The organism is Colwellia sp. D2M02, from assembly GCF_018860755.1.
Lineage (GTDB): Bacteria > Pseudomonadota > Gammaproteobacteria > Enterobacterales > Alteromonadaceae > Colwellia > Colwellia asteriadis.
In genome coordinates this window covers 35776-83440 of sequence record NZ_JAHKPW010000043.1, presented here as the reverse complement: position 1 = coordinate 83440, position 47665 = coordinate 35776, and the positions used below count along the sequence as shown (strand labels likewise).

The window sequence follows — 47665 nt, the reverse complement described above, 5'->3', positions numbered from 1 at the left end:
TTATAAGGTTATTAACGACGAACATGCTTAAGGGGAGTGAGTCAATTCACTCTTAAAAATTAAAGCGTACCCCCGCAACTAAACGGCGACCATCTGCGTAGTAACCTGTTAATGCTTGCTCTACACCTTTGCTTTGGTAGGTAAAGGTTTTCTCATCTGTTAAGTTAATCCCTTCCAAAATAAAAGTAATATTTTCATTAAGATCATAAGAGAGGTTTGCATCAACTTGGCCGTAGTCTGATACATAACCAGGCCAACCTTCACCGGTGTCATATCCTGTACGGTAGTTGTAAGAAACACGGCCGCTGAAGTTGTCACCCTCGTAGTAGGCACTTAAATTAACGGTATGATCTGAGTTACCCGGGATTGTAATACTGTTACCGTCACTGTCTTTAGCTTGGCCGTCTACGTAGGTGTAGTTAGCAGATAAACCAGCACCGTCATAAACTTCATGTTGATAACCTAATTCAAGACCTTGAATGGTTCCGCCTTTACCATTAACAGGTCTGTTAATAAGTATTGGTGTGTTTTCAAAGGTTTCTAAAGATTGCTGTGTGTCAATAAATGATTGAATATCTTTTAAGAAAACGACAGCAGAAACAAGACCTGCATCGCTAAAGTACCATTCTAAACCTAAGTCAAACTGTGTAGCGCGGTACGGATCAATATTAGGGTTACCGCCAGTGCCAGTTTGAGTTTCTTTGTTATAAGATGTTGAAGAGGTCATTTTGGCGTAGTCTGGACGAGACATAACACGAGCAGCACTCATACGTAACAATAAGTCATCTTGTAAGTCTACCGCTAAGTTTAAGCTTGGCAAAATATCAAAGTAGCTAGTGTCTTGCGTGGTCCACTGCTCAGCACCTTCTGCACCAGCGTAAGCACTTGATGATTGATCGGTATAAACTAAACGCACACCGACATTACCGCGCAATCCATCGGTATCAATATCAGCTTTTAAGTAACCCGCTGTGATTTTTTCTGTTACTTCAAAAGTACTGGCTTTTAATAAGCGCCAATCCCAATTTAAGGCATCGCCTTCAGCACGAACTTTACTAGAATCAGTTATTGCATAGTTTTTTAAAGTACCCGCAGAGCCTTGACCCGATAAATAATCAGAAGGCATAGCAAGAGAGTAATCAGCTAAACTCCAGTTTAAGTCAGTTCTATTATCTGTGGTGTGCTTAGTATTGAAGCGGCTATGATCACGGTATTTAGCGCCAAACTTAATGGCACTTAAAATACCTAAGTCGATTGAACGTTCAAAATCTACTTGTACATAACTTTCATCGTCTTTTGCGTCATTACTATCATAACGTAAAAAGTCTAAATCCCACTTACTGCCATCCGCTGGATCGGCGGCATAATTTGTTCTAACATCACGTGTACTTGACGCGTCAAAGCTGTGCTCGTAGTTACCACCCCAGCCCACACTACGATCGGCTTGTGAGCCACCGCTACCTTCGGTGTAGCCTAAGTGCATGCTTGAGGTCCAAACATCACCCGTGTGGTCAATTTTTAAATCATAAGACTCGGTTTTTAATTTAGAGTTACGTACTTTGGTTTCATCAAGAATATTATTGCCGTTAGGTGATAAGCCTAGGGTACCGCCAACGGCCATTTTGCCTTCCTGGGCGTGGTCTATTAGCGTAATGTCTGTGTATTGTGAGCCGCCATAACCAGGTAACCAAAGAAAGTTTTGGTTCTCATTATCCATTTTCATGGTGCTGCTTAAGGCATTGAAGGTTATTTCAGTATCATCATTAGGACGATATTGTAGGGTTAAATTACCACCAGTACGAATACGCTCTTGTAAAAACATCGCTGAGCCACCGCCCCCAGGGCTATAAACGTCTTCGTGAACAGTGCCATCGGCCATGGTTATATCACGATCAGCCCAACTCCATGCTTCAATACCATCGCGGCGTAAGTTACGCTCTTGTCTAACTAATGAAATTAAGGCACCGAAGGTTTCATTTTCGTTTTTCCAACTGTATAAGCCAGAAAGTTGCGGGTCGGTTTCTCCTGAAATTTCAGAGTATTGTGCTAGTGCAGAACCAGCAAATTTATTAGCTTCTAAATCAAGTGGTTTACGTGTTCTAACTATGACAGTACCACCAATAGAGCCTTCATCAATATCGGCTTCAGGGGTTTTATAAACTTCTAAGCCAGAGACTATTTCTGATGGCAACATAGTGTAGTTAAAACCACGACTTGCTGCAGAGTTTGTCCACCAATCGGCTGAGCCAACCGCTTGACCATTTAATAACGTTCGGTTTTGACTTTCTGTCGTGCCTCGAATACTAACGCGCTCCCCTTCACCAAAGTTACGCGTGATCGATACGCCCGTGATACGTTGTAATGATTCTGCCACGTTTTGGTCTGGAAATTTACCGATATCTTCCGCGGTTACCGCATCTACAATTGAGTTGGCATAGCGCTTAGTGTTTAAAGACTTAACGACACTGCCACGAATTCCTCGTACTTGAATAACTTCAACTTCTTCAGTTTTTGCACTGTTATTATTGTCACTTTCTGCATATGCATAGCTCAATGAAGGTGTAGCTAATGCACCAACCATTAATGCAGATTTAACGGCATTATTTACTCTACTTAATTTATGACTTTTCATTTTGTTATTCCGCTGTTGTTTTATTTTGAATCGTTTTAATTGACGGTTTTAATAATAAGTAAGGAGTCGACTAAGCTCCTTGGCGTTGTGCTAACTATGCGTTCAAGTGTTGTTAAATAGCGTTAATAAAGACACCGTTAATAGGCGTAATTAAGAGCGGTTGTGACGCAATAAATCATTATTTTATTTATCTGTGCGGCAAAACTATTCGAAAACACTTTTAAACAATTAACTCAACGGCAATTATCTAAAAACAAGCCTCTTGAATAGTCTTGAATTGGTGTGAAAAGTTGTGAAATATAGGATTTAAATTTCAAGTTGTTGAATTTATAGTTTTTATTTTTAATCTTTTAATGATGTAAAATAGATGTAATTTGCTTTATATAAAAATAAATATCCGTTTTTTGGGTGGCGTTATGATATTTTTAGCAGGTGTTTTGTTATTAAAATTGGTAATTTTCTAAAGGGGAGTGAGGTGCGTAATAGTTTACGGAGTAAAATAATTGAAGTGTGCAATAAAAAAATAGCGCAAAAAGGAAATAATGTTGGGTTGTCATTTTATGCTTTTTTTGCCAATAAAAATGATGACCCTGAATTATTAATGGAAGCTGCACAGTGGTGGATAATGCAGCATCAATTAGATCATTTTGAAAAAGCGATTAAAATTAAAACTATGATTGAAAATGATCGATAAATAACCTGAACTCAGCTTAAGAGATATGTGTTAAGCCGAGTTCAGGTTAAATAGGCTTTTCTATCTCAGTAATAGCCTCGTTGACGGTTTCAGCAACATTGTCTAACTTACTTGATATTACCACTTGCGCATCAAACAAACCGCGGTTGTAATAATAGCAGCCAACCTCTTTAGAGAAAAAGTCGAGTAAGAATTCAGCATCAAATTGACCAATGTCTTGATCTAATTCAAGGTTGAAGTAGCGCTGTATTTTATGAACTAATTGGTTTTTCTCTTCTTCGGAAAATTGAATAGGTGTCATTTTCTCTCCAATTGGTGGTTATTTTATATAATCAATCGGTAATGCGGTGGTGTATTTTATTTCTTCCATTGAAAAGCTTGAACTAATATCTGAAAAGTCAGCTTGGGTGATTAATTGCTTATAAAAGCTATCATAAGCCTGCATGTCTGGTACCACAACACGTAGTAAATAGTCTACTTCACCACTCATGCGATACGCTTCAACAATTTCAGGGAACTGCGCAACAATATTGGCAAAGTTATCTAACCACACAGGGTTATGCTGATTGGTTTTAATCATCACAAAAATAGATAAACCGACGTTGAGTTTATTCGGGTCTGCTAAAGCGACACGTTTTCTAATAACTCCTGACTTTTCTAATGCTTGTATACGCCGCCAACAAGGCGTAGTTGATAAGCCTATTTGCTCGGCAATTTCACTATTTGAGAGCGTACAATCTTTTTGTAAAATAGTAAGTATATGTTTATCGAAAGCGTCCATAGCTACCAAATATTGTTGATCTATTTAATTGTATAAAATATTAAACCATATTTAGCACTAAAGTTAGTATACAATTTTATGGTGCAACGTGACGTTGCTGTAATTATTAACATTGAGAATAAACGCCAGTGCGAATTATTGCATAAGTATAACGGGGAAATAACTAGGGCTTGAGTTAGCTAATGAAAAAAGAAGATGCTAAATGGTGGCATACAGACTGCCCCTTTTGTAAAAAACTAAGGTTGCTATTGGTTTGGCTTGTACTAATGTTAGTGGTTGATTATTTGTTTTTTCAGTTACTTTTTTAAAATGATATTTATGTTTATTTCGCGCCTTGTAAGGAATAGCTATGACAGCTTCAGCAGGTTTAAAGTGGACAGATTCATTAGAAATTGCATTGGACTTAATGGAAGTACACAGTGAGGTTGACCCACTGACATTGCATTTTACCGAGTTACGGGCATGGGTGTTAGCTCTAGAGCACTTTGACGATGATCCTAAACATTGCGGTGAACGTGTATTAGAAGCTATTCAGCTAGCATGGATTGCTGAGATGGACTAACTTGTATTATTTTGTCAATACAGCAGCTTGTCTGCTTTGTTGCTGGTAAATAATGCACTATACTTGTGCGTTATCAATATTGTCTATTTTCATCATTCATAAATTATATAAGCAGCAAGTAATAATGACCCAAACAAAGCGCCCACTTTATATCCCTTACGCAGGACCTTCTCTTTTAGAAACCCCTTTATTGAACAAAGGCAGTGCCTTTAGCAAAGAAGAGCGAGTTAGTTTTAACCTTACCGGCTTAGTACCACCGCGTTTTGAAAGTATTGATGAACAAGCCGACCGTGCTTATCGCCAATATAATAGCTTTAGAACCAATATTAATAAGCACATTTATTTACGCGCCATTCACGATAACAATGAAACTTTGTTTTTTAAGTTAGTGCAAAATCACCTCGCTGAAATGATGCCAATTATTTATACGCCAACGGTAGGGGATGCTTGTGAGCAGTTTTCTGATATATACCGTAGTTCGCGTGGTTTATTTATTTCTTATGAAGATAGATACAACATTGATGACATTTTACGTAATGCCACTAAAAATAAAGTAAAAGTTATAGTGGTAACTGATGGTGAGCGTATTTTAGGTTTAGGTGACCAAGGTATTGGTGGCATGGGTATTCCTATTGGTAAATTATCTTTGTATACCGCTTGTGGTGGTATTAGCCCTGCTTATACTTTGCCAGTAATGCTTGATGTTGGTACTAATAATCAAAAATTACTTGATGATCCTATGTATATGGGGGCGCGTCATAAGCGTATTGATCAAGACTCTTACGACGAGTTTTTAGAATTATTTATTAGCGCCGTTAAGCGTCGTTGGCCGCATGTTTTATTACAGTTTGAAGACTTTGCACAACCTAATGCAATGCCGTTATTACAGCGTTACCGTGATCGAATTTGTTGTTTCAATGATGATATTCAAGGTACAGCTTCAGTTACCGTAGGCACTTTACTTGCTGCATGTCGAAGCCGTGGCGTGCAACTATCAACCTTAAAAGTTGCTTTTGTTGGTGCAGGCTCAGCAGGTTGCGGTATTGCAGAGCAAATTATTAGCCAAATGGTTAGTGAAGGTATTAATGAAGAACAAGCTCGTAGCCAAGTATTTATGGTTGATCGCTTTGGTTTATTAACCGATGGCATGAGCGATTTACGCGACTTTCAACAGAAGTTAGTCCAAGATAAAAGCTTGTTAAAAGATTGGGATATTAACGAGGAGTATGCTTCATTACTTGAAGTTATGCATGGCGCAAAACCAGATATTTTAATTGGCGTTTCAGGTCAAGCGGGCCTATTTACCGAAGAAGTGATTAAAGCGATGAAGTCTCATTGTGAATTACCGATTATTTTCCCGTTAAGTAACCCTTCTCGCCAAGTTGAAGCAACACCAACACAAGTCATTAACTGGACCGAAGGTAAGGTTATTATTGCTACTGGTAGTCCGTTTGAAGCGGTTGAGTATCAAGCTCAGTCTTATCCTGTTGCGCAGTGTAACAACAGTTATATTTTCCCTGGTATTGGTTTGGGCGTAGTATCAGCTAACATTAGTCGTGTGACTGATGAAATGTTATTAGTTGCTAGCGAAACTTTAGCAGCAGCATCACCATTAGCCAATGGCACCTCTAATGAATTGTTACCGCCATTAACTGAAATCGCTCAGTTGAGTAAAGATATTGCCTTTGCAATTGCACAAGTGGCTTATCAGCAAAACTTAGCATTAGAGCTAAGCGAAGAAGAATTACGAGCGAAAATAAATCGTAATTTTTGGAAGCCTGCATATCGCCAATATCGTCGTATTAGCGTGTAACTTTATTAACAGTCAAGTTAGCTAGGCAATAGCTAGCTAAGCTATAATATGATGAATTAAAAGCCGACATCATGTCGGCTTTTTTTGGTTTAGTGTTAAGAACCCACACCCGATAATTAATTAGCAGTAGCGAATTTGAATATCATTAGGATATTTTGTCTACTTCGTCTATAATGCGCCCCAAAATTTATGCGGAAGTTTTTCGCTAAATTATTCAATTTACTTAATCTACAAAATGAGGGCTTATCATGGCTATCGAACGTACTTTTTCTATCGTAAAACCTGATGCAGTTGCTAAAAACTTTATCGGTCAAATCTACAACCGTTTTGAAACTGCTGGTTTAAAAATTGTTGCATCAAAAATGATCCACTTAAGCCAAGAAAAAGCTGAAGGTTTCTACGCTGAACACAGCGAGCGTCCTTTCTTTGGTGCTTTAGTTGAATTTATGACTTCAGGCCCAGTAATGGTTCAAGTTTTAGAAGGCGAAAACGCTGTTCTTAAAAACCGTGAAATCATGGGTGCTACTAACCCAGCTGAAGCACTTGCTGGTACTATTCGTGCTGATCTTGCTGATAGCATTGACGAAAATGCTGCTCACGGCTCTGACGCTTTAGAGTCTGCAGCACGTGAAATTGCTTACTTCTTCTCTGATGACGAAATTTGCCCACGCACTCGTTAATTAGTACCTCAGGCATATTGGCCTGAGTTTTAAGCTACCAAAGGATTTTACTGAGTAATTAGTAAAATCCTTTTGTTATTTTAGGCTAAGGTTCTTTCTTAGCTAATATTGCGATTTTAGCCTGAAAAGTGTACAATTCGTGCCCTTTGTTTAAGGCTTAAGCAATTAATCGCCTTTTTATAGTTATTGAGATTTTGTTGTATGAGTAATGTTACCGGTAAAGTGAACCTACTAAATTTTGATCACAAAAGTATGCGTGAATACTTTGACTCAATTGGTGAGAAGCCATTTCGAGCAGATCAAATTATGAAGTGGATTTATCACTTTGGGTATAGTGATTTCGAACAAATGACTAATATCAATAAAAAATTACGCGAAAAACTACAACGTAATTGTATTATTAGCGCGCCAGAAATCTCAAAAAAGCAAGTATCTGAAGATGGTACTATTAAATATGCTTTATTACTTGAGGGCGGGCAAGAAGTTGAAACAGTTTGGATCCCTGAAAATGATCGCGCGACGTTATGTGTATCATCTCAAGTTGGCTGTGCTTTAGAATGTACTTTTTGTGCTACTGCCCAGCAGGGCTTTAACCGCAATTTATCAATGTCTGAAATTATTGGTCAAGTTTGGCGTGTTGCCAATGATATTGGCGCAACACGTATTGCGGGTACACGACCTATCACTAATATTGTGATGATGGGGATGGGTGAGCCATTACTTAACATGAAAAACTTAATTCCTGCACTTGATACTATGCTTAATGATTTAGGTTATGGATTATCTAAGCGTCGAGTCACGGTTAGTACTTCAGGTGTAGTACCTGCATTAGATATGCTGAAAGAAAAAATTGACTGTGCGTTAGCTATTTCTATTCACGCCCCTAATAACGCTTTACGCGATGAGTTAGTACCAATTAATAAAAAGTACCCATTAGAAGATTTTATTGCGGCATCAGCGCGCTATATTGATGGCTCGAAAGCGAACAAACAAGCCACTATTGAATATGTAATGTTAGATCATGTTAATGACAGTACTGACCAAGCACATGAGCTAGCTCATGCCTTAAAAGGTTTACCGAGCAAAGTTAACCTGATCCCTTTTAATCCTTACCCTGGTTCTCCGTATAAGCGCTCAAGTAATTCACGTATTGATCGTTTCGATAAAGTACTGCAAAGTTATGGTTTAACGGTTATTACCCGAAGAACTCGCGGTGATGATATTGATGCAGCTTGTGGACAATTAGCCGGTGATGTTTTAGATAGAACCAAACGTACTGGCTTTGCAACACAAGCAAATGCCAACACAAGTTCATTGAAAAATACTAGTAAAGCTGACACTATCTCAGTCACAGCACTTTAGTGGTTAAGCTAAGGGCATAATTTATAAAAATAAGAGGCGGTTACCACAGTGCGCATGTTAAATAGCAGTATGTCAAAAATAGGAATTCTGACAAAAAACATTTGGCCTAAATGCGTGCCGTTATTATCGGCTTTTATCTTGTCTGCTTGTGTTACTCAAAGCTACGAAAATAATACCCCTGTTGTTGAAAATAGTGCCAGTAAAAATGAGATGGCAGCAACCCGTATTTCCTTGGGACTAGGTTATTTAAATATGGGCAATATGACCCAAGCTAAAATGAACTTAGAAAAAGCGAAACGTTTTGCGCCTGATTTAGTACAGGTTTATACCGCTTTTGCACATTATTATGAAACCGTAGGCGAAAACGAATTAACGGTGCAGTCTTACGAAAAAGCGCTTTCATTAGCCCCCAATGATGCCGATACGTTAAATAACTATGGTGTTTTTCTTTGTCGTCAAGATAAAGTTCATGAAGCTGAAACTCAACTCTTAAAAGCTATTGCTGTTCCTTCGTATTTATTGGTTGCACAAAGCTATGAAAATTTAGCCTCGTGTTACCTGCAAATTGATGACTTTACTAAAGCGGAGCAATATTTAAATAAAGCTATTGCTCATAGCCCCAATAGAACAGCGACATTATTACAGATGGTGCGCTTGCAATATGCAATGAATAATTATGAACAAGCTAAAGTTTATCAACAAAAGTTTGAGCGTAATACCCATCGTTTTTCTCCCGATTCATTAGCATTAGCGTATAAAGTTTACTGGCAATTAGGTCAACGAAAAACAGCGCAAAATTATGCGAATATGTTGGTGAGAATGTATCCGCAATCGTGGGAAAGTAAACAATACTTACTTAATGAATTGCAACAAATTGAAGCTGATCTTCTCGCGCAAAGGTATCAACTAACTCAGCGTAATAACGAGCAAGAGTTACTAGTGAGTGATGGTAAAAAACGTGTTGTTAAATTATCACCGAAAAAGCCAAGGAGCCAAACACTCATTACTAATAAGCAAGCAACGTCAGCAGCATTAACAGCCTCGGTGGTTTCGCCAAGTAGTAATGAAGAACAATACTTAGCGGACAATAAAGTTGAAAAAGGTTTAGACGAGCAAGCTGAATCTACAGAAAGTGACACAATAGCAAGCGTTAATGAAACACCTATTGAAAAAAACGCTGCTGAAAAAATAGTAACAACACCTGCTGATACTACTAGCGATAAAGGCGTAAATGATGCTGCCAGTAGTGCAAATAAGCTCGTAGTGGCTGAACCCATTGGCGATGAAAAAGTAGGTGTGGAACCTATTGTTGAAACTCAAGTTGCTGAAAAGACAGTGCTTGAAGAGGCCAATAACGATTCTACATTAATGGTAAATGCTGATATTGATAGTATAAAGGCTGAAAACAGTGCTACTTTTACTAAGCCAGTGCCTGCAAAGCGTGATACTCCATTGCCGGTAGTTACTGACTATGTCGAAGAGAGTAATACTAGTACGGCAGATACTACCTCACAAATCACTTCGGCTATTCCTAAAGGTGATAACCCTACAAAGGAAGTCACAGAAAGTGTTATTAGTGAGCCCGTTGTAGAGCAAGCAGTTATTGACACGCCTAAGACGAATAAAGTAACAAGGCATACTGTTAAAAAAGGTGAAACCCTTTATGCTATTTCAGTAAAATACAATGTCAAACTCCAAGCTTTAAGAGCGTGGAATAATATGTCAGAAAAACAAAACCTGCATGTTGGTAAAAATCTTTATGTCGTTAATCCGGAAACAGTGAATATTAATGAATAACAATAAACGTGGTGACTTCTCTAGTGAGCATGTCGCCGAAGAATTAAGTGATGATATGATTATGGTAAGCCCTGGCACAATGTTACGTGAGGCTAGGGAAAAAATGTCATTAACACAGGCTGATATTGCCACACGACTTAACTTTAGAATACCTCTCGTTGAAAGTATTGAACAAGATAATTTAGACCCTTCACTTCCGGTGACTTTTAATCGTGGTTACTTAAGCAGCTATGCGAAAGTTGTTGGTGTTGATATTAATGATGTTTTAGCCAGTTATGATGCATTAGGTGCGGCACAAGCACAGCGTAGTGAAATGCAAAGTTTTTCAAAACTAACGGTAAAAGAAGCAGAGCATAGTCGTGTTATGTGGTTTAGCTATTTAATTATCGCTATTTTAGTCGGTTTGACTGTTTTGTGGTGGTTACAAGAATCACGTGAACCAACCCAAACAACAGAAACGCCAACAACCGTGAGTCTTACTTCTAATTCAGAGAGCCTTTCAAGTGAACCTGAAGTAGTTGTGTCTAATGAGCAAACATCAAACGCGACAGAAGAGCTTAACGAAAATGAAAGCGTGAAACAAAAATTAGCTGAAAATAGCCGCGATGAAACGAGCACTGAAGGCGAACAGGTAAATACTGATATTGTAAGTAATCCGAGCGAGATAGAGCTACCGAGTGACCATAATAAGGCTCCCGAAGTCACTAGTGTTACTCAGCCAACTAGCACAGAAAATAATATTGAAGTTGACGTTGAAGTTGCTTTAGCGCATGCCGTTTTTACTTTTTCAGGTGATTGCTGGGTCAATATTTATGATGCTAGTGGTGAACGTGTTGCTTGGGGCGTTAAAAAATCAGGTTATATTATGACTGTTGAAGGTAAAGCGCCTTTACAGGTTACTTTAGGAAAACCTGAGTTAGCAAGCATAGTATATAACAATGAGCCTATTGATATGTCGGCGTTTAATGCGGGTAATATTGCAAAATTTACCTTGCCGTTATCAGAATAGTTCACGTATAAAACTTAACGAATTTGTCATTAATATTTATAGGACGGGATAACTTCCCCGATATATTAAAATGTTTAAAGAATCTCCAATTATTCGCCGCGTATCTCGTCAAATTATGGTAGGTAATGTACCCGTTGGCGGTAATGCCCCTATTAGTGTTCAGTCAATGACTAATACATCAACCACCGATGTTGCCGCAACTGTCGCACAAATTAAATCTTTGGAAGCGGTTGGCGCTGATATTGTTCGTGTTAGTGTGCCAACTATGGATGCCGCTGAAGCATTTCGTGAAATTAAAAAGCAAGTGAATGTACCACTGGTTACTGATATTCATTTTGATTACCGTATTGCCCTGAAAGTCGCTGAATACGGCGCTGACTGTTTGCGTATTAACCCAGGAAATATAGGGCGTGAAGATCGAGTTCGCAGTGTAGTTGAGTGCGCTCGTGATAATAATATTCCTATTCGTATTGGCGTTAACGGCGGCTCGTTAGAAAAAGATATTCAAGCGCGTTATAGTGAACCGACACCTGAAGCATTACTTGAATCGGCTATGCGTCATGTTGATATTCTCGACCGACTTAATTTTCATGAATTTAAAGTAAGCGTGAAAGCATCTGATGTGTTTTTAGCTGTTGGTGCTTATCGCTTATTGGCAAAGCAAATAGATAACCCATTACACTTAGGGATTACCGAAGCAGGTGGTTTACGTTCAGGCTCAATAAAATCATCTGTTGGGCTCGGTTTATTATTAGCCGAAGGTATTGGTGATACATTACGCGTATCTCTTGCTGCCGACCCCGTTGAAGAGATTAAAGTCGGCTTTGATATTTTAAAATCATTAAAACTGCGTAGCCGAGGCATCAATTTAATTGCCTGCCCAAGTTGCTCTCGCCAAGAGTTTGATGTGGTTTCTACCGTTAACGCATTAGAGCAACGTATTGAAGATATTATGACGCCAATGGATGTGTCTATTATTGGCTGTATTGTTAATGGCCCAGGAGAAGCAATGGTTTCTGATTTAGGCTTAACGGGCAGCAGTAAAAAAAGTGGCTATTATCTTGATGGTATTCGTCAAAAGGAACGTTTCGACAATAACAACTTAGTTGATCAGTTAGAGCAGCGTATTCGCGCTAAAGCGCATGCCATGACTGAGCGACTTGATGAAAAAAATAAGATCGACTTTAAAGAAGTTGAATAACTACACAAAATCAGCCGTTTTATAATCATTTAAGTATCTTTTTATAAGGTATATAATGCGCGCGGCATGAAGTTTACGCTGATTTATGCACTATAAGTCAGACGATAGATAATCGATAACACAAGAAGTATAAGAGAGACTGCTCAGTGGCTAAACAGAAGGCTCTACAAGCAATACGTGGTATGAATGATTGCTTACCGCACGAAACAAATATTTGGCAAATGGTTGAAGGTGTTTTACGCCGTGTGGCAAGTAACTATGGTTTTGCCGAAATTCGCATGCCGATAGTTGAGTCAACCGCTTTATTTAAACGCGGTATTGGTGAAGTAACCGATATCGTTGAAAAAGAAATGTACACGTTTGATGATCTTAATGGTGATAGTTTAACTTTACGCCCTGAGGGTACTGCAAGTTGTGTTCGTGCCGGTAATCAACATGGTTTATTGTACAACCAAGAGCAGCGCCTTTGGTATATGGGGCCGATGTTTCGTCATGAAAGACCACAAAAAGGTCGTTATCGTCAGTTTCACCAATTTGGCCTAGAGGCCTTTGGTATAGCGACTTCTGATATAGACGCTGAAATTATTTTACTAACCGCACGTTTATGGCGGGAACTTGGCATCAATGAATTTGTCACACTAGAGTTGAATTCATTAGGTTCAAATGATGAGCGAGCAAATTACCGTGAAGCATTAATTGCTTATTTAGTTGAACATGAGGAGTTACTTGATGATGACTCGAAGCGTCGTATGCATACGAACCCGTTACGAGTATTAGATAGTAAAAACCCACAAGTTCAAGCAGCATTGGTAAATGCACCTAAATTATCTGATCACTTTGGTGAGGAAACTCAAGAGCATTTTGATACATTATGCCAGCGTTTAGATGCCGCCGGTATAAAATATGTATTAAATGAGCGTTTAGTACGTGGTTTAGATTATTACAATCGCACTGTATTTGAATGGGTTACTGAAAGCCTTGGCGCACAAGGTACAATTTGTGCTGGTGGTCGTTACGATGGCTTAGTTGAGCAGTTAGGTGGTAAAGCAACACCTGCTTTTGGTTTTGCCTTAGGTATTGAGCGCTTAGTTTTAATGCTAACCGAGTTGGATAAGGTCACTAATATTCGACCACAGGTTGATGCTTATATCGTTATTTTAGGCGACGATGCGCAAATCGAGTCAAATAAACTGGCTGAACAGTGGCGTGATGAAGTGCCAAATATTCGCTTACAATGTCACTGCGGTGGCGGTAATATGAAAAAACAATTAAAACGCGCGGATAAATCAGGTGCACAAATCGCTTTGATTTTAGGTGATAACGAAATTGCTGAACAAACAGTAATGGTTAAATACCTACGCGGTCAACAAGAACAGCAAAACGTAGCATTTTCAGAAATTCCGCGTTTATTAACAGAATTAATTTAAGGGTGTAGTGTGGAAGTTTATCAAACGGAAGAACAACAAGTAGAAGCAATTAAAGGTTACTGGGAGAAAAATGGTAATACGATCATTGCGGGTGTGATTTTGGGTTTTGCTGGTTTTATTGGTTTTAACTTATATCAAGATAACAAACTTGAGCAAGAACTTGCTATATCTGATAGTTACCAAGCACTTATTGAAGAAAGCGAAGCAGAGAATGCTGACTTTTCAGCTAATGCTGCTGAATTTATTAAAAATAACAGTGAGAGCAGTTATGCAGCATTAACCGCCTTATCATTAGCGAAAGAAGCTGCTACACATCAAGATTGGTCGAAAGTAAAAGAGCAACTAGCAATCGCTATCGAAAAAGCACCAAGTGAAGGTATTAAAGCCATTGCCAGCTTACGTTTAGCGCGAGTACAGGTTCAGTTAGAGCAATACACAGAAGCATTAGCTACATTATCAGCTCCATTACCTGTAGCATTTACTGCCGCTATTGAAGAAATAAAAGGTGATACATATTTACTGCAAGGTAAAAAAGATTTAGCTCGAAACGCTTATCAAGTTGCAATTGCTGCTGACGGTTTAGCGAACAACACTAATTTACAAATGAAACTCGATGACTTAGCACAAGTATCTACTTTACCTGAGCCAATGATTATTGAAACTAGTTCGACTGAAAAGTCAGCTAACTAATTAAGGCTGGCTATGCACCTATTCAAAAATGAAATTGATGGCTGTTTTGTTAAGCGCTTTTGTAATCGCAATACATTAGTAGCATTATTACTTTCTTCTACATTATTGGCTTGTTCATCAACCGATGATGAAGACCCAGACACGTTAGTTGCCGAGTTAACAGAAATTAACGAAACTTTTACTCCACAAGTTTTGTGGGACCGTAGTGTTGGAGATGGTGTTGATGATTACTTTTCTCGCCTAAAACCAGCAGTTGCTTATGACAAAGTTTATAGCGCTAGCCGTGAAGGTGATGTTATTGCTTTTGATATCAAAACGGGCAAAGAAGTATGGCAAAATGATTTAAGCGATATTAACAATGAACGCAGCTTTTGGGATGCTCGTGTTTCAGCACTCGTTGCTGGCGGTCCAACAGTTGGTTCGGATAAAGTTTTTATTGGTACTGAAAGTGGTAAAGTCTTTGCGTTATCAGCACAAACAGGCGAGTTAGTTTGGCAGGCAGATATTAAAGGTGAAGTAATTACTAAGCCAGCCTTAGGTGAAAACATTCTTGTCGTTAACACTGCCTCTGGCATTATGAAAGCGTTTGATGCCAACACTGGTGAAGAGCTTTGGAAAGTAGAGCAAGACGTACCTGCTTTAACTTTACGTGGTATTAGTGCTCCTGTTATTGCGTCAGGTGGCGTTATTCTTGGAACAGGCAAGGGCGAAGTAAGTGTTTATATTTTAGAGAAAGGCCAACAAGGCTGGACTACTGAAATAGGTGAAGCATCAGGTACTACAGAGTTAGAGCGCGTGATAGATGTAGACTCAGCACCGGTAATTTTTGGTGATAAAGTGTATGCCATTTCTTCTCGTGGTAATTTAGTCTCAATTGAGTTGCAGTCTGGCCGTATTGTTTGGAAGCGTCAGTACTCTTCATATAGACAAATAGCGGTATACCGTAATGACATTTATATAACCACAACGAAAGGTCACGTTTACTCGTTAAACCGTAATAATGGTATTGAGCGCTGGAGTAACTTAAGTTTAACTAATCGAGGTGTAACTGGTCCTGCAGTTGTTGATAATTATATTGTGGTTGGTGATTTTGAAGGATACTTGCACTGGTTAAATCAAGAAACCGGTGAGGTAGTGGCACGTCATGAAGTTGATGGTAGCGGTATTCACTCAACACCAACAGTTAGCGATGATGTTATTTATTCGCAATCAAGGGATGGTGATTTACAAGCAATAGCCACACCTAAAATAGTCACAGCAGAGAAGTAATCCTGCTTATCGTTCCTTTTATATAAAAGGGACTAAAATTATAAACGGCTCCAATGCAAAGCATGTGGAGCCGTTACTTGTTTTTAGCAATATCAATTTTGCGTTATAATGTAATGCATTGATATTTCAAATTTAGAGGTTTCCATGCTTCCTGTTGTCGCCTTAGTTGGCCGTCCTAATGTTGGAAAATCAACACTATTTAACCGCTTAACACGTAGTCGTGATGCGCTAGTTGCTGATTATCCTGGTTTAACTCGCGATCGCCAATATGGCCAAGCTGAAGTTGAAGAGCACCCTTTCATTGTTATTGATACTGGTGGTATTAATGGTGATGAGCAAGGTATTGATTTATTGATGGCGGAACAGTCATTGATGGCCATTGAAGAAGCTGATGCTGTGCTTTTTTTGGTAGATGCACGTGATGGTTTAACTTCGGCTGATCACGGTATTGCCGAGTATTTACGTAAGCAAGATAAAAAAGTATTTTTGGTTGCCAATAAAATTGATGGTATTCATGGTGATTCAGCGGTTGCTGAGTTTTATTCACTTGGTTTAGGTGAGCATGTACATCAAATTGCCGCGGCACATGGTCGCGGTGTAACACAATTATTAACGATTGCGTTAACGCCACATATTGAAGCGCTTGGTCAGCCTAAAGTAGAAAAAGCTGAAGGTGATGAGTTTGAAGAAGAGTTTGAGGTTGAACTAACTGAAGAGCAATTAGCTAAAAAACTTGCAGCTGAGCCACAAGAAAATGATAAAATCAAGCTTGCCATTATTGGTCGACCTAATGTCGGGAAATCTACGTTAACCAACCGTATTTTAGGTGAGGAACGTGTGGTTGTCTATGATATGCCAGGTACAACTCGTGACAGTGTTTATATTCCGATGGAGCGTAACGGTCGTGAATATACATTAATTGATACGGCAGGTATTCGTCGGCGTAAAAATGTCACCGATGTTGTTGAAAAGTATTCTGTCATTAAAACACTACGTGCAATTGAAGATGCTAACGTTTGTTTACTGATTATTGATGCGCAAGAGGGGATTAGCGATCAAGATTTAAGCTTACTCGGCTTCATTCTTGAGGCTGGGCGCTCGTTAGTATTAGCGGTTAATAAATGGGACGGTTTGGAAGAGCATGAAAAAGATCGTATTAAAACAGAGTTAGATCGTCGCTTAGGTTTTATTGACTTTGCGCGTATTCACTTTATTTCAGCATTACATGGTACCGGTGTTGGTCATTTATATGAGTCAGTTGAAGAAGCTTTTGTTTCTGCAACAAAACGTATTTCAACAGCAATGGTAACTAAAATACTTGATATGGCAGCGTTTGATCATCAGCCGCCTATGCATAATGGCCGCCGCATTAAGCTTAAATACGCCCATGCTGGTGGTTATAATCCACCAATTATTATCATTCATGGTAACTTAGCTAAAAAGCTGCCGATGTCTTATAAACGCTATTTAATGAATTATTACCGCAAGTCATTAAAAATGATGGGAACACCTATTCGTATCCAATTTAAAGATACCGTAAACCCATTTGCAGGTAAGAAGAAGCTTACTTTTACTGAGCAAAAGAAACTTGCGCGTGCTACGCAAGGTTATAAGAAAGATTAATCCCCATTCTGCCTATGAATGATTAAAGCGACCTTTTGGTCGCTTTTTGCATAAAGCTTTGCGAGTAAGCTGTATAGAGCCTAAGTTAATTAATTGTTTATCAACATTTAATAGCAATATTGCAATTAGCTAAAGCTTTGGCTAAGGTAAGTTATACTGACCTTTTTTATATCATTAACTTATGGCTGAAGCCGCAACTCAAATAGACACCGCTAAAAGGTTAAGCCAAAACTTAGCTTTATTACATGCTGGCTCAACCGTGACGATTGATATCACTACGCCGGCGGGGCAGAAGGGTAAGTTCAGAACAACCTTTATTGGCTACTTGCCTAAGCAATATATTTTAATACAGTTTCCGGAACTCACTAAATTAGGCCGTTTCTCGCAATACCTTAACCAAGGTGCAGGTATTACTGTTAGAGGCTTAATTGAAGGTCATGAAGGTGTAGTTGTTGCTTTTGTCAGTACTATTAAGCAAACACTGCAAATGCCATCTCGTATTATGGTATTAGACTTTCCACGTTCAGTTATGGTGCAAAACTTGCGTTCTTCTGTTCGTATCGACACTCAGATCACCGCTAAAGTCAAAATAGATCAGGCTTATTGGCAAACCACTATTCTTAATTTGTCTGTGGCTGGTGGGCAGTTAAGTATTGTGAATGGCGATAAACTAATGCTAACTGAAAATAAAGCCATTGAGATTATTATTGAGGGAGAAGATGGTGTTAGTAATATTAAGTTACAAGCTATTATTTGTAATGTTAAACAGCAAGTGGAAGGGTTGTCTTTTGGTGTTAAATTTGCTGAAGAGAGTGCTTCACAAGTTTCCGATTTGTTATTACAAGTCATAACGGTTGAAAGCTAACTGCGTTAAATTCGCCTTATTGCCATAAAAAATTCAGGTTGAGGGAACATTGAGTTTGTGTTTATAAGTCAGTGCTTTAGTTAGACCGAAAGCCAAGGTCAAGATTAACTACCTTCATCTATATTGTTATTAAATTACCTATTCTGTCTCTACCGCAATACAGTTTTTACCGTTATTTTTGGCGCTATAAAGCGCATTATCGATTCGTTTAAATAAAGACTCAACAGTATCATTTTCATTTGCTGTTGTTACCCCGATGCTGATAGTGACGCCTTTATTCGTTATTTCCTTTAAAGCTACGTTTTTTTCTACTGCTGAACGTAGTTGCTCCGCTATTAGGTTTGCATGCGCTAAGTTGGTATCTTCGAGTAAAATAATAAACTCTTCGCCGCCCCAGCGGGCAACTGTATCACTTTTTCGTATACTTGATGTGAGTATGTCAGCTAAACTCTTGAGGGTTTTATCACCAATATCATGGCCTAAGGTGTCGTTAATAGTTTTGAAGTTATCAATATCAATAAATAAGGTTGAAAGCGGTGTGTTATTTCTTAATGTTAATAACAAGCTATGTTCTAGTATATTATAAAAAGTGCGTCTGTTGGCGAGCTCGGTCAACGGATCTGTATTGGCGAGAGTATTGAGTTTGTTATGTATGCTACGCACGTAAAAGATAATAATCACAGCAATTAATAGCGTGATTATTAATGATATACATACATTTAAATAGAAGGTTTCTTTTACGCTTGCAGTAAAGTTATCTACTTTCGCTTCAACGATAAGGTATAAATCTAATTCAGGAATGTATTTGGCATTTAATAAATAGTCATTATTGTTTTGGTTATATTCTAGTAGCAGGTTATTTTTATTTATGATGTTTGATAACTGTGATTTTAATGCTGAGATATCACTTATGTTAGCTAAATTATTAACGGACCTTTCAGAAACTACAACTTCTCCTTGTTCATCGATTAAATAAACATTGAAGTTATATTGCAGCCTGAAATATTTTAACATCTCGTTAATATATGAGGTTTTTAACCCAATACCTGTGGCGCCTATCATGTGATATTCATCATCAAAAATCTTGTAATTAATAAACATGATCAACGAATCACCTATATTCTCGTTGTAATCAATATTAATTTCATGGCTTTTACTGCTGCTCTTAAACTTGAAATACCATTGATTATGCGCTTTATCAGCGGATAATTTATCTAAAACGCCACTTGCGGTGTAATAATGCTGACTTTTTTCGGATACTAAAAAGGTGGTATACATTTTATATTTGTTTTGAATGGTATCGAGGAAGCGAGTGATCTGTTCAATATCGTCTTCTTCATGGGTTAGCCAGTCTTTCATGAAGGTATCACTAGACATCATTGATGCGATAAGGCTTGGTTCAATAATGTTCTTTTGTATTTCAGTGTAAATGTTGTCAACGGTTAGTGGTAAAGCGCTTTCTTTAAGGTGCTTGGTCGTTGAGTTTATTGAAGCGAAGTAGTTAATTAACGTTAAACTTGAAGAGAGTACGAAAAGCAGCGCGGTGATTATAACAATTATTTGGTAATTAAATCGCATGAAATACTAATACAATAAAGCGTTATAAGACTGTTCTTATCTTAGCAAATTGTTGAGTTATTGCGAGTGCTAACTTTTTTAATTAGAGGAAAAAGAATCGGAACTTTTACTTTTAGGTGGTAACAGGGGCTTATTCAAAATAAGTCTAGCATTAACCTTGAGGTATTATTTATTCTTTTATGTTTAAACGAGTCGCTTTTACGGCAATAACACCATCACTTAATTGAATGCTAAGTTCATCGCCAACTGTAACTTGTGTCACCCTACTAACAACACTATTTTTATTGTCACGAGTAACGCTATAACCTCTGGCAATAGTCGCTAGAGGGCTCACTAATTGTAATTGCTCAATGAGATGCACAAAGGTTTCGCTTTTATGTTGCAGGTGAAGTTGCTGGCTATGAATTAATCGTTGGGTACTTTGTTGTATAATGTCTTGGTGGCGTTCAATTGTTTTTAAAGGTGAGCTTTGTAACAAACGTTGCTGTAATTGAGTCGGTTTATGTTTATTTTCAAGTAGCGTACGTTTTATTACCTGCTTCAAGCGTATGGCTAACTCATCGGCTTTTTGCTGCTGTAACTGTAATTGCTGTTCTGGGTGAACTTGATTAAGGCGATGTTGTAAATAATTACTGCGGTCGTAGCGCTTTGTTAATTGCGCTTGATGAACTCTTATTAGGCGCTGTTTTAATAGGCTAATGTTATTTAACTGTGCTGAATTATCACTTGATACTAGCTCTGCCGCCGCCGAGGGCGTTGGCGCTCGCAAATCAGCAACGTAATCACTCAAGGTGGTATCTATTTCATGTCCAACGGCACTAATAATAGGAAGCTTACTGTTATAAATACTGCGAACAACACTTTCTTCATTAAATGGCCATAAATCTTCTAATGAACCACCGCCACGACCCACAATAAGTACATCACATTCATTACGCATATTGGCCATAGCAATTGCATGACAAATATCACCTTGAGCATATTCACCTTGTACTAAAGCGGGGTAAATAATGATGTTAATGGTTGGGTTCCTGCGTTTTAAAACACTAATGATATCTTTAACCGCAGCACCTGTTGGGGAGGTCACAAGGCCTAAAGTGGTAATGTGCTCAGGGATAGTTTTTTTATGAAAGGCATCAAATAGCCCTTGTGCATTTAATTGATTTTTTAATTGCTCAAATTGCTGACGTAATAAACCTGCGCCAGCATCTTCCATGTGTTCAATAATTAATTGAAAGTCACCGCGAGGCTCGTAAAGTGATACTTTTGCGCGTACTAATACTTGCTGACCATTACTTGGTTTGCCGGTGTTTAATCGAACGCGACTATTGCTGCCTTTAAACATGGCGCACTTTACTTGCGACTTACTATCTTTTAATGACAAGTACCAGTGACCTGAGCTGGCTGCGATGAAGTTAGATATTTCACCCGTGAGCCAAACGGTATTAAGCTCGCTTTCAAGAATAAAGCGAACTTTTTTAGTTAATTCGCTGACTTTTAATATGTGCTGTTGGCTCATGAAAAATTGGCTTAATATCGTTTGAGGAAAAGGTTAGTAGACATCGGAAAACGCCATTATTTATTGATTAGGCGTGACTTTCAATTTATTTTCATTATTTGTTGGTTTTTCTCACCTGTTTTTGCAAAAAGAGGTTTACCTAAAACAAGAAAACGGTTAAAATTCTGCCGCAATATTCCCTCCCTAACCAACCTTTTTAGAGAGACGTTGCGATGCTAAGAATTGCCCAAGAAGCACTAACTTTTGATGATGTACTACTGGTACCTGCCCACTCAAAAGTACTTCCACATACAGCTGATTTAAAAACAAAATTAACGCGTAAAATTAATTTAAATGTACCTATGGTTTCTGCGTCTATGGACACAGTAACCGAAGCACGCTTGGCTATTACTTTAGCGCAAGAAGGCGGTTTAGGCTTTATCCACAAAAACATGACTATTGCCGAGCAAGCGCAAAATGTTGCTAAAGTTAAAAAATATGAGAGCGGTGTGGTTTCACATCCGGTTACCGTAAACCTTAATTTTACGCTTGAGCAAGTGATGCATAAAGCCGATGATTTAGGTTTTTCTGGTTTCCCTGTCGTTGATGATAACAACAACCTAGTCGGTATTATTACTAGTCGTGACTTACGCTTTGAAACAGACTTAAGTAAAACTGTTTCAGCATTAATGACGCCTAAAGAAAACCTAGTCACGGTAAAGTCAGGTGCTCCACGTGAAGAGATTTTAGGTTTAATGCATGAAAACCGTATTGAAAAAATCTTAGTGGTTAATGATGCTTTTCAATTAGTGGGTTTAATTACCGCGAAAGACTATCAAAAAGCAGAAAGCAAACCAAATGCGTGTAAAGATGAGTTAGGTCGTTTACGTGTTGGTGCTGCTGTTGGCGTTGGTGCTGGTACCGATGAACGTATTGATGCCTTAGTCGCTGCTGGCGTTGATGTATTATTAATTGATACTTCTCATGGTCATTCACAAGGTGTTATTGATCGTGTTAAAGAAACACGTGATAAATATCCAGATTTACAAATTGTTGCGGGCAACGTTGCTACTGGCGCTGGCGCTAAAGCATTAGCTGATGTTGGCGTAGATGCGGTAAAAGTAGGTATCGGCCCTGGCTCTATTTGTACCACTCGTATTGTGACGGGCGTAGGTGTACCACAATTAACGGCTATTTCTAATGCTGTTGAAGCACTTAAAGGTACAGGTATTCCTGTTATCGCTGATGGCGGTATTCGTTTTTCTGGCGATATTGCTAAAGCACTTGTTGCTGGCGCACACTGTGTCATGGTTGGTAGCATGTTAGCGGGTACTGAAGAGTCTCCTGGTGAGGTTGAGCTTTACCAAGGTCGTTACTACAAATCATATCGTGGTATGGGTTCTTTAGGTGCAATGGCACAAAAAGATGGCTCTAGCGATCGTTACTTCCAAAAGACTGATGGTGAAGCCGATAAATTAGTCCCTGAAGGCATTGAAGGTCGCGTAGCATATAAAGGTCCAGTTGCTGCTATTATTCATCAGCAAATGGGCGGATTACGCTCATCGATGGGCTTAACCGGTAGTGAAAACATTGAAGTGATGCGCACTAAACCTGAATTTATGAAAATTACTTCTGCGGGTATGGGCGAGTCGCATGTACATGATGTCGCTATTACGAAAGAAGCACCTAACTACCGTTTAGGTTAATCGAATAATTTTTTCCTGCGCTATTTAACACAATAGCGGCATCGGATGTACTCATTGACTAAGGTCAACTACGAGCACCTTCTTTGCGCTAATGTTAACTAGCTTGGAGCTAAATTATTCTTAACATTGAATAAGTTTAGCAAAAAAAATTCAAACAGGCTGAGCACTATCTATAAATAGAGATGCTCAGCCTGTTCATTTTAGAAAATTAGTAAATACTTCATTTTGAAGAAACTTTGAAGATAATAGGAACAAAACTCATGACGACAAGTACCACGAAAGACATTCATGATCACCGCATACTGATATTAGATTTTGGTTCACAATACACCCAGCTTATTGCACGCCGTGTACGTGAAATTGGCGTATATTGTGAACTTTGGTCTTGGGATGTAACTGAAGAGCAAATTAAAGCGTTTAACCCAACAGGTATTATTCTTGCTGGTGGTCCCGAATCAGTAACAGAAGCTAATTCTCCACGTGCTCCAGAGTACGTTTATAACGCAGGTGTACCTGTTTTAGGTATTTGTTACGGCATGCAAACCATGGCTGAGCAACTTGGCGGTGGTGTACAAAGCTCTGAGCATAAAGAGTTTGGCTACGCTGCGGTTGAATTAATTTCACAATCAGCATTATTTCATAATGTTGAAGACAGTATTGGCGCTAATGGTAATGCATTACTAGATGTTTGGATGAGCCATGGTGATAAAGTTTCTGCTATTCCTCGTGACTTTGTTAGTGTTGCACAAACACCAAGCTGTGCTTTTGCTGCGATGGCCAATGAAGAGAAGCAATTTTATGGTGTGCAATTCCACCCTGAAGTAACACACACTAAACAAGGTCTACGTATTTTAGAAAACTTTGTTGTAGAAATTTGTCAGTGTGAAAAGTTATGGACACCAGCCTCAATTATTGATGACGCCATTGCTAAAATGAAAGAGCAAGTAGGTGATGATGAGGTTATTCTAGGGCTTTCTGGTGGTGTTGACTCATCTGTTGTTGCGATGCTTTTACATCGAGCAATAGGTGACAAACTTACTTGTGTATTTGTTGATAACGGTTTACTTCGCTTGAACGAAGGGCAACAAGTTATGGACATGTTTGGTAATCATTTTGGTTTAAATATCATTAAAATTGATGCCGAAGATCGCTTTCTTGATCGTTTAGCTGGCGAGAATGAACCAGAAGCTAAACGTAAAATTATTGGTAACGTATTTGTTGATGTTTTTGAAGAAGAGTCTAATAAACTTGAAAATGCTAAATGGTTAGCGCAAGGAACTATTTACCCAGATGTAATCGAATCTGCAGCATCGGCTACCGGTAAAGCGCATGTCATTAAATCGCATCATAATGTTGGCGGCTTACCTGACTATATGAAATTAGGTTTAGTTGAACCATTACGTGAATTATTTAAAGATGAAGTACGTAAAATTGGTTTAGAGCTTGGCTTACCATACGACATGCTTTACCGCCACCCGTTCCCAGGTCCTGGGTTAGGTGTACGTATTTTAGGTGAAGTGAAAAAAGAATATGCTGACTTATTACGTCGTGCCGATGCTATTTTCATTGAAGAGCTACATAAGCATGATTTATACACTAAAGTAAGCCAAGCTTTTACTGTGTTTTTACCGGTACGTTCAGTAGGTGTTATGGGCGATGCGCGTAAATATGATTGGGTTGTTTCATTACGTTGTGTTGAAACTATCGACTTTATGACTGCGCGTTGGTCACATTTACCATACGACTTCTTAGGGTTAGTGTCTAACCGTATTATTAATGAAATTGACGGTATTTCACGTGTTGTCTATGACATTTCAGGCAAGCCACCAGCAACAATTGAGTGGGAATAATTTATTACGCTTTAATCGCTAACTAAAGTGCCGTATTTATAGAACCTCATTACTGTAAAGTGGTGAGGTTTTTTATTATACGTTTCTAGCTTGTTTTTTAATTGATTAGTTTGTTATGAACTCATACAATCAGCTTCTTATTGATAATTAAAAGGAAAAAATTATGATTTACGGGATTGCTTTAATCTTACTGAGCCTATTAGCGGTACCTTCTTTAATTCTGTCGAAAAGACCAGATGCAAAAGATGTGCTAGCAAAAATAGCGCCTTATCAAGGTTGGATTGGCGTTGTATTTTGTTTTTGGGGTCTATGGGGCATTATTGCTGCCGTACTTAACTTAGGTTTATTAACGAGTGCTCCTATTTGGTGGATTACTTGGTTAGCAAGTAGTGTCGTTGAAGCTATTTTAGGCTTTATGCTAGGCTACAATCTTATCAATAAGTATGTATTATCTAAATCAGAAGAAGGCGCTAAAAAAGGCGAAGAGTTACTTGCTAAACTTGCACCAATGCAAGGTAAAGTAGGTTTGGTTGGTTTATGTCTTGGTGTTTGGACAATCATCGCTAGTCTTTTGTTTATGGGCTAATTGCTCCGTATTAACATGGCAGTAATCGATAGCGGCTATTGCTATGAGGTTAATTGCTTGAAAGCCCAGTATCAAATCATAAATACTGGGCTTTTTTATGGGCGGTTATAAATATATTAGTGAATATTTTATCGAGCATAATAATACTTGGGCATAACTACTCAATGCTCAAGCATAGCAATATTAAGTAACATGAGCTTGATGTATGGGCGTAGGTTAAGTAGACGAATATAACTTATAAAATATCAATGGTTGACAAAATAAACTATTTGCATAATTATATAGCCATCTAAACGTCTAAAGAAAATTAAAGAAGAGCATTTTGACTACACAATCAGAGCTTAAAGCTAGATATAACGATATTAACCGAGGTGTTTACTTTATTGGCACTACACCGCCTAAAAGTGATACGCCACTTGATAAAGTCGCTGACATTGCGGATAAATTACTTGAGCGTGTAAGCGATATAGACTTTGATGGTTTGATTGTTTATGACATTCAAGATGAAAATTCTCGTATTAGTAAACCTCGCCCTTTTCCGTTTAAATCAACTCATGATACTCGTCTGTACTCTTCATTATTAAATAAAAAATCTCATCGACCAGTAATCACGTATAAAAGCGTAGTGCAATCGAACAGCGAAGACTTTAATAACTGGGCTAATGAAGCTTGGGATGAATATGGCGTAAAAGATGTTGTATTAGTTGGCAGCCCGTCAAAAAAGAATGAAATTTCATTATCGTTAGCTGGCGCTTATAAAACCTTAGTTAACAATCCTAATAAATTTTTTATTGGTGGAGTAACCATTGCTGAGCGTCATGCTAGTAAAAAAGATGAGCATGAGCGTTTAATTGCTAAGCATAAACAAGGGTGTAGTTTTTTCATTTCACAAGCCATTTATGATCCTCAGGCGACAATAGACTTACTAACGCGCTACGCCATTGAATGCCAAAAGCAAGGGCTTAAACCACAACGATTAATTTTAACTTTTTCACCTTGTGGTAGCGAAAAAACCTTAGAGTTTATCGATTGGTTAGGGGTGAACGTACCTGAAGCAACTAGCTTACGCATTTTAAATGCAGAGAAACCCTTGTATGAATCTATTCGTATTTGTGTGAATAGTTTACAGCAAATTTTAGATGCAGTATTACCTTACGATTTACCATTAGGGCTTAATATTGAAAGTTTAACTAACCGTAAAGAAGAAATTGACGGCTCTATTTTATTGTACAAGTTATTACGCTCAAAAATGGATAACTTTTTAGCTAAAAAAGAACTCGCTGCTTTAAATAAAAAAGAACTCGCTGCTTTAAATAAAAAATAGCGAGTAAGTTAACTATGCTAAAAAGCTCACTATTCAGTGAGTTTTTTAGTTTTTACACGTTGATAGAGTCACCTTAAAGCTCACAGTAATTACCTATACTAACCGCTCATCATTTTTCTTAGCCGTTAAGCACATTGCCTAACAAATCTACCATTTGAATGTTTATAGTCGTTTCACTTAAACAAGTTACATCTAAACAAATTACATAAGTAACAAATGGAGATAGTTATGAATACATTCTTTTCAACATGGGTTAACGAGAGAACTGCACAAGAGCAAGCTAATATAGATTCATCTTTAGCACTTATTCTGGACGCAATAGCATTTTGCGCCCCTTTGTTGTTATTGACGTCTTTGGCTATGTGATTATATTTACGGTTAACTTAAGTAACATTGATATTCATCCATAATGGTTAGATATAATTTAACCAATACTTTGAATGGTGGCGAGTATATACGTATTATACAGAAGTGTTACCTATCTATTAGTAACACTGTATATTATCAGTATCAGGTTTTATGGTATTCGAGGGAGTAAATTATGAAAAAATTGAGTCAAACATTATGCATTATGTTTACCGTTTTATCACTGGCGGGTTGCTCTAGTGCTTATTATTCTGCAATGGAGAAAGTTGGAATTCACAAACGTGATATTATGGTTGACCGTGTTGAGGCAGCTAAAGAGTCACAAGAAGAGGCTCAGGCACAGTTTAAATCAGCGTTAGAAGAAATGACTGCGTTGATAAACTTTGATGGCGGCCAACTGGAAGAGCAATACAGTATCACTCAGGAGCAATATGAAAAGTCAGCGGAAGCAGCAGAGCGTGTTAGTTCACGCATAGAAAAAATAGAAGATGTTTCACACGCTCTATTTGATGAATGGCAAGAAGAAATAGATCAAATATCGAGTAGTAGCTTAAAACGTCAAAGTGCCTCAAAACTGAAAGAAACCGAACGCCGCTACAATACTTTAATTAAATCGATGCGAAAAGCAGAAAGCAAAATGGCGCCAGTATTGTCAGCGTTAAAAGATAATAGCTTGTTTCTAAAGCACAACCTTAATGCTAAAGCTGTAGGTGCACTGCAAGGCGAAATGGTATCAATTGAAAAAAATGTTAGTGTGCTAATTAAAGATATGAACGTTGCTATAGAGCAATCGCAAAAATTTATTGATTTATTGGAGAAGTAATTAATGTCTATCGAAAGACAAGAAACTAAACAGCGTATGAGTCGTATCGTGAAACATAATGGGACTATTTACTTATGTGGTCAAGTGGCAGCAGATGCAACTAAAGGTATTACTGAGCAAACCCAAACCATGCTTGATAAAGTTGATGATTTATTAATACAAGCAGGGAGTGATAGAGAACATATCTTATCAGCCACTATTTATGTTAAAGATATGAGCTACTTTGCTGATATGAATGCTGTTTGGGATGCATGGATACCTGAAGGGTATGCGCCAGCACGTGCATGTGTTGCTGCTAAAATGGCGCGTGATGCACTATTGGTTGAAATTTCAGTCGTTGCTGCGGAGAAATAATTCTTCTGCATTTAGCCTAGGGTAACATCTATTTATCAGCTAAGTTACTATGTAGTCAGATTAAGTTAGGTTTATTCAATGTGTTTGCTGTTCAATGTTGGCTAAACTTAACTCTATTTTTCCTCTCTCAATCATTCTATATTGAGTAAACTTTATGAAATACTGGTTATTCAAATCAGAGCCCGATGTTTTTAGCATTGATGATCTAGCCGCAAAACCAAACCAACAGGAACATTGGGACGGTATTCGTAATTATCAGGCGCGTAATTTCCTTCGTGATGAGGTTAAACTTGGTGATCAAGTGTTTTTTTACCACTCGAGCTGTAAGCAGCTTGGTATAGCTGGCATTGCCGAAGTTGTTAAAGAAAGCTACCCGGATCATAGCCAATTCGATCCTGAGTCTAAATACTTTGATCCTAAATCAAGTCCAGACAACCCACGCTGGGTTATGGTTGATATTCAGCTAAAAGAAAAGTTTAGCGAAATATTGTCATTACAAAAAATAAAATCTCTCGCTGGTATTAATGATATTGGTTTAGTGAAAAAAGGTCATCGCCTTTCTATTATGCCCGTTAGTGAAGTTGAGTGGCATATACTGTGCGATAATAGTCAGCATTAGTGTGGCGCCGTATTGTGTTAATTGCATATTCAGCAAATAAGTTATCAACAAACAACAAACAATAAGAAATAAGCAAGAACAACTTAGTAAATATTTCTACCTACCAAACATCCATTTTATAGTGAGTATTTCATGCCATTAAAACTCTCCAATACGTATTTATCTCTAGGTCGTGCTTTTTCCCAGCAGAGTTTACCAACCCCTGTACGAAAGCCTGAATTATTATTATGGAATGAGCCGTTAGCAAAACAACTTGCTATTGAAGTGGACGCCCAGCAAGAGAGTGAGCAGCTTGCATTGTATTTTTCAGGTAATGAACTCGTTGAGGGAAGTCAGCCAGTAGCACAGGTTTACTCAGGACATCAGTTTGGACAGTTTAACCCACAATTAGGAGACGGTAGGGCACACTTATTAGGCGATATTACTGATACCAAGGGTAAGCAGTGGGATATTCAATTGAAAGGCTCTGGTGTGAGCGCTTTCTCAAGACAAGGTGATGGGCGTTGTGCTTTAGGCCCAGCATTGCGTGAATTTATCATGAGTGAAGCTATGCATGCGCTTGGCGTACCAACAACACGTTGTTTGGCAGTAGTTGCAACAGGTGAAGCTGTTTATCGAGAGCAACCATTACCAGGTGCGGTAGTTACTCGGGTTGCTGCAAGCCATATTCGGGTCGGCACTTTTCAGTATTTTTCTGCCCGTAGAGATACAGCTTCACTCATTCAGTTAACTCGTTACGCCATTGAACGTCATTTTCCTGATATTTTACCCGAAAAACCAGCACAAAATATTACGCAGGATAATAAGAGTCATGAACTAGAGCTAAGTGCAAAGCAGGTGGTTGACTTTTTATCTGCGGTACTTAATAAACAGTTAACACTAGTACTTTCTTGGTTACGGGTTGGTTTCATTCATGGGGTTATGAATACTGATAATACTGCCATTTCAGGAGAAACAATAGATTACGGCCCGTGCGCTATGATGAATCACTATCATGGTGATACAGTTTTTAGCTCAATTGATAGGCGAGGCCGTTATGCATTTGGTAAACAAGCTGGCATTATGCAATGGAATATGGCGCGCTTTGCTGAGTGTTTAATTCCTGTTATTGAAAAGTGCTTGGTTGATGAAGGGGCTGAACTTACAGACAGTGATGATGAGCATAGTGAAGCTATTGCACTTTTAGAGCCATTATTAGTGCAATTTTCTGAGCAGTTTAAAGTAGGCTATTTAGCCATGATGGCCAAAAAAATAGGTATTGCCATACCTCAAGAGAGTGATGTTACGCTCATTAATGACTTACTTGAACTGATGCAGCGTGATGGAAGAGATTATACGGGCACTTTTACCTCCTTAAATAATAATTTAACTGCTCAAAATGTTAATAAGTTACTCCGCAAAAAAGATACCGCTGAAGAAAGTGTCGACACCGATGATTGGCTTAGCTGGACTGCTCGCTGGTACGCACGTATTGGCGATGATATTGCTGGTGCCAAAGTCTTGATGGGAAAAAGTAACCCTCTAGTTATTCCTAGAAACCATCATGTTGAGCGGGTATTAAAAACAACGCAAGAAAGTGGCAACTTGACAGCGTTACAGCAGTTTTTAGCCGTATTACGTCAGCCTTATGTGAATTTAGTCGAAACAGTAAACTATCAGGATGCTCCTGCTGATGGAGATATTAATTATCATACTTTTTGTGGTACATAAGAGAACCTCAAAACTTCTGTAAGTGTCTATTATTTTTACATATATTTATTTTATCGCACACGGTGTCGCTTAACTCTTTGTTTTTTATTGATTTATTCTAGTTGGCTTGTTTTTTGCTCTTTATTTTTTACCGTAATTCAACGGTTTAGACACAACTTATTAATGGATTTAATACAATGAAAAAAATATTATTAGTTGCCCTAATGTTCTTTATGGCGACACAAGCAAACGCAACCTTGATGAGTGCGCACTCTTTTACCGGTAATTTTGATAACGATGAAAGCCGTTACTATATCCAATTTGATGTTACGGCTGACAACTCTACTGTTGACCTAACCAGCTTAGGTTACGCTGGTGGAGTAAATGCTGATGGTACTACTATTGCAGACGGTGGCTTTGACTCTCAGTTGTTCGTCTTCAACAGTGCTAGTAGTTTACTTGCTTCTGATGATGATAGCTCATCAACAGTATCAGCTTTTGGTGGTAACTCTTGGGATGCTTTTATTTCAATAACACTTGATATAGGCACTTACTTTGCTGTTTTAACTCAGTACGATAGTGATTACCAATCTGGTGATTTGGTTACAGGTACTTGGTCAAATTCAGGCGTAGTTAACTTTCTTGATGTTGACGATAACTTAAGAACATCAAGTTATGCTTTTGATATCTCAGGTGAAAATTTAGCTAACGTGGGTGGTATTGGTCACAATACTACTCCTACTCCAGTTTCTGAGCCAACTACTTTAGCTATTTTAGCATTAGGTTTATTAGGCTTTGCTGGACGCCGTTTTAGCAAATAAGTACAAATAAGTAGATAGCTATTCAAGCATAATAATTAATAAAATTAACGAATATGCTAGATAAAAAAGTTGAAGCCTTGTGATTTTTTACAAGGTTTTTTTATGGCTTTTTTAAGGATAAGGCTAGCGAAAGTTATCAGATGAACAGAGCTGAGAATTTTTAACGTAAGCAGGGTATGATAATGCTCACTTAATTAGCTGATAGCATTTCTGTGCATATTACCATGACTGACTCTTCTTCTTCTCAACACAACCCGCAAGAACATCAAACAAACCAAGTAAGCCAAAATAATTCAGCGATACCGTTAACCTCGTTATTGCAACAATATTTTGGTTTTAGCCACTTTCGCCCGGGTCAAGAGCAAACTATAACGCAATTATTAAACAGGCAATCGTCACTGGCTATTTTCCCTACCGGATCAGGTAAAAGTTTATGTTATCAATTAACTGCTTTGCAATTACCTCATTTAACCTTAGTGGTTTCACCGTTATTAGCGCTTATTAAAGATCAATTGGCCTTTTTGGAAAAGAAAGGTATTAAAGCCGCGAGTATTGACTCAACCTTAAAGGGCCGTGAAGCCCAAGAGGTTATGACAAGTGTACGTGACGGTAGCATAAAAGTATTAATGGTTTCTGTAGAGCGTTTCAAAAATGAACGTTTTAGACAGTTTATTGAATCGGTTCCCGTGTCGATGTTGGTGGTTGATGAAGCTCATTGTATTTCAGAGTGGGGGCATAATTTCAGACCGGATTATTTGAAGTTACCTAGTTACTGTAAAGCACTTAACATTCCTTTGGTGTTGTTACTAACCGCAACGGCAACTAAAAAAGTAAAATTGGATATGGCTAATAAGTTTGCCATACAACCAGAGCATATAGTGCAAACCGGCTTTTACCGAGCTAACCTTGATCTTAGTGTTGTGTCGGTGTCGTCAGCTCAAAAAAATAATAAACTTGAACAGTTAGTCAAAAGTCAGCAAGGTGCGGGTATAGTGTATGTTACCTTACAACACAGTGCTGAAGTTGTTGCTCAATATTTACAGCAGCAAGGTGTTAATGCTTGTGCTTATCACGCAGGTTTTGATAGTGATACCCGCGCACAAATACAGCAAGATTTCATGTCAGGTAATATTCAAGTTATTGTCGCAACCATTGCTTTTGGTATGGGAATTGATAAAAGCGATATTCGCTTTGTTATTCATTACGACTTACCTAAATCTATAGAAAACTATAGCCAAGAAATAGGAAGGGCAGGACGTGATGGTCACTTATCCCACTGTATAACCTTAGCTAATTTAGATGGTTTAAACACGGTGGAAAATTTTGTCTATGGTGATACGCCAGAGCTAAGTAGCATTGAAACCGTAATAAATAGTATTAAAGCTGAAACCAGTAGTAGCTCGGATACAGGCAAGTGGGAGTTACAGTTGTTACCACTTTCTAATAGTAGCAATATTAAACAGTTACCACTAAAAACATTATTAGTACAGCTAGAGTTATGCGGCGTAATAGAGCCTCTTTATGCTTACTTTGCTGACTTTAAAATTAAATTACTCCAACCACAGCAAGCAATTCTGGATTTATTTAATCAACAACGCCAAGCATTTTTAATAAAAATATTTCAAGCAATTGATTTCAAAAAAGTATGGGGAAGCCTTAACTTTGATAACCTACTGCAAGATAAGTCAATTGAACGTAACCGTGTTATTTCCGCATTAGAGTACTTGCAAGAACAACAACTTATTATTCTTGAAACCAAAGGTATGACTGAAGTTTTTAATGTTGATTTACATGCACTAACAAAGCCTTCGTTGACTCAACAGCTAAGTGACTATTTCAAAGATAAAGAAGAGAAAGAAATAAAGCGTATTGCGGCGTTAATTCGCTTCTTTGAATTAGATACTTGCTTAAGTATTAATTTGTCACGTTATTTTGATGATAATATTTTTGATAATAACCAAGTTAATAGTAAAGGCTGTGGACACTGTAGTGTTTGTCGAGGGCAGATCGCAAAATTGTACTATTCACAAGATAAAAAACCATGGCCAAGTGATGATACGTTAATAGCCAGCATTAAAGAGTTTACTCTTTGTTTAGCGGGTAAAACTGATAAACCACTTGAATTATCAAGCTATTGTCGATTTATTGCAGGGATAAGCGAGCCATTGTTTGCTAGAACCCAAGTTAAAAAGCTATCAGGTTTTGCTTTATGTGAACAACAACGATATTCAGATATATGTACAAAGATAAGGCCGATTTTAAGGCTTTCTCATAAATAGTCATCATTACACTTTCAAGTTTTAATTAAATTTTTTTGATTTTTTGTTTGTTTTTTGTCTATTAAATCCAAATTTATATGTTAATGTTATGTTTGTTTTTTACTCTGTTTAATTTGTGGCTGTATGTATCGTTATAATAAATAAGATAAATTAATCTTATTGTTTACCTCTAAGCAATGTTTGCAATATAACCTCCAGATTAAGAAATAGCTCTATATTAACTCTATTATCACTTAAGGATGACAGCGCTGTCAGTCTCCTTTTTTGTTATTCAATACACTTTTTATTAGAGCATAGAGAATTTAAATAAGCTTACTGAATTACAGGATATAAAATGAAGATCTTAGGTTGCGCTTTATCTATTGGGCTGCTCTCTTTTACGGTGATGTCTGCTGAGCCTCAAAGTCTAAATAAGCTAATGGAACAATGGCTAACCATTGAAAGTCAAAAAGGAAAGTTGCAACTTGACTGGAATACTCGAGAGCAACAGCTAAAACAAACCTATAGCTTGTTAGGCTCAGAAAAGTCGACGCTTGAAAGTTTATTAAAAAAAACCGACACCGAAAAAAGTGATGTTGATAATCGTCGTTTTGAACTAAGCGAACAGCAAAGTTTATTAGAACAAGAGCAACGAGAAGTTAAAGAAAGCATTCAACAAGCGACATTATTTAGCCGTTCATTTATCGAACGTTTACCTCCTCCGTTACAAAAAAAGTGGCAAGAAAAGCTACTGCTATTAACACAATCTGGCGCAACCGACAGTGAAAAGCTTGAGCGCATTCTAACTTTATATAAATTAGCGAATGAGTTTGATGAGCAAGTCGCTTTAAACCGCACATCAATGGAAGTGCCGCTTGCTAATGGGGAAGTACAAAATTTATTGGTTACTCAAATATATTTGGGGCTATCGCAAGGTTGGTATGTTAGCGACGACGGTCAGCATTACGGTTATGGTCGCGCTAGCCAAGTGCAATGGCAGTGGTGGCATAATCAAGACGCGTCAACAGAGCTTGGCAGAATATTAAATGCCCAAGATTTATTAGAGTTTAAATATATTTTAGAAAACCCTACCTCCGCAGAGTTTATTAAATTGCCAGTAAAAGTGTTAAAAGAAAAGGATGTAAGCTAATGTTTAATAAAATAAACCGCAGTAAGCTTATTCGTGTTATCACAGTGTCGAGCCTACTTTTTAGTTACTCAAGCCAAGCAGATGACAACCTTTCGAAAGAGCTAGTTGAGCGTATTACAGTCGCGAAGAAAACACTAGAGACAACTCAACAAAGTATAAATAAAAAAGCGACATCGCTGGCAGAAAAAATAGCTCACCGTCAAAATGATGTTAAAGCTCTACGTGAGAAAGCGGCTGTTTTACAGCGTATCGCAGATGAACAATTAATGAGTGTGGCACAATTAGAAAAGCGAGTTAATCAGTGGTCAACTCAAAGTAATTATCAAAAGCAATTACTGACCAGTTTTGCTGAAAGTTCTAATTTAGCGCTTGATAAACTAAATCAAAAAAATGGCGAACCAGTTGTTGATATCAAGGCCCTCGCGGTAATGTCAGAACAGTTAAGTGCTAAGCTTACACCAACGTGGCAAGAGCAACAGGTTATTAGTGCGGCAGGGGCTGTTGAAAAAGTGATGAGCTTAACGCTTGGTCCTGTTGAGGTTGCTTATGATACCAAGGCATTAACCGGTGGCCCAATTTCACGAGATATTGCGAGCGAACCTCGAGTCGTAGCGAATATATTTAGTGAGCAAGCTATTGCAGAGCTTGGCTCTATTCAATCTTCTGGTGCGGGTTTATTAACCTTTGACCCTACCTTAGGTAATGCTTATAAGTTACTTGAAAAAGAAGAGGGAGTACTAGGACATATAGAAAAAGGCGGTGTTTGGGCGCTACCTATTTTATTCTTTGGTTTATTATCATTCATAGTCTCAATTATTAAAGGCGTTCAATTGATAGGGCTACCTAAAATTGACATGTCTTTAATTGATAAAATCAAATCACTGATCAATGAATATGATGCCAGTGATGATATCTCCCATGCGCGCTTACAAGAAAATTTATCTGCCTTGGTACTATCAAGCAAAGGTGCTCAACAAAAATTATTCGATATTGCTTATAAAACACCTATTTCGCAAGAGCGAGATGATTTACTTGTGGCATATCTAATGGAATATAAACATAAAGTAGAGCGCTTTATTGGTGCTATTGCAACTAGCGCTGCTATTGCACCGTTATTAGGTTTACTTGGTACAGTATCAGGAATGATCAGTACATTTATGATGATGACTATTTTTGGTACGGGCGATGCCTCTACCGTTTCTGGTGGTATATCTGAAGCATTAATAACTACGGAGTTAGGGCTTATCGTTGCTATTCCATCACTCATTATTAGTGCGCTATTAAGTCGAAGAACCAAAAGCTATACCGCCAAATTAGAAACAAATGCCATTAAATTGAGTAAAATTGATTTTGCATAATAGGTTATTAACAGGGAATAGGATAAATGCTTGCTGATTATTTATTCTTATTAGATAGTGCGGTTATTTGGGCTATTTTGGCTGTAGCAATATTTTGCTACGGTTTATTAATTGAGTTGTGCTTCATTAGTAAGGTCAACGATATTTGGTATGGACGAACGCTGTATTGGGTTACCTGTATCAAAACCACGCTGGCTTCTTTACCTTTGCTAGGGTTGCTAGGCACGATAATGGGGCTGTTAGCTACTTTTTTTAGAATGTCACAAGAAAACGGTTTTAATATTCAAGAGGTCATCAGTGGCGGCATAGCTGAAGCAATGTTCACCACGCAACTTGGGTTAATTATGGTAATACCGGGGTTGTTGATGTTGTCTTACTTACACGCAAAAATGAACCGATGGGCGGCGTTGAATTAATGAAATCATTTATTGAAAACAAAATGGAAGAAGCTAAAGGACAAGAATTAGATTTAGCGCCATTGCTAGATGTTGTGTTTATTTTGTTAATCTTTTTTATTGTCACTACTGTATTTGTTAAAGAAACGGGGATTGATGTTGATAAACCAACGGCAGTTTCTACTAAACAATTGCAAAAATCAGTTTTAATGATTGCAATTAGCGCCAATGGTGAAGTGGTTTATGCAAGTAACAATATTGGTGTTAAAGGAGTTCGCTCTACAATTACCCAAGCGATTAGAACGAAAGTAAAGCCTTTAGTTATTCAGGCAGATAAAACGGTTCCAACTGATTTATTAGTGCAGGTTATTGATCAAGCAAAACTTGCGGGCATTAAAAATGTCAGTATTGCTACGGTAAATGAGTAGAACGATGAAGGCTAATAACGCAGCAGGTAAAAGCGAAAAGATCAGCAAACTATTGCTAAAAACTTTACCGTGGTTGTTTAGTGTACTGTTAGTTGCTGCTTTAGTGATGATGATGGTTTATATGCAAGGTAATGACTTTGAGCAAGAAGAAACAGTCACAGTAAGGCAAATTGAAGTTGCTTTACCTTTACCGCCTCCTCCACCGCCTGTCGAAATGGAGCAAACAAAAACGGAATCCAGCACCCCAAGTATCGACCTAACAAGTATGGGAGCCGGGCCAACGATTGATTACGCTAAAAAACCGAAAATAGCCACGCTAAAAGTCGCTAAAGTTGAGCTGCCAAAATTTGATGTTAGCTCTTTAGATTTAACTAAAACAATTTCTGTTGATTTTGGTTTGATTGAAGTAAAGAGTTTAGATGAGTTACCAAAAATTATTTCATCGCGCTATATACAGCCCCCATGGTCAATTATTAAACGTGGTATCACCCGCATACCAACAGTTGTAGAAATTGTGATTGATCAAAAAGGCATTGCTCACATTAAGAAAATTGTTGATCCCGTTTACCCTGAAATGGTTGAAACGATAAGAACTTGGATAGAGCATGTTCGTTTTTCTATCCCGAAAAAAAATGGCAAACCAGTGCAAGCATTGTATCTTTATACCATTAACTTTAATTATTCTAGGTAGTTAATATGTTGAAAGTAACACACAAACTATTTATATCTATCTCATTGCTTAGCATCGTTTTTACAACGAACACTATAGCAAGTAGTAATATAACCGATTTAAAAATAACCTTAGCTAAACCTACCTTTGTTTTACCCGCCTTTAGTGGTCCTTATAGCGAGCGAGAAGCGACAATCGCTCCTGAAGAATATGAAACAGCAGAGCGTTTAAAAACTTTATTAGATAATGGACAAGAGGCAGAGGTACTTAAAGAGCTTGAAGGTTATTATGACCTTGAGTTAAGTCCTGCAATGTTAACCTTAAAAGCCCAAATTTATTTTTCGTTAAAGCAATTTACTAAAGCAGAAAAAACTTTTTTAGCGGTATTATCACGTAAACCACAGCTAGTGCGTGTTCATCGTGATTTAGGGCAACTTTATCTTATTCAAGAGCAATATAAATTAGCACGCCATCATTTTTCTGAAGCGATTGCTTTTGGTTCAAATGATGCCATGGTGCATGGTCAGTTAGCTTATTTAAACTTAAAACTCTATGGTGCGTTTAGTGCAATTACCTCGTACCAACAAGCGATGGCATTACAGCCAGAAGAAGTACAATGGCAGCAAGGATTATTAATTGCGTTGTCTGAAGCAAAAATGTATGAGTCAGCACAAGCCTTACTGGCGCAGTTAATTGAAAAAAATCCCGCAGATAAAGAGCTTTGGCTGAATCAGGCTGTTTTAGCGATAGACTCTAATAATATGAAGCAAGCGCTTGCGAGTATTGAAATGGCTATTTTACTTGGTGATGATACAGGTAATAACCTTAAAACAGCGGCTCAACTGCATTTACAAATGCACAGCTATGATCGCGCTTTAGTACTAATAAGTCAGCATTTAGATAAGTCTGCATTAGATATGGTGATGTTAAATGAATACCTTATTTGGTTGAAGCAGGCGAGAATGTGGCAACAAGCCGATAAACTACTTGTTAATTTGGCTGATAAAGTGAATAAAATGAGTGTTAATGAGCAAAGTATCTATTTTAATCATAAGGCGACAATTGCGAACCAAAACAAACAATATCAAAAGGCTAAAAATTATTACCAAACAGCGCTTGAGAAAAACCCTACTAATGGTGATGCCTTAATTAATTTTGCATTCTTTTCTGTAGAGCGAGAAGACTTTATTATTGCAGAATTATTATTTAATCGAGCAGAAGTATTACCTGCCAAAGCGAAACAAGCATTACTAGGTAAGGCCCAGTTGTATTTAGACAAACAAGAGCATCAGGCTGCATTGTCAGTATTGCAAAAAGCTTATGGTCGTTTTCCAGATCTTCATTATTTACCAGAACAAATGCAAATCATTAAAAGCATTATTCGTACAGAGAGTAAAACAACGAGTTAGACTTACGATTTAGGCTAAGTATTAAAGGTCACCAATATAAATTAATAAAATATTAGGGAAATAAAAATGAAAAAAACAATTGTGGCTATTATCGCTGCCCTTTCTTTAAGCGCATGTCAGTCAACAACTGAAACTACACAAACAACAATAGATTGTACTAATGACTGGAATACTGTTGGTTATGAAGTCGCTTTATCAGGTAAATCTGTACGAACATTTAACCGTTATGAAGAGCAGTGTCAGTCAGCCTTAACAGAAACTGCGAAGTCTAATTACCTTGATGGTTACACCAAAGGTATTGTTGAGTATTGCACATACGAAAAAGGTTTTGATAGAGCTGAGTCGGGCTTGCCTGATAATCAAATATGCCCATTTGAATTGAGAAAAGAATTTGAACGAGGCTATATTGCAGGTGGTAGAGCGCTAGTTGAGAAAAAAGATCAAGTCAGAAAGCAAGCTGAACTAGCAGATGCTCGCCAGGCGCAAAAGTCTGGTGGCTTAAAGTAACGTACTTGAGTTACTTCATGTTGCAGCTCAGTAGTTTTGTTATTATTTCTAGTCCTTAATGGGCTTAACGTGTTAGCGTCAAGCCCATAAAACTTCCTATTTTCTATTCTTCACTCAAGACATATTAAGGCTAGTCACCAATACCTTACGAAATTGATAACTAGCCCTACTATCTATTTTCATAATATTCTAATGAATACTTATTTTTAAAAAGTAACTGCTCTATACTCTTAAGCTATGCTCTTTATTGAAGTACTTATCTCATAAAATTCAAATTAATTGACTTTAAAGGTGATGAAACTCTCAATAATGGGCTATCTTTTTAATTGATGTTAAGTCTCTAAATTAATAATAGTACATACTGCGCTAGCATTGTGAGCTTCTAAACTTTGTTAAGTAGCATATAAAACTATTTTAGAGGGGTTGTAATACGCAGGTAAGATACTCAATGAATTTATCGAATTCTACTATCAAGAAGATTATATCTTCTGATGAAAATATAGTTGTAGCACAAGTGATCAATGATGATGAAAGCTTGAGTAGCAATACCGCAATTCTTAAGTACCAAAATACTGATTACCCCTCTATTGCGTTAGACGCTTGTTGGAAGAATGAATATAACATTTTACAGTCGATAAGCTCTGATTGGGTGGTTAAAGCCTACGGGTTGTTAAAACACAAAAATAGTAATGCTTTACTACTCGAAGACTTTTCATCTGAAACCCTTGCCAGCCTGATAGAAAAAAATCAGCTAACCTTTACCCAGCGTTTGCATATTGCTTGTCAGCTGGCTTCTGCGCTTGGTGATATTCATCGACATAAATTGATTCATAGAGATATTACTCCAGCAAATATTTTAGTTGATATTGATAGCTTTAAAATTAAGTTGTTCGATTTCTCTAAAGCAATACGCCTCAGTTACAAGCAAGTACCACTAAATCATAATAATGTACACGGGGATTTTGATTATCTTTCTCCAGAGCAAACGGGGCGTACTAATTTAAAGGTTGATTACCGAAGCGATTTTTACTCACTAGGAATTACCCTTTATCACTTGTTTAGCGGCAAAGTTCCTTTTAAGTCAGATAATGTTATGACTTTATTACATTGCCATATTGCTCGTATAGCTGAGCCATTAAGTGAGGTTGATCAAACTATTCCAGAGGTACTGTCGGCAATAGTTGCTAAATTAATGGCAAAGTCACCTGAAAATCGTTATCAGAGTGCTCGTGGGTTACAGGTTGATTTACACCAGTGTTATCAACAATGGCAAAAGAATGACATGATAGAGTCGTTCATCTTGGCTCAATCAGACATTTCATTACACTTTCACATTTCACCTAAGTTATATGGTCGAGATAAAGAATTATCTATTATCTTAGAGGGGTACCAGCGCTCATGTATTAAACGTGCAGAGTTAGCTATGGTAAGTGGTTACTCAGGTATTGGTAAGTCGGCATTGGTACATGAGTTACAAAAAAGCATTATTGCCAATGAAGGCGTTTTTATTTCCGGCAAATGCGATCAATACAATAGCGGTCAGCCATTCTTTGTTCTGATTGATGCATTGCAGCAATTTTTGCAAAAAATATTAAGCGAAAGTAAAGAGAGTCAATTTAACTGGCGTAACAAGCTGCAATTAGTGTTAGGTGATAATGCTGCTATCATTACCGAGTTACTACCGTCTTTAGAGCTTATTATTGGTAGCGCTCCTCCTTTAATCCAATTACCGCCTGCTGAAGCTGAATTACGATTGAATATGGTGTTTACTGACTTTGTTGGCGCACTATACTCAAGTGAACAACCCTTGGTTATCTTTTTAGATGACTTGCAATGGGTAGATATGCCAACGCTCAAGTTGTTGCAGCAAGAAGTTACTGACTCTAATCCTACTGGTCTTTATGTTGTCGGTGCCTATCGCGATAATGAGGTTGATGAATCTCACCCATTAATGGGTGCATTAAGTAACATGAGCAAAAATGATGCGTTAATACAAGTGAGTTTAACACCACTTAAACTACAGCATATACAGCAGTTATTAACCGATACCTTACATTGCTCACTGAGTGACGCTAAAACATTAGCTAGAATATGCTTAGATAAAACCCAAGGTAACCCATTTTTTCTCAATCAATTCTTATTAGCGCTTTATCAGGAAGGAGACATTAGTTACCAGCATCAGCATGGTAAATGGTGGTGGGATATTGAGCAAATTCAACAACGAGATATGACAGATAACGTTGTTGAGTTAATGATTATGCGCTTACAACAGCTTGATAATAAATCACAATTACTTGCCTCTATTGCTGCCCACTTAGGGCATAGGTTTAGTTTTAAACAGCTCTTGTCTGCGTGCCAATATAACACTAATAACACAGCAAAAATATTATGGCCACTACTTGAAGCTGGCTTTATTATTCCGCTTGATGAGCATTATCAGCATATTGATGACGAGAGTAGCTTAATTAAATCGCAATACCGATTCTTGCATGACCGAGTGCAGCAAGCTGCTTATTTGCTGACGCCAGAAGCTGGTCGTGATGAGCTTTTATTGCATATTGGTCGTCACTGGTTAGCAGACTCAACCGAAGATGAAATTGAAACTAACCTTTTTACTTTACTTAACTTGCTCAATGGTAGTGTTGCGCTGATTGATGATGTTGATGAGTTAAGACAGTTAGCTACCCTTAACTATAGAGCGGGTTTAAAAAGTAAGGGAGCCGCCACCTATGCAAGTGCTGTTGCCTACTTACGTAAAGCTACTGAGTTATTACCTGTTAATAGTTGGCAATATGAAGCTGAGCAAATCTTTTCAATATATAAAGCATTAATTGATGTTGAGTTCTTGGCTGGTAATGTAGCGGCAGCTAAAACTTTATACGAGCAAACTATTGTTCATGTTTCTACACAAGAAGAAAAAATAGCATTAATTTTATTAAGAACCGAGCAGTGCCAGTCTATGGGGGAGTTTCAAGACGCTATTTCTTTACTCGTCGGCGGTTTAGCAATACTCAAGATAGACTTTCCAGAAAATGAAGACGTAGCTCAAGCTCAATTGAAAGATACCTTTATTGCTACTCAAGAATTACTAGCTCAATGCTCTGAGCAAGACATACTCACTGCAGAAAAAATGACTAACAAACAGCACTTGTTACGAATGGAATTGCACAATGCGATGACGATGGCGACATATTTATCGGGTCGAACAAGATCTTATGCTGTAAATGCCTGTCAAATGGTCATACTGTCACTTAAGTACGGTCAATGTCAGTTAAGCTCCATTGGTTACGCATCTTATGCGACAGTTATGTCAATGATGGGAGAAGTGTATCCCGCTTGTTATCAGATGAGTAAATTAGCAAAGAGTGTTTCAGACTTGTGGGAAAGCAAATATCACAGATCTATGATCTATGGTTATTTTTCATCAAGTTATTTGCATTGGTGTGAAGCTATTGAAAATTCTTATCCATTTTTAGAGCAAGTTATTTCTTGGGGGCAAGAGGGTATAAACTTTGTTTATTCTGGATATAGCGTGCTTTTTAAGTCCTGTAATAAATTTATTGCGGGTGTTCCTCTGAATGAATTACAAGAAGACATTGAACAAGGCTTGGCCTTTTTACGTAAAAAGCAGCAGCCAGCGACTGAGAATTATGTACTAGTGGGGACATATCAAGCGTTATTGGCGCTGCAAGGTAAAACACATTCAATAAACTCTTTTGATAGTGATGACTTTAATGTTACCCAGTTTTTTGGTGATAAAGCTAATACACCCTCAATGGATTTAGCCTTTTATACCGGCGCAATTATTCGTCATGCCTTTATTATTGACGATAAACCGTTACAGAATAAGGCACTGGAGAATATTGATATTGTCGGGATGTTTCTTCCTGATAGCCCTAGTATGGTTGAAGGATTATTTTATCAAGCATTGATTTTACTCAATCATGATGATGCTGAAGTGTTGTTAGATAAGGCCAAAGAAATTACCGAGCGCTTTAAAGTATGGTCAGTTGATAGTCCTAAAAATTATTTACATAAACATTTATTGCTTAGCGCAGAGGTAGCTCGTGTTGAGGGCTTAGCCGTTACTGCAATGGACTCTTATGCGCAAGCCATTAATGCAGCTAACGAAGCTGGCTTTATTAATAATGAAGCGTTAGCCAGTGAATGCTACGCTAAATATTTATTTTCGTTAGGCCAAAAACGGCTTGCACTTAGCTGTATGAAAGATGCTTTTTATTTGTATTCTCGCTGGGGAGCGCTTGCCAAGTGTCAGCAAATTAATGAGCGTTGGCCAGAGCAAAGCTTTGACTCAGCTAATATTGTGAACATACCACAGGGAAGTGCAATATCAACAAACGCAAGTAAAGCGGTAGAGCAAATGAATTCGTTAGACTTGCATTCGCTTTTGAAAGCTAACCAACTTTTATCAGAAGAAATCCATGTTAATTCATTACTAGAAAAAATGATGACAGTGTTAATGGAAAATGCCGGAGCACAGCAAGGGGCGATTATTGTTTATGGAGATGGGCAACTAACGGTAGAGATTGTTGGCCGTATTAGTGATCACGCTGCTGCTATTCATAGCCAGTTTTATAATATGAACCTTGATGAGCTTGAAGCCCAAGGTAACCCATTATTACCTGATACTTTAATACGTTATACGCAAAAAACATTGGAGACATTAATACTGGACAACCCTAAAGAGGACTCTCGCTTTTCCAGTAATCGCTATTTACAGTTGAATCAACCTAAATCCTTGATGTGTTTACCTATTACAGGTCAAGGAAGACTTGTTGCCATTGTTTATTTAGAAAACAATGTCACGGAACAAGCGTTTACCGCTAAACATAAAGATACGGTAGAACTTATTGCTGCACAAGCTGCAGTATCATTAATTAATGCTCGTCATTATGAAATACTCGAAGATAAAGTAGCACAACGTACAGAAGAGCTACAATTGCTAGCGATTAAAGACGGACTTACGGGAATTTTTAACCGTCGTGAGTTTGATCTTAGGTTAGAGCAAGAATGGTCGAGAAGCTCTCGCGAAGGTGGATCACTGTCACTAATTATGATTGATATTGATTACTTCAAAGCCTATAACGATAATTATGGTCATCCAGAGGGGGACAAGTGCATTAAATTAGTTGCACAAGCTTTAAGTGAAGTCGTTACACGTAAAAATGATTTAGTTGCACGTTATGGTGGTGAAGAATTTGTTATTTTAATGACAAACACAGATCATGAGTCAATTGAAAACATTGCACGGCGTTGCCAAGATAAGATACGCAGTTTGAATATTCTTCATGCCTTTTCAACAACGGCACCCTATATAACGATTAGTATGGGGATATCTACTATGACCAGCTTACCGGGATTAGAGCCTGCTATGCTAGTGAAGTCTGCCGATGTCGCGTTATATAAAGCAAAACAAAGTGGGCGAAACTCATACTACTTTGCTTCACCTTCATAACGTATAAAAACGAGAATAGGTTAGTTGTTTACGGTACTTAAGCGTAGAGCGCTAAGTACCGTTTTTATTTACTTAAATACTTGTGCTGTTTGGAATCATCGACGGCAATTGGAAAGTATAAGGTATCGCTCTTAACTTATTACGCTGATGTATTTCTACTTCTATTTGTGCTAATTGGCACTGGAAGTCAATCAGCACTTCTTCCACCTGAGGATCGTTAAAGTAGGCAATACGTGGGTCTTGACTATATTTGCCAAAAACATCGTATTGTACACCGCTAAGTAAGTACTCAAAAGATAGTGTATATAAAGCAATATCTAATGGAGGGCACCAAGTTAAAGTATCTTCAATGGTATTGATAACCGTGTTGGTTCCTGGAGGTTCATGATAAAGACAACCCGTTACGCTAGGAGCAAAAGACATTAAAGGATACTGAGCATAATTTACTGCGGCATGCTGAGGTCCAGCAATATAGATAATATGTGCGATAAGCTCTACAAGGTAGTCAAAACTATCTATTTTATAGGGGCGTTCGCTATTTCCTGTTGATACTAACCCATCTAAGCCTTTAAAATCAGCATATTTTGTTGAGGTTAATTCAAAGATAAAGCCTTGTAATTCTTCATCATTAGCGACGGCATCATTGTCATTATTATAATAAATAGATAAATAATTTCTAACGAATGTCTTAATGGCTTGCCATAACAATATGGTGTCATCGCGAAACTCAAAAACTGGTAATGACTCAGTATTAACACCGCGTGCTTTAAATAACTGTTCAGGGCTCTGCTCATCCCAACGCCAAGCACTTCTAGCCTCTGCAATCATTTCAAAAGAGGAGCCTGTCGTTAACCCTACGTCACAGGCGGTAACACCACCCGGAATAACTAAACTGTGTAGGGCATCATTGTTAATGTTTAATGTAAAGCGAAAATGCGGAATTAAAAGCTTTAAAATAGGGTGTTTTTCTGAAAGCTGCCTATGTGCGGCAATAATTATTGTATCCATAATAAGGTGGCAAGCCCCTAAATGTGCAACATTTTCATGTTGTATTGCACTGCAAATATTCACAATAGCTTTAGCTACTTGCCATTTTAGTCCATTACCATCATTTGCGCCTGAGCAGTTATTTGGGGTAAATATAGGAGCCGTGTCTGGGTTATATTGTTGTGCTAATTGAATGGCAATTGGGCGCAGGTAACTACCTGTATCAGGAAAACCGTTAGCAGTTTTATCCGTTGAGTAAAATAAGGCGATAGGTGCGGCTACGTAACGCTGTTTTCCGTGTAACTCATTACTTTGTTTACCCTCTAACATTGTGTAATCACAAACGTAAAGCCGATTCTGGGCTACTGCCGTTTGTAAACTAACATTATTGTCTGCTAACACAGACTGTAATATGTGATCAGTAACTGGCATTTTTTGCAGTAATTGACTCAATGAAATAGTCATATCACTTGTATCGCTAGCGCTTACGGCAATTAAGTTAGTGGTATTAAAGCCAGCAGTTTGCAAATAACCAAAGTACCAGTCTTGATCATAAAGGGCTTTTTCTTTTTCCATCCATGGTTTACTTTTTATTGACACTGTTAGAGGAGGGGTATCTAACGAGGCATAGAGTGCTTGGTAGTCTTCTAACGAATTGGCTTGCAGGTAATCACGTTTGCCATCGTTATTTAATAAGTCATATAGTGTCGATTTAAGTAGAGCCGTAGGCCCTTCCTTTTTTACCTCCTCAATAACTTGATCAATTCCTTTTAACATTTTAATAATATCTTTAGGAATATTGAGGGCATCTTCAATAGCTGTCGGCAGCTGACTCAAGCTATGAATAAAGTCTTTAATGTACTTAATGTCTTTTTTAGGGTGAAGCGCACTTAATTTACTTTCTAAGGTTTGGTAACTCTCGCTAATATCTTTGAAAATGTCACTATCAATATCATCACAAAGCTCTTTTTCTAATAACCTTATAACGTTGTTTTTAAAGTTTTCAGCAAGTTGAATAAATACTGAGATAACACCTTCTTTATATCGTAATGAAAACTCTTCTCCTTGTGGTACGTCGGCAGAAAGAGGAACACCTTCTAAATAAGAAGTCATATAATTGTATTTAGTTTTGGCTAAAGCGAGTTGAAACTCACGTTGTTGTTTTTCGGGTGTTGAGTCGTGTTGAGGAAGTGTCGGGATGTTATTGTTCTGCATAATAAGCCTTTTTTTGTTTTTATTGTCGCAAGCATACATTATTTTTGGCAAAAATTGCCGCAAATATATTGCAGTGTGGCTAGGGGCTGTTGATCTTTCTAACAGCGTTTGTTGGTGATTTTTACTGCGTTATCACCTTTTTATGTGACGCTGCATGGATGTTGCTTATTAGATAATGCAGGAGCTTATTGTC

At 37.8% G+C, this 47665-nt stretch carries 38 protein-coding genes; 32 read left to right on the top strand and 6 right to left on the bottom strand.

The annotated features are described in order from the left end of the window. Positions 1-52: 52 nt before the first annotated feature. On the bottom strand, positions 53-2581 hold the full coding sequence (locus KO495_RS06985) for a TonB-dependent receptor (protein ID WP_354668371.1): 2529 nt from the start codon (positions 2579-2581) through the stop codon (positions 53-55). A 526-nt stretch (positions 2582-3107) separates the two neighbouring features. Between KO495_RS06985 and KO495_RS06980 the strand changes: the two genes are divergently transcribed. After that, positions 3108-3326, top strand: a complete 219-nt coding sequence (locus KO495_RS06980) for a DUF6500 family protein (RefSeq protein WP_215979684.1) — start codon at positions 3108-3110, stop codon at positions 3324-3326. A 46-nt stretch (positions 3327-3372) separates the two neighbouring features. Here KO495_RS06980 and KO495_RS06975 read toward each other — a convergent pair whose 3' ends face one another. Together KO495_RS06975 and KO495_RS06970 are read right to left on the bottom strand one after the other, a co-directional pair. Next, a complete protein-coding gene (locus KO495_RS06975; RefSeq protein WP_215979683.1) occupies positions 3373-3627 on the bottom strand; it encodes a DUF2164 domain-containing protein in 255 nt (84 codons plus the stop codon). A gap of 18 nt (positions 3628-3645) precedes the next feature. Then, entirely contained in the window at positions 3646-4107 is a 462-nt protein-coding gene (locus tag KO495_RS06970) for an Lrp/AsnC family transcriptional regulator (protein ID WP_215979682.1), read from the bottom strand. Positions 4108-4456: 349 nt separating this feature from the next. Between KO495_RS06970 and iscX the strand changes: the two genes are divergently transcribed. The 12 genes from iscX to KO495_RS06910 all read left to right on the top strand — a co-directional run bounded on the left by iscX (position 4457) and on the right by KO495_RS06910 (position 18405). Next, positions 4457-4669: a Fe-S cluster assembly protein IscX gene (gene iscX / locus KO495_RS06965; RefSeq protein ID WP_215979681.1), complete on the top strand. Its 213-nt coding sequence runs from the start codon at positions 4457-4459 to the stop codon at positions 4667-4669. Between the two features lie 124 nt (positions 4670-4793). Then, positions 4794-6482 (top strand): NAD-dependent malic enzyme, encoded by a 1689-nt coding sequence (locus tag KO495_RS06960; protein WP_215979680.1) that lies wholly within the window; start codon positions 4794-4796, stop codon positions 6480-6482. Between the two features lie 248 nt (positions 6483-6730). Next, on the top strand, positions 6731-7162 hold the full coding sequence (ndk, locus tag KO495_RS06955) for a nucleoside-diphosphate kinase (protein WP_033092026.1): 432 nt from the start codon (positions 6731-6733) through the stop codon (positions 7160-7162). Between the two features lie 201 nt (positions 7163-7363). After that, on the top strand, positions 7364-8524 hold the full coding sequence (locus KO495_RS06950) for a bifunctional tRNA (adenosine(37)-C2)-methyltransferase TrmG/ribosomal RNA large subunit methyltransferase RlmN (protein ID WP_215979679.1): 1161 nt from the start codon (positions 7364-7366) through the stop codon (positions 8522-8524). A 69-nt stretch (positions 8525-8593) separates the two neighbouring features. Continuing rightward, positions 8594-10321 carry a type IV pilus biogenesis/stability protein PilW gene (gene pilW / locus KO495_RS06945; protein ID WP_215979678.1) on the top strand — a complete coding sequence of 576 codons (1728 nt, stop codon included), beginning with the start codon at positions 8594-8596 and terminating at the stop codon, positions 10319-10321. Further along, positions 10314-11330, top strand: a complete 1017-nt coding sequence (locus KO495_RS06940) for a RodZ domain-containing protein (protein WP_215979677.1) — start codon at positions 10314-10316, stop codon at positions 11328-11330. The genes pilW and KO495_RS06940 overlap by 8 nt, the downstream gene beginning before the upstream one ends. Before the next feature lie 70 nt (positions 11331-11400). Beyond that, complete coding sequence (gene ispG / locus KO495_RS06935) at positions 11401-12531, top strand: flavodoxin-dependent (E)-4-hydroxy-3-methylbut-2-enyl-diphosphate synthase (protein ID WP_215979676.1); 1131 nt, start codon at positions 11401-11403, stop codon at positions 12529-12531. Between the two features lie 146 nt (positions 12532-12677). Further along, positions 12678-13958 (top strand): histidine--tRNA ligase, encoded by a 1281-nt coding sequence (gene hisS, locus KO495_RS06930; RefSeq protein WP_215979675.1) that lies wholly within the window; start codon positions 12678-12680, stop codon positions 13956-13958. 9 nt (positions 13959-13967) lie between these two features. Then, the gene (locus KO495_RS06925) at positions 13968-14648 is read left to right on the top strand and encodes a tetratricopeptide repeat protein (RefSeq protein WP_215979674.1); all 681 of its coding nucleotides are present in this window, start codon (positions 13968-13970) and stop codon (positions 14646-14648) included. A gap of 12 nt (positions 14649-14660) precedes the next feature. Next, entirely contained in the window at positions 14661-15917 is a 1257-nt protein-coding gene (bamB, locus tag KO495_RS06920) for an outer membrane protein assembly factor BamB (RefSeq protein ID WP_215979673.1), read from the top strand. Between the two features lie 144 nt (positions 15918-16061). After that, entirely contained in the window at positions 16062-17540 is a 1479-nt protein-coding gene (gene der, locus KO495_RS06915) for a ribosome biogenesis GTPase Der (RefSeq protein ID WP_215979672.1), read from the top strand. 181 nt (positions 17541-17721) lie between these two features. Further along, the gene (locus KO495_RS06910; protein ID WP_215979671.1) at positions 17722-18405 is read left to right on the top strand and encodes a PilZ domain-containing protein; all 684 of its coding nucleotides are present in this window, start codon (positions 17722-17724) and stop codon (positions 18403-18405) included. 138 nt (positions 18406-18543) lie between these two features. Here the strand turns inward: KO495_RS06910 and KO495_RS06905 are convergent, their stop codons facing one another. Both KO495_RS06905 and xseA read right to left on the bottom strand, forming a co-directional pair. Continuing rightward, positions 18544-19983, bottom strand: coding sequence for a sensor domain-containing diguanylate cyclase (locus tag KO495_RS06905; RefSeq protein WP_215979670.1), 1440 nt, complete (start codon positions 19981-19983; stop codon positions 18544-18546). 169 nt (positions 19984-20152) lie between these two features. Beyond that, entirely contained in the window at positions 20153-21502 is a 1350-nt protein-coding gene (gene xseA / locus KO495_RS06900; protein ID WP_215979669.1) for an exodeoxyribonuclease VII large subunit, read from the bottom strand. Between the two features lie 212 nt (positions 21503-21714). On the opposite strand from xseA, the gene guaB reads away from it, so the two are divergent. The 19 genes from guaB to KO495_RS06805 all read left to right on the top strand — a co-directional run bounded on the left by guaB (position 21715) and on the right by KO495_RS06805 (position 45270). Next, positions 21715-23187, top strand: coding sequence for an IMP dehydrogenase (gene guaB / locus KO495_RS06895; protein ID WP_215979668.1), 1473 nt, complete (start codon positions 21715-21717; stop codon positions 23185-23187). A 260-nt stretch (positions 23188-23447) separates the two neighbouring features. Next, positions 23448-25037, top strand: coding sequence for a glutamine-hydrolyzing GMP synthase (gene guaA / locus KO495_RS06890; RefSeq protein ID WP_215979667.1), 1590 nt, complete (start codon positions 23448-23450; stop codon positions 25035-25037). A 163-nt stretch (positions 25038-25200) separates the two neighbouring features. Beyond that, positions 25201-25623 carry a hypothetical protein gene (locus KO495_RS06885; RefSeq protein ID WP_215979666.1) on the top strand — a complete coding sequence of 141 codons (423 nt, stop codon included), beginning with the start codon at positions 25201-25203 and terminating at the stop codon, positions 25621-25623. Between the two features lie 322 nt (positions 25624-25945). Continuing rightward, positions 25946-26947, top strand: coding sequence for a hypothetical protein (locus KO495_RS06880; protein WP_215979665.1), 1002 nt, complete (start codon positions 25946-25948; stop codon positions 26945-26947). A 228-nt stretch (positions 26948-27175) separates the two neighbouring features. Continuing rightward, positions 27176-27313, top strand: coding sequence for a hypothetical protein (locus KO495_RS06875; protein ID WP_215979664.1), 138 nt, complete (start codon positions 27176-27178; stop codon positions 27311-27313). A 175-nt stretch (positions 27314-27488) separates the two neighbouring features. Next, complete coding sequence (locus tag KO495_RS06870) at positions 27489-28136, top strand: DUF2959 domain-containing protein (protein WP_215979663.1); 648 nt, start codon at positions 27489-27491, stop codon at positions 28134-28136. Between the two features lie 3 nt (positions 28137-28139). Continuing rightward, positions 28140-28490: a RidA family protein gene (locus tag KO495_RS06865; protein WP_215979662.1), complete on the top strand. Its 351-nt coding sequence runs from the start codon at positions 28140-28142 to the stop codon at positions 28488-28490. A gap of 154 nt (positions 28491-28644) precedes the next feature. Continuing rightward, positions 28645-29109: an EVE domain-containing protein gene (locus tag KO495_RS06860; protein WP_215979661.1), complete on the top strand. Its 465-nt coding sequence runs from the start codon at positions 28645-28647 to the stop codon at positions 29107-29109. A 132-nt stretch (positions 29110-29241) separates the two neighbouring features. Continuing rightward, complete coding sequence (locus tag KO495_RS06855) at positions 29242-30819, top strand: protein adenylyltransferase SelO family protein (RefSeq protein ID WP_215979660.1); 1578 nt, start codon at positions 29242-29244, stop codon at positions 30817-30819. Positions 30820-30995: 176 nt separating this feature from the next. Further along, entirely contained in the window at positions 30996-31619 is a 624-nt protein-coding gene (locus tag KO495_RS06850) for a DVUA0089 family protein (RefSeq protein WP_215979659.1), read from the top strand. 224 nt (positions 31620-31843) lie between these two features. Further along, a complete protein-coding gene (locus KO495_RS06845; RefSeq protein ID WP_215979658.1) occupies positions 31844-33898 on the top strand; it encodes a RecQ family ATP-dependent DNA helicase in 2055 nt (684 codons plus the stop codon). A gap of 334 nt (positions 33899-34232) precedes the next feature. Further along, positions 34233-35027 (top strand): DUF3450 family protein, encoded by a 795-nt coding sequence (locus tag KO495_RS06840; RefSeq protein WP_215979657.1) that lies wholly within the window; start codon positions 34233-34235, stop codon positions 35025-35027. Further along, on the top strand, positions 35027-36385 hold the full coding sequence (locus KO495_RS06835; RefSeq protein ID WP_252738848.1) for a MotA/TolQ/ExbB proton channel family protein: 1359 nt from the start codon (positions 35027-35029) through the stop codon (positions 36383-36385). The genes KO495_RS06840 and KO495_RS06835 overlap by 1 nt, the downstream gene beginning before the upstream one ends. 26 nt (positions 36386-36411) lie before the next feature. Continuing rightward, positions 36412-36801 (top strand): MotA/TolQ/ExbB proton channel family protein, encoded by a 390-nt coding sequence (locus KO495_RS06830; RefSeq protein ID WP_215979656.1) that lies wholly within the window; start codon positions 36412-36414, stop codon positions 36799-36801. After that, positions 36801-37208, top strand: a complete 408-nt coding sequence (locus KO495_RS06825; RefSeq protein WP_215979655.1) for a biopolymer transporter ExbD — start codon at positions 36801-36803, stop codon at positions 37206-37208. Before KO495_RS06830 ends, KO495_RS06825 begins: the two co-directional genes overlap by 1 nt. A gap of 4 nt (positions 37209-37212) precedes the next feature. Then, positions 37213-37899, top strand: coding sequence for a hypothetical protein (locus KO495_RS06820; RefSeq protein WP_215979654.1), 687 nt, complete (start codon positions 37213-37215; stop codon positions 37897-37899). Positions 37900-37904: 5 nt separating this feature from the next. Beyond that, complete coding sequence (locus KO495_RS06815; protein WP_215979653.1) at positions 37905-39287, top strand: tetratricopeptide repeat protein; 1383 nt, start codon at positions 37905-37907, stop codon at positions 39285-39287. A 66-nt stretch (positions 39288-39353) separates the two neighbouring features. Then, positions 39354-39794, top strand: a complete 441-nt coding sequence (locus tag KO495_RS06810; protein WP_215979652.1) for a DUF2799 domain-containing protein — start codon at positions 39354-39356, stop codon at positions 39792-39794. 448 nt (positions 39795-40242) lie between these two features. Beyond that, positions 40243-45270 (top strand): diguanylate cyclase, encoded by a 5028-nt coding sequence (locus tag KO495_RS06805; RefSeq protein WP_215979651.1) that lies wholly within the window; start codon positions 40243-40245, stop codon positions 45268-45270. A 72-nt stretch (positions 45271-45342) separates the two neighbouring features. Here KO495_RS06805 and KO495_RS06800 read toward each other — a convergent pair whose 3' ends face one another. Next, positions 45343-47472 carry a lipoxygenase family protein gene (locus tag KO495_RS06800; RefSeq protein WP_215979650.1) on the bottom strand — a complete coding sequence of 710 codons (2130 nt, stop codon included), beginning with the start codon at positions 47470-47472 and terminating at the stop codon, positions 45343-45345. Positions 47473-47665 lie beyond the last annotated feature (193 nt).

Coding starts and splice junctions, on each gene's coding strand:
- KO495_RS06970 (WP_215979682.1), bottom strand. CDS start 4,107: ATGGACGCTTTCGATAAACATATACTTACTATTTTACAAAAAGATTGT.
- KO495_RS06815 (WP_215979653.1), top strand. CDS start 37,905: ATGTTGAAAGTAACACACAAACTATTTATATCTATCTCATTGCTTAGC.
- KO495_RS06835 (WP_252738848.1), top strand. CDS start 35,027: ATGTTTAATAAAATAAACCGCAGTAAGCTTATTCGTGTTATCACAGTG.
- guaB (WP_215979668.1), top strand. CDS start 21,715: ATGCTAAGAATTGCCCAAGAAGCACTAACTTTTGATGATGTACTACTG.
- KO495_RS06810 (WP_215979652.1), top strand. CDS start 39,354: ATGAAAAAAACAATTGTGGCTATTATCGCTGCCCTTTCTTTAAGCGCA.
- ndk (WP_033092026.1), top strand. CDS start 6,731: ATGGCTATCGAACGTACTTTTTCTATCGTAAAACCTGATGCAGTTGCT.
- der (WP_215979672.1), top strand. CDS start 16,062: ATGCTTCCTGTTGTCGCCTTAGTTGGCCGTCCTAATGTTGGAAAATCA.
- pilW (WP_215979678.1), top strand. CDS start 8,594: ATGTCAAAAATAGGAATTCTGACAAAAAACATTTGGCCTAAATGCGTG.
- KO495_RS06975 (WP_215979683.1), bottom strand. CDS start 3,627: ATGACACCTATTCAATTTTCCGAAGAAGAGAAAAACCAATTAGTTCAT.
- bamB (WP_215979673.1), top strand. CDS start 14,661: ATGCACCTATTCAAAAATGAAATTGATGGCTGTTTTGTTAAGCGCTTT.
- KO495_RS06855 (WP_215979660.1), top strand. CDS start 29,242: ATGCCATTAAAACTCTCCAATACGTATTTATCTCTAGGTCGTGCTTTT.
- ispG (WP_215979676.1), top strand. CDS start 11,401: ATGTTTAAAGAATCTCCAATTATTCGCCGCGTATCTCGTCAAATTATG.
- KO495_RS06870 (WP_215979663.1), top strand. CDS start 27,489: ATGAAAAAATTGAGTCAAACATTATGCATTATGTTTACCGTTTTATCA.
- KO495_RS06830 (WP_215979656.1), top strand. CDS start 36,412: ATGCTTGCTGATTATTTATTCTTATTAGATAGTGCGGTTATTTGGGCT.
- KO495_RS06985 (WP_354668371.1), bottom strand. CDS start 2,581: ATGGTTGGTGCATTAGCTACACCTTCATTGAGCTATGCATATGCAGAA.
- KO495_RS06845 (WP_215979658.1), top strand. CDS start 31,844: ATGACTGACTCTTCTTCTTCTCAACACAACCCGCAAGAACATCAAACA.
- iscX (WP_215979681.1), top strand. CDS start 4,457: ATGACAGCTTCAGCAGGTTTAAAGTGGACAGATTCATTAGAAATTGCA.
- KO495_RS06960 (WP_215979680.1), top strand. CDS start 4,794: ATGACCCAAACAAAGCGCCCACTTTATATCCCTTACGCAGGACCTTCT.
- KO495_RS06885 (WP_215979666.1), top strand. CDS start 25,201: ATGATTTACGGGATTGCTTTAATCTTACTGAGCCTATTAGCGGTACCT.
- KO495_RS06820 (WP_215979654.1), top strand. CDS start 37,213: ATGAAGGCTAATAACGCAGCAGGTAAAAGCGAAAAGATCAGCAAACTA.
- KO495_RS06910 (WP_215979671.1), top strand. CDS start 17,722: ATGGCTGAAGCCGCAACTCAAATAGACACCGCTAAAAGGTTAAGCCAA.
- guaA (WP_215979667.1), top strand. CDS start 23,448: ATGACGACAAGTACCACGAAAGACATTCATGATCACCGCATACTGATA.
- KO495_RS06840 (WP_215979657.1), top strand. CDS start 34,233: ATGAAGATCTTAGGTTGCGCTTTATCTATTGGGCTGCTCTCTTTTACG.
- KO495_RS06805 (WP_215979651.1), top strand. CDS start 40,243: ATGAATTTATCGAATTCTACTATCAAGAAGATTATATCTTCTGATGAA.
- KO495_RS06950 (WP_215979679.1), top strand. CDS start 7,364: ATGAGTAATGTTACCGGTAAAGTGAACCTACTAAATTTTGATCACAAA.
- KO495_RS06850 (WP_215979659.1), top strand. CDS start 30,996: ATGAAAAAAATATTATTAGTTGCCCTAATGTTCTTTATGGCGACACAA.
- xseA (WP_215979669.1), bottom strand. CDS start 21,502: ATGAGCCAACAGCACATATTAAAAGTCAGCGAATTAACTAAAAAAGTT.
- KO495_RS06865 (WP_215979662.1), top strand. CDS start 28,140: ATGTCTATCGAAAGACAAGAAACTAAACAGCGTATGAGTCGTATCGTG.
- KO495_RS06905 (WP_215979670.1), bottom strand. CDS start 19,983: ATGCGATTTAATTACCAAATAATTGTTATAATCACCGCGCTGCTTTTC.
- KO495_RS06940 (WP_215979677.1), top strand. CDS start 10,314: ATGAATAACAATAAACGTGGTGACTTCTCTAGTGAGCATGTCGCCGAA.
- KO495_RS06875 (WP_215979664.1), top strand. CDS start 27,176: ATGAATACATTCTTTTCAACATGGGTTAACGAGAGAACTGCACAAGAG.
- KO495_RS06800 (WP_215979650.1), bottom strand. CDS start 47,472: ATGCAGAACAATAACATCCCGACACTTCCTCAACACGACTCAACACCC.
- KO495_RS06860 (WP_215979661.1), top strand. CDS start 28,645: ATGAAATACTGGTTATTCAAATCAGAGCCCGATGTTTTTAGCATTGAT.
- KO495_RS06825 (WP_215979655.1), top strand. CDS start 36,801: ATGAAATCATTTATTGAAAACAAAATGGAAGAAGCTAAAGGACAAGAA.